The sequence below is a fragment of the Pseudoalteromonas sp. SG45-3 genome (assembly GCF_014164075.1).
Taxonomy (GTDB): Bacteria; Pseudomonadota; Gammaproteobacteria; order Enterobacterales; family Alteromonadaceae; genus Pseudoalteromonas; species Pseudoalteromonas distincta.
In genome coordinates, this window is record NZ_JACJEN010000017.1 from 1 (window position 1) to 57,671 (window position 57,671).

The window sequence follows — 57,671 nt, forward strand, 5'->3', positions numbered from 1 at the left end:
GCTTTAGCGTCTCAAGGGATGCGAATAATACACCCTTTATTTTTCGAGTCAACACTTTGTTTTAAACTTTCTTTTGGAAGATTTAAAACCGAAGTTTTATTTAACTCTGTGAGTAGTTCGTGCCTTGCTATGCTTCAGCGTTTCCCGTCTCAGTGGGGTCGCATTATAGGGAGAACAGATTTTTACGCAAGCGTTTTATTGACAAAACTTTAAATAAATCACTGTTCGCTGAGAATTTGAGCTAAACGCATTAAAAACACAACATAACTAGCACTTTATTAACATTTAACGCCTATTAAAGTGTTTGTTATGGCCTGCGCTATCAAAAAATACTGTCTACAGACCAGCTATTAAGTCATTTATCTAAAAGCTATAGTTAAAGCCCGCGTAAAAACGACGACCTGAGTAGCTAGTATTGAGTAATCGCGCATCGGTGTCATTTCCTAAACGCGTTACTGATTCAGATTTAGTTAAATTAATAACCGCTGCGGTAAAGCTAAGCCCGTCGTATAAATTTACGGATGCATTTACATCGAGTTGCTCGTAAGGGTCTTGGTATACATTTAATCCGCTATTTAAACCCAGTACTGTTTCGCCGCGCTTATTATAAGAAGCACGTACATTAAAATAATCTCCTTCATAATAAACAGAGGTGTTGTACTGATACTTTGCACTACCTATTAAGGCCGACTGACCAAATTCTTCACCATTAATTGTTACATCTGCTTTATTGGTTTTGTTATAGGTGTAATTTGCGTAAAAGCCAAAACCACTATCAAAGGCATGCTGAATAAATACTTCCGCGCCTTTTGATACTGCATCGGTGCCATTACCTACAGTGCTGTAAGGGGCTATATTAATAGTCCCTGCATCCACTATATTATTTTTACCAGCAAAGTTTTGCTCTACGTCGATCACCAGTGGCACAACAAAGTTATCTACTTTTTTATGAAAAAGTGCCAACCCAACAGCAGAACCTTCGCCATAATAATACTCAATAGATAAATCAGCTTGAACTGATTCAAATGGTTTCAAGTTTTTATTTCCGCCACTACCGCTAAAACCAGGAAGCTCGTTAAATGCGGCTCTATCTTCTGCCCATTCACCTGATACATAGGTAATGCGCTGCTGCGCACCTAAATCACTATAGTCAGAACGAGATATTACTTTAGCTATTGCCCCACGAATAACTAAATCGTCGGTTGCATCCCACGCTATATTAAAGCTTGGCAAAACCTGAGTGTCTTTGTTTTGCTGAGTGACTAATTGATAGTCTTCTACAAAACGAGCGTCACCTGTTACTGGCTCACCTGTTTCATCATTTGTGTGATCTAATTGGTAGGTATATAAGTCAGTAGATGAAGTAAGTGTTTTTGTTTGCACAACACGCACACCCAAATTACCTCTGACTTCACTAAATTCAAAATCACCTTGTATATAAAAAGCCGATATTTTTTCTTCTATATCGTAAACAAAATTATCTTCAATGCGCGTATAAGGTACATAACTAGCAGTGACCATATCGCGGTATTTATTCCAGTCGATACTTGGCATTTGGTTTATATCAAAACCACCTGCAATATTATTCTCACTAGTAAATACATTTTGAGCTAATGGCATTCCACCATTCCATTGGTAGCTATCAAAACGGGTAATACCTTGTTCACTTGCTTCCCCTGCAGCAATATCAAAATTTGGATCTAAAAAGAAGGTGTTGCCGGTTTCACGGTGAAGAATTGAGTTGCGGTACTTAACACCGGTTCTAATTGTTTTTAAAAAGCCCCAATCTACATAAAAATCCACATCAGCTTGGTAGTAATCTTCTTCTAGCTCACTGCGTACAAAGCTTGAGTTTGAAGAGCCCGCATCACGACCGCCTCCAACTCCATTTTGTAAATTAACTAATGTATTAGGGTCGATATTAAGTGACACATTATTTTGATTGAGCGACCAGCCAGCCGTTTGAGCTGCGTTTTGAATAGTGGCTGCGTTTTCGCCCGCGTTAGAACTTTTATACGCCGCTTCCCAGCTTTCTTCTGGGCCGCCCTCTGATTGTGTATTACCAATTACAAAGCGCGCTTTAAAATTATCACCTTCATAGGTTAAATTAAAATCAAAGGTATCGGAGGTAGATTCCTCACGTACGTAGCTGCCACGCATCCACGGAAATTGCATATCATTTTCGACACCACTTGCCATTGCATCGTATTGCATACCAGTAACAATAGTGCCCGACTCATCAAGATTTACATCCGTCAAAAAATCAGGATTTAAAGACCACTCTGGTATATCAATCACAGATTCTGTTCTGTCTTGCCCAAGTGTAAAACCAAAATAATTAAAGCCAAGCTCTAAACGATTTGTTGGTCGCCACTGGGAACTAAATTGAATCCCTTCGCGCTCACGTTTTTCGTTAAGAACAGAACCTCGAACAACTTGCGGAAACCAAACGCCATCGTAACTGTTGCCGTTTGCATCATTAATAGTATCCCAACCGTTATTGTTATCAACTGTATTACCATGTATATCTGTTGCTTGCCCAGTGCCAGTATAGCGCCATACATTAGCATCAGTACCGCCCGAAAGCGTTCTGTTTGTCCGTTCCTGATAGGTATAGCCAACTAATACACCAAAGTTTTCGTTGTCATTTTTCCATGAATATAAACCCGTAAACTGCGGTTCGTACTCTTTTGTAACATCAGCGTAAGTACTCTCTACATTAAATACACCTGAGTTTGCATCCATACTCAGAGGTTTTCGGCTATGCATTAATACAGTACCACCAACCCCACCTTCATCTAAGCGTGCTTCTGGCGATTTATAAACCTCTACGCTTTCAATCATTGAAGACGGTAACAAAGCATAATCAAACGAACGCGAAGGCTCCCCCGGGGAAGACGCAATAAAATTACCATTAAGTTGTGTAAAGGTAAGTTCTGACGATAAACCACGAATACTAACCGATGAACCTTCCCCGCCGTCACGCTCAATTACCACACCGGGTACACGCTGAAGTGAGTCTGCAACGTTTTTATCAGGGAACTTTCCAATGTCTTCCGCGGTAATGGCATCAACTACAGATCCCGACATACGTTTTACATCTAAGTTTTCGGCCATACTTGAACGGATACCACGTACTTCTATTACTTCCATACCTTTTGCGTGCTGCGGGTTTTCTTGCGCTGCAAAAGCACACGTAGAACCCAAAGCAGAAAAAATTGATATATAAAGTGACGACTTACAAAACGTTGAAAAAGGGAAAGGGTATATGCTTGCTACTATCATGTGAGAGGCTGTTCCATTTAAATCTGCTTATATAAAACCTAAAGCGAGAAGTTAGTCCTTTTACGTAAATTATTTACGAAATGGCAAAAATTGTTCCCAATTCTACACAGCCAAACTTAACCGTTTGTTAATCATCAATATTAAAACTAAATAAACGTCTCATATAACTGTATTAATACCTATTGAATGAAACTTAAAATCCAACCCACACTTCAAAACCACTCTCAATTAACAAACTAAGAGCGGCTTTGTGGTATTTAATAGCTTAATGAATAATTACAATGCATAAATCATCATAAAGTGTATACAAAAATACGAAGGGGATAATTTGATGTGGTAGTCAGCAGTTTATACTTTAAAAAGCAAAACTGCCGGATGATATTTGAAAGAAGTAATAATTGCTAAATAGCGCTTGGTTAATCAAGCGTAGCAATAACCTCTGAAAGCTCGAGTAATGTCGGCTTTCCACCATAATAATTTGTATCTATATGATAACTATCACCAACCCAAAAAGGCGCTTTAGTTGAGTTATGTCCATGTATTGAAAAGTCGACTCCATGACTTTTAACTACCTTATTTTGTTTAACTACTTCGCGATCCCACAACAAAGATTGCACGATTAGCGATTTATCATCAGGGTAATTTTCCCAATCCCACGATTGTGCAAATGTATGAGACAACCCTATTGTATAACCACGATACTCTAGTACTATTGAAAGCGGTTTAGTTAGTAACTCATCGCACATAACACTGAGCTTTTCACTCGATACCGACTTGTGCCAATTGCCACCATTGTCAGTCCATAATTTAAAAGCCGCTATATCATTACTTAATAATGATTCCAACATTAAATGCTCATGATTACCTAATATCATACATGCCCTAATGGCTTGTAAGTATGTAAATAAGTCATATGTTTTATCCCCGCGATCAACAAAATCGCCTAGGCAAAACAAAGTATCTCTTTCAGGATTAAAATTTACGTTATTAAGTGCGTTTTTTAAGGCCGGTAAATCACCATCAAGATCGCCAATTACAAATACTCGGCACTCATCATTAATAAATATGGCTTGTTTTGAAGATACAGCCTGAATAGCGTTAATACCTATACCCAAAATAGACTCCTATAGAATGCAATCTAAAACTTAGATTAATACTTGAGTTTATAAAGCCTTAAGGTAACACAATATAGTTGATAATTAATGAAGGTAATAAGATTTGATTGAAACTAAAAATGCATGACAGAGGACCTTAGCTACAACCTAAATAATTAATGTAAGTAGTGTTTTTAGCCTAAATTAAAAGCTGCTTAGCAAAATACCTAAACAAGTTACAAGTTAGTTAACAGCACAAATTTTTCTGCTAGTTCGTCCAAAGTTTCACGCTTATTCGGATCGGGCTTTATGCAGTCAATAGGGCAAACACTTACGCAAGTAGGTTTATCATAATGCCCTACACACTCTGTACATTTGTTTGCATCTATTTGGTATATTTTAGCGCCCATATAAATAGCCTCATTAGGGCATTCTGGGTCACACATGTCGCAGTTAATGCACTTGTTATTTATGAGTAGAGCCATTTTTAAGCCTTTTAAATTAATATCATTATAAAACAAAAAGATAAGTAAAAACAAAGGTGTGTAAAGGCTAACTTTTGTGCAGTTCTAGTTTAATAAAAAACCGCTATTTTTCATTAAATCGTAACACAAATTAGTAACACAAATTTTTATTTTTGGGTGTAAATTACAGCCGCGAATTATGCCAATCTTTCTCTGTTGCTTTGTTGATCTTAATCAATAAAAATCGCCGCAAGGCCTTTATTTATATAGGTTTAATCAAAGTGAAAAAATCACTGTCAACGCTTACCAAAGCTCAATACACGAAAGCGAAACTAGAATGGAAGCAACTTAAATCGCCATTTTCTATGCAGCACATAAATCGCTGTGTTATTTTGGCCTCTCAAATCATCTTTTTCGAGGAAAAAGAAAAATCAAAACAAGAGGTTAAGAAGCAAGATACGAAGCGATTATCGAAATATGAGGCACAACACAATCTTCGTCTTATATTTACCCAATCTGGAACAGTCTCTTTTTACTCAGCATTCCCTAAATCATCTGGTATAGCGAATACTAAATTAGGAGAAGCACCTGAATTAACAATAGCAAAAGCACGTAAGCTTACTGAGCAAATGAAATATGGTATTTTAAATAATCATAATATTAAAACTGTGTTTGATGCTTATGAACAAAGCTTAATAGAGCGCCATAACACTGCACCTACCAAATTTGCAGCTTCATCGCTCAGAACATATCAATGCAGAATAAAAAAGCTCAGGCATCATTTCCCACTTAAGCGTGCGTTCCAGTCTCTTTCAGCTGGAGAGTTAGAAAAGATTGTAGATTTAATTATCCAGACAGAGTCCAATAACCAGGCAATCGAGCTTTTTGCACAGATTAGAAGAGTATGGCGATTTGCTAAGAACAAATTTAACTCAGGTAAAAACCCAGCAGCTGATATCGATGACTTTTACGTATCTGACCGCGTAGAAAGCCCTAGACCTTGCCAAGTTTATACTGACTTAGATTCGATAGCTGAATTATGGATAAACCTCGCATCAACCCCTAATGTGCATCAGAAAAATGCTGCTCGATTTATGATATTAACAGGCATACGCCCTATCAACATTCCACAAATGAAGTGGGAGTGGCTCAATAGTATCGATTTCCCAACCTTAATTACCTTTCCGGCATCTGTTGTTGGGGTTCGTGGAGAAATGAAAAATCAAAAAGAATATAAGCTACCCTTAACCAAAGCCATGCGCGCCATTATTTTAGAGCAAAGAGCCTGGATGGAAAATGCGCTCCCTAACTGTAACCCTGATCACATATTTCTTCAGCCTCGCGATCTTAACAAACCATTTGCTAAAAGGTCGTTGGACAAAATCATCAAAGATTACTCCCCTGTTGATGCAGTAAAAGGAGATAAAAGAAATATTGTAATGAAAGGATCTGCAGGTGCATTTTGCACAATGTGCCGAAGCTTTTTTAAATCCAACGCAAAAGCGATTATGGTTGCCAATGGCTATCATTTTAAACACGCAGAGGAACTCACCAGACTCGCGCTTCATCACCTCAGAAAAGAGGACGATCCAAACGGCTTAAACTATGATAAATCTGAAGAGCTATTTGGCACTTCAACAAAGCTAAAATTTAATGTATTCAAAATTCATGAAGCAAGTATTTTAAAAAGAGCCAAGGAACTCGAAAACCAACAACTCAAACTTACGGGTATGCAAAGTAAACAAGCTAAGAACCTAGAAGAAAATAACCAAAAGAAAGCCCTGAGAGATAGAATTAAAGCTCACTTAGTTCACAAAGGCAGTTATGTAAACTTCATTAATCAGCCACTTGGTGATACGGGTAGAGTAGCAAAAGATTTGATCTTAACAGCAGAGGGAAGAGCTGTCGTTGAGAGATATTTAAATGACCAGAGGCCAAAGCAAAAAATAATTAAAAAAAGTTTAATTTCGACTTACCAAAGTTTTTGTAAAAAAAATTAATTTCATATCATTGCCTTATTAGAGCGATACCTCATCAGTTATTTGATGATTTTAACTTTTTAAGGCTTATGTATTAATGGCAACATCAGTATTAAATTCAATAAAACCATGTGAGGTCACGATTAAAAGTCGTGACCTTTGCATGGCTGAATTTAATGCGAATAAGCCACCGTATAATGACGAGTCAATTGAAGAGCTAGCCAGTCTTGCGACTATTATATTGGCGCAGGATAAAGGAAGGAGGCTTTCAAAGTATCAGCTTAAAGATCAAATAAGAATTGTATTCCAGCATGATGGCATTATTAAATTTTTTACTCATTTTAAAAAAGAACATGGCATAAAAAATATCAAGATTGGTGATTCTAATGTTATGAGTTTTTCGGCAGCGAAATTAAGAGCGACCGAAATATACAAAAAGAACACCTCTGATTACACATTCGAATTTGTAGTGAGTAAACAAATAGAAAACTTACAGTCAATTAATAAGCATAGCCCTAGCAAGTTAGCTGAAACCACAGTAACAACATACACCTCTTACCTTAATGCAATTCAAAATGCCTTTGGTAAAAATACGTTATTTCAAACTATTACGCCTGAGATAATAGAAGCAACGCTTGACCAACTACTAACAGAGAAAAGTGGTCCGCATGTGGCTAAGCTATTCGAGCAAATGAAAAAGCTGTGGGTGTTCGCAAAAAATAAATATAATAACGGCACTAATCCATTCCTAGAGGTAGACAATAATTATATATCTTCTCGAACGGCGAAGCCTATTCCTTGTAAGGCATATACTGATATATCTCTAATTTCTCAGCTATACATAAACCTAAAAACAGCTAAAAATAATACATTAATAAATGCGGTACTACTGATGATGTTTACTGGGCTAAGGCCTATAAATATTTGCAACTTGCGCCTATCGTATATAGATGATTTAGATAATCCTAAATTTTTAACGTTTCCTGAAACAACTCATACTGCTCGCGGAGCAATGAAAAACCAAAAAGAGTTTAAAATACAACTCACATCCGAGATGAAAAAAGCAATACAGCAAGAGTTAAAATTAAACCCAGACATAAACCGCACCTACTTATTTTGCAAGGTTAAAGACAACTCAAAACCCATTAGTAAAGAGAGTTTAAACCGAACTCTTAAATATCATGCACCAAAAAACATGGTGGCGGCCCCGCGAGATAACATAAATATAAAAGGCTCAGCCGGAGCATTTCCAACACTACTTCGCAGCTTCTTAAAATCACATATGAAAGAAGTGCTAACTAAAAAAATTGGGTCATCAACAATTGCTGAGATTGAGTCTAAAAAAATGCTTCATCACTCTGTTTCAGAGCACGATCCGATGAGTAAACATTATGACCACTCGAATAAAATATATAACACTGATATTAAAGCACTTTATAAAAACTTTTCCCTATTTGAGAAGGAGATCCTTAACGAAGTTAAAAAGCAAAATAAGTTAACAAAGAAAACGGCTAAAAAATCATTTTTAAAGTTTGATTATTCAAATAAATTTATCGTCAAAGTCAAAAGCACAGTAAGTGCTTATTCCACTTTCTGGAGTAATATAACCCAGCAAGCCCAAAAGCTTAAGAAGGGTCGCCCTTTAAAAATACTAGAGTAGCATTTACATATAGCTATACAGTTTTGTATTTACTTACAAAACCTATAAAGAGCTTTTACTCGGTGGTGCAGATTGGTTACGTATAAAAGCGGGGATATCAAAAATATCAGATGGTTTTGGCTTAGTAGCGACTACTTTAGAACTTGACTCACTTTTAGTGTCATCGAGTATCATTTTGGTACTAGCACCCGTAGCTATAATGAGTAGCTCATAATTGGTCGCTAAGCTTTCTATTTTTGACACACCACAAATAACCAAAGCATTTGGACTTACCTGCTGACGCACTGTATCGGTAATGAGGTTGTAACTGCCTAGTGAAATTTCTTCCTTACAATTTACTTGTATTATCACACCAGTACTTGATGACATATCAACCTGATTAACAAGCGGATTATTAAGTGCACTATCAAGCGCAGCAGTTAACTCGCTTTCTTCATCACATTTACCAACACCCAGTACAGCATCACCTTGGCAATCCATAATTTTAGCAAAATCGTTTAAATCCACGTTTATTAAGCCTTGAAAGCAAAGCATATCGATTAATGATTTTATGAGTGAGTGGAGTATTTGGTTTGAGTGTTTAAACGCATCAAATAAACCGATATCGTTACCAAGGACTTCTATTAGTTGGTCGTTAGGGAGCGTAATAACCGCATTAGCATGCTCTTTAAGCTCATTTAAACCGGCTTGAGCTATATTGCTTCTAAACTGCCCTTCACTACTAAATGGCAATGTAGCAACAAATATAATGGGCTTACCTTGCTCACTAGCAAGTTGTGCAATGTAAGGGCTAGCGCCAGTCCCAGTTCCACCACCCAAGCCTGTTGCACACAGAATTATATCGCAGCCATTAATAAGCGTTAAAAGCTGCTCTTTACTCTCTTCTGCCGCTTGCAGTCCAACTTTGGGATCGGCCCCTGCACCATACCCATGAGTGAGCTCTGCACCTATTAGTACTGCTTCATCACTTTGCGTATGCTCAAGTACCACTTTGTCGGTATTAACACTGTACAAGTGCGCCTGCTCAGACTCGCGTTGTTCAAAAATACTATTCAGCGTATTACAGCCACACCCACCAATACCAAATACACCGATTGATAAACCATCATTTTGTTGAATTAATTGAAACATAACCACTCCTTAACTTTTAAAGGAGCATAACAAATAGGTGCGTCAATTTTTGACGCACCTAAACTAGTTGGAGTTATTTATAAATGTTAGCAGCCGCTTTAAGCTTTGTGGTAATTCTTTTCCTAATGCGCTCAGGTTGTATGACTTCAAGCCAGTGAGCACATTTAAATAGCTCATCGGTTAGTTGTTCAGTATCAATAGCCTGGTAGGTAAGTAATACGTTTTTATCGTCAATCTGTTGCTTGTCAGTCAGCTCACCAAGTTCAATAAAGCCTTGATTAACCGCCGAGTGCTTGGGTACTTTTACAATTAACTCAATCGCTTCTTGCGACATGCCTTTGTTAATCGCACTACGTAACGACTCTAACTGCTCAGTGCTTGGTTCACGTCGTGTATTTTGCAGAATATGTACATTACGAATGCGGTAAACCGGCATTTGGTAACACTTTTCGTGAAGTTCTCCCACCATGAACTGCGCCATTAATATCCCACCTTGCTCAACTAAGTTATAAAAACTCAATTCAGCAAACTTAAGCCAATGTGCCTCATCGTAAAGCACCCTATAAAGCTCGGCACTCACTGCTCGTTTATGTTTAATCGCATGCTCAATTTGCGCAATTAGCTGAGTATCAATATTCACTTTTAAGGATGGTTTAGGCAGGGTTGAAAGCCAATTAGGTACACGGCCAGTAAAACGCTTAAGCGCCTGCTCTGCTTTAGTATGTACCGACTGTTTAACATCACTCGGTACAGATTGCGGTAGTAACTGCTCCAACAACAAATAATGCTCAGCGACTTCACTGCTCATTATTTTTAAGTTACCACCCCGCCACTGCGAATTAATAGACCATCCATACGGTTTACTCCGCATGTCTTTTTCAAGACCGAAGCAACCCTGCTCGTAAAGTAATTGAAGATCGCGCTGCAGCATACGGGTTGAAATTTCAAAGCCGCGATCTACAAGCTTGACTCTCAAGTCGCAAACTGAAGTACGCTGTGGCGCCAGCGGAATACAATCCAAAATTAAGTTATAGCGTTGAATTAACATTATCTCAAAAGCCTCACCCCACATTTGATTTAAAATATAACAGGGTTTAGTTGCCACTTGTGGGGATCATACGAAACATTTTCAACAGCACTTCAACTACATCATAATATTTATGACAGAATAGAATTTTGATTTACTATCATCTAACCTGTAATTAAAGGTGGCAGCAAAGATAAATGCATTATTCACAAAAACGGCCATAATTATTTCCAGCTAACTTAAACACATTATTTTTTCTTTGTTTGGAAGTTTTTCAAAGTCAAAATCATATCTATTGAATTATCATAATTTAATCTGCATTAGGTATCGACCATAATCTTCAAACTTATATGAGAAGTCAGGCTCTGATAATTTAGCTGGTTTTATCACTAATACACTAGTCCCATCTGGTTGACGGTTAACTTCCCACTTATGGTTACATCCAGACTTTCTAATAGCAAAGCAGTTGTCATCTCTAGGGAGCCATTGGTTTGCATCAGCTTTTACACCGCAACAAGGGCAATACAATAGCTCTTCGAATCTTTCGGTAGCCTCAACAATAGCACCAACTGCTTGATCTAATGAAACATCTCTACTGTGTTCCTTCTTAAATTCTAATAGTTTAGGTTTAATAGCTAGACATGGTTTTATTATGGTGACGCTATTATTTTCAACCTTCCAATAGCCATCTGCATTCGTTCTAATTAACATTTGCACGAGTGCTGACGGAGCTTTAGATATGGTGCTCCCAAGAGCTTGAAATGCTTGGCTGACTAACCACTTCGAAATCAATATAGCTAGCTGTTCTAATGAATAAAAATTAATTGGCGAAGTACAAAGATGATGTTCACTCATTTCTGCAACATCACCAAAAGAAAGCAATACCCTTTGGTTGCTTTCCATCGCCACGGTGTCTGATAGGTCAATATTGTTGGTGAAGCATGGAACAAAGCACAAACTTTGTTTAGATGCTTTTAACACAATTTCAGAGGCAGCTGTTACCTCAAGGTAGATGGTCTGATTTTCATTTCTTTTAAAGTAATTTGGTGTCAATTCATTAAAACCAAGTTCATGCAGCGTTCGATTCACTAAGTCACAACAATACTGCGAATATGCAGCGGAAAGCTTCTTATTTCGTTGAAAAATTTGCTTAGGGTCGAGGTTATTAGATTGCTGAGTATCCAACCAACTGTTCCATAACCTTGCTACATGACGATAATGCTGGTCATGTGACAAAACGTTTGTCATATTTAATTTAAGTGATACATGAACCTTGTTGGCCAAAGAAAGATACAAGCCTGAATGTTGTAATATTCTCACTCTTTTTAACATCATGGTTAGGAGTTCAAGTGTTGCTATACCGTATACCGCGGCATCATCCACTTGTTCATCATCGGAAAAACCTTCCCCCCACAAGGTAAATATACTGTCTCTCAACTCAAAATATATATCTTTAGCACTTTGGAAATTCACTGCTTGCTTAAATATTTCTTCCAATTTTTTAACTTCTAAAATGCGCTTAATTAAATATTGCTCAATTTTACCCAGCAGTTTCACATACACTCGATTTTCATAAATATTGAGCTGATCTTCACTTTCTAAAGCGAGAATTTGTTTGGGGATCACACCTGTTAGTGTTCTGGTTTGCCAACATTCTGAATGAGAAGCCAGGTGAGCATTGGCAGAACTAGCTACTTTTTTAGCTCTGGATACAGGAACAAGGTGCTCTTCATAAATTAACTCCATTCTAGGCCGTCTGGCAATTTCTTGGAGATGTCCTTTTTTTAGGACATCAACTAGTAATTCCTCAAATTTAGTTAATTCAAAGCGAGCAAGTAATTTATCTGGTATGAGAAAAGAGCTATCTCTCCCCAAGTCAACCGCTTCTTGGTATGCGAGTATTGCACTTTCGATAATTTCTAATTCAGTCTCAAGCTTTTCCGTCTTTTCATTATGAATAAATGAGCCTACCTGAGAGCCAATGTGAAACTTTTCAGTTCCATCACTAATAAGAAAATCATCTGGCTGGATATTTGAATATCCATTAAAAATGCACGAATCCTGAGCCGCATATCTTCCAGACGTAATATTTTCAGGAAGCTGTTTTACTAACTTCCCGTTAAATCTGTCATACCAAGTAATCATCAAAGACTACTCTTTTTCTTCAATTCATTATTTAAGAGTTTCAAGCACGCTTCAGGTTTGGAATTAAAACCTTGAGTACGCCAAAAGTCGTTTAATGCATCAATAAGGTTTGAAATGTCTTCATGCTCAGTGTCATAACGGCCAGTCGCCTTACCAGCTCTTAACACCTTAGTTGCTAACATATGATCTAAGGCGAACCCCAAATCACTGCCACACTCAAGCATGACAGGTATAAATCTAACAAAATGCCGCTCTAGTCGATTGCCCCAACTAACATTGAATTCTTCCTCTAATATCATTGACAGCTCAGAGCCATCTAGTTCTTTTATAAGCTTAGTGACTTTAGAGTTATGTTTGTTAGCTGCCGCTTCAAAGGCTGCCTCTAGTGAATCAAAACTGTAAGTAACTGGCTCAAGATCTTTGTTGATTTCAAATGTATTCTTATGCCTTGGTAGCTCCATTACATGGGCACGGTCATAAGTTTTATCGGCGAACTCAAAGGTTGTTTCATCATGGTTAGCTGTGCCAATAAACCAGAGGTTTTCAGGTATTTTAATTTTTCTCCCATCAATTAACTTTTCTGGCCCATTAGGCTGTCCTGTTGTCATTAACGTAAGAATTCGGTCTTTGGGGTCTAACTCTAAAGCTGATAAAAACTCAGCAAAATACTGTTCAGGTCTTGAAAGATTCATTTCATCCAGTAAAACGATGTATGGACGATCACTGTATGCCGGAGATTGTGCTTCATATAAAGCTTGCAAAGTTTCTTGCTCGTAAAACTTCTTCTCGAACGCATTAAAATGACCGATTAAATCTCCTTTATCACGCCAGCCAGCTTGAACAGATATGGTTTTCACACCTCCACCAACTGCTCTTGCAAATGCTTTTGCTAAGCTTGTTTTACCTGTGCCGCTAATCCCTTGTAGGATATGTAAACGGCTCATAGAAAGGCCAGCAATGAATAGCCAAATATCTTCAAGGCGATAGTACAATTCTTTCTGTTCATCAGCGTCCCAAGCAATACGATGTTGAAGGTCTTTAGCAAAGTCTGTTAATGAAGGAACAGTCTCTGTTATCCCTTTTGCTCTTAGTTTGCTATCAAGTTCTAATAGAGCTGGGAATGCGGTTTTAGCTTGTTGCTTATTAATTAAATCATCAACATCTTCACTTAACTGATCAACGTAAGTTTGCAATAGCTGGTTATGCTTCAATAAAGCTTGTTTTTGTTTCTCAACCTGTTCTAAGTCGATAACAGACATTCTACTTTTCGTAAGCTGCACTTTATTTTGCTGTAGCTCTGCATGAGCATTATTGCATTCTTGCTCTAATGCTTCGTAGGTCTTTTTTAGCACTTTATAATTTTGTTCAAGCTGTTCACTAGGCTTCTCATCTAACTCTAAGCGAAGCTTATTTACAGTTTGTTTGTAATGATTAAGTTGCTCTAAAACCTCTTGCGGAGTATCGTCACCAAATTCTCTCTCTATATCTTTAAATGAACTCAACTTTGCAAGTAACTGCTTTTCACCCAAGTCATATTGAGTAATTTGCTTTTCAAGATTTTCTTTCTGATTTTCCAGTGAAGATATTTGATAAGTAAATTCTTGTTCGATTTCACCTTTTAGTGAAGTTTTATAACTACTAGCTTCTTCATTAGTTAATTGTGCTTGCTTACGCTTTCTCTCAATTAGTGTTTTTTCTTGGTTTAATTGGAACTCTTTTTCGTCTAATGCCAATTCTTTAGAAGATAACTCTTGTAACTTTTCTTCGAGCAAGGCTTTTTCCGCTCCATTCAACGATTGTTTGGCTTTAGTTAGCTCATCAACTTCTTTTTCAAGGTTTAATTTTTTCTGTTCCAATGATTCGTAAAGCTTATTTTGCTTTTCTTCAAACGAATCTATCATTTCCATGTGTTTGGTTGCAAAACCACTCTCAGCATCTAGTTCTTGCTCTTTTAGCTTTTCCAGTTTGTTAGCTATTTCAGCCTTATCTTCGGCATACTTCTTTTTGTTCGCTAACAGCTCTTTGGACTGCTTATCTATTTCTTTCTTTTCTAACTCGATTTTCTTTTTAAGTTCTTCTACCGACTCTTCTAATTGTTTTGATCTTGATAAACTCAGTTTATTATCCGCTTCAGTTTTCTTGTTTTGCTCTACTAGCTTTTTAAGTTCACCGACCAAATTTTGAATATCGTTGCCGTAAGATTCTGATGCTTCTTTTTTTTGCTCTTTACTCGCTGCATCATGTGACGTTTTTGCTAGCTTGAGCTTTTCAGCCATAGTGCCAAAAATTGTACCGTTATCACTTTCTGTTAGGTTGTTTACAGCAGCTAATGCACTACCAATTTTATCTGTTGTAAGGTTTGGTGTATTTGTTACATTTGCAGCTAAAGGCTGCTTCCGTGCTTTGTTTCGTTTTGCCATTATTTACTTCCTAATATTCTTTCTAAAACTTTTAATAATTCATCTATTGAATCGAGGTGATTCATAACCTCTTCTTTTGTTAAAACTTCGCCACTGGCATGGCTAGCTTTATTGTTCCTATCATCAGCAAGCCTTATTGCCTCATCTAACCAGTTAGGCAGTAGCATTGATAATTGCTCCACAACTTTTGGTAACGTTAACAACATCGCGGCTAGCATAGGCTTTAATGATTGATTGCCTCTTGTCATTGCTGACTGAACATTGCCCCCTCTGACGGTTGCTAACCTTTTCGCGGTATAGACACTAACTCCACTAACACCTGAGTAAATTTGCTCAATAAGTCTTCTGTCATGCTGAAAAACAGGTCTATTACCGTTCCACCGCATAACTAAAACTTCCCAGTTATTATTAGCTTCATTAGGCTTCATTAAGGTTTTTAACCAAGCTTCGATGATTTTTTGCAACTCGCTCAACAATCCTTCCAAGATCTCTGGTCTAGGTGTTTGAAATTGTTCAGCCTGGTTTTTAAATCGCAGTGTTGCTAAGACATGCTTTTCTATCAGTGAATACTCTTGAACCCAGGGATAGTTAGATAACAATTCTACTTTTGCTTGTTCTTCAAATAGTTTTTCTTGTTGCTTGTAATTGAGCGTATGTTCATCTTCAGCGATACCCATTACCTCATTAACTCTAGAAGCAAAGTGCCTATTTGATTCCAACAACTGTTCTGCAACATCATTTAGCTCTGGAAGAGTTTCCGTTAACCCTGTTGGATCAGATAAATACCACGAACGCTCACCAGAAATTGTTGAAAATAACTTAGCGTGGGCAAACGCTGCGATGGGTTCAGGCTCAATAAACTCAATTGAGTAGGTGACTTCTAGCGCATCGTCAGATACATAAAAGTCAGCTTGCTTCAACTGGTTCAAAACTCTGCGATAGGCTCTTAAGCTGGTGTTCATTTGGTCTGGCGTTGGCGCTTCCGGCTTAACAGTATTATTTATTAACAAAGGCTTTACTAACTTCCCTGAGCCTTTACTTCGAACAAATTGAGGAAAACGCTCATTAAAATTCATACCTTCTATATGCGGTAATGTCGAAAGTACTCTCGGCATCAACTTTCCTGTTGTCGCATCTTGAAGTATGTAATAGCTTGTTTTCTCGTTTGTAGACTCTTCTAGACCTAAAAGTAGCTTATTGGCCTTGTCTGTATGACTCCAACCATCAAGGTAATCTTCATTAGTTAACTCAGCTAATATGTGTCTGATAAGCTCTTTATCTAAATTGCTATATCGACACAGTTTTTCGTTGTCATGACACCCAGCTAATATAAGCTTCAACACCAGCATCTGAAAAATATTCAAACTTGGCTTACTTTTAGGTGCAGCAACACGCCATAAATAAAACGGCCAAAAAATATCTTTTTGACTTTCGTAATACGTTTTTTTAGTTTGCCTACTTTTTAAGTAGCAAACATCTTGAATATCTCTATGTATAATCATGACTTGACCTCACAGAGTTCGTGAATAAATGCCCACACTTGTGGAATAGCTTTTTCGGCTGACTCACCAGAAAACATCGCTTTATCACCAACAACTTTAATCAAGCTCTTCGCTCGACTAAACGCCACGTTTAAACGGTTTGGTGTACGAATGAAGCCATATTTTTTTCGGTATGCATTCTCATCTGATGCCGAAAAATCATTTGAGCGAACCGTTGATAGAATCACCACATCAAACTCTTTTCCTTGGAAAGCATCAACAGAGCCAACTCGAATTTTTTCTTCTCCTTCTTTAGTAGTTTTAAAGCCAGGTAGATACTCCCAACCATCTTTTGATTTTTGGCAAATACCTACTTGGGCAAGCTTATTTAAAATTAACTCTCGCTGTGCGGCAAAGAAGGTAATGACACCCACACTTAAATTATGATTCTCTGCAAACAGCTCTTGCACTTCACTAACAACTTTTTGTGCTTCACAATCGCGTTGCCAACTAGTCCCTGAACGCTGTTCTTTGCCAGACAGTAATGGCAGGTCAATCCACTCGGCTACTTTACCTTTATACTTAGCAATACCGAGATCGAAATGCTCTTCGCTTAAGCCTGCTCCAAGTTTTGGCTCTCCTTCAGCTTCATAAAACGAACGACTAACAAACCCGCCGATATCTGGATGCATCCTAAACTGGGTATCCAGCATAACAGTTCGCTGAATCCCGTCTTTGGCTTGGCGAGCTTTTAATTGCTTGTATAATCGCTCAAAAAGACTCATTTTGATTGCTTTAGCTGTTTCTTGTTGCAAGTCACCAGCTTCAATCATTTCCTTTTCAATATCGGGTTCTAACATTTGAGGTAGCTGGAAGTGATCTCCAACCAGAACGATTCGCTTCGTTGCCAGCGCCATAGGAATAAATAAATCAAGCGGGTTTGCTCTGGCAGCTTCATCCACGATGACCGTATCGAAGGTAACGTCTCCACCAACTTCATCCAAAGAAGCGTTTATTTGCTCTTTATACTTTACAACCTGCTGACCCGCAGAGCGTTGACAAGATGCACCAATTGACGTTGTGTAGTCTCTTACACTTTTTGCAAGGTAATTAGGTTGATACTTAATTATGTCTAAATACTCTTCAATAACATCAGGTATTCCTGCTGCACAATTCATTGCATGCTTAGAGATAACCTCATTCAATTGATGGAGCGTTGATATTTCATCTTTTGAAAGCTCAACTTGTAACGATTTAGGTCGGTAATCGGGTATTAAATTATCGAGTAACTTATTTTTTATTTCTCTGAGTTTTTCAAAGTCCTCAGCACTGAGAGTCAGCTTTTCGATAATTTCCTCGAGAACTTCTACTTTTTCTTCATAACGCCCCGTTCTACGTAAAGCCGTTAGACATTTGAATGACTGTTCATAGCCATCATCGTCATACGATCTTTCAGTCGTTCGTAACCCTCTCACTTGGCTTAGTAACAAGGGGCTAGAAGTTGCCTTTTTTTCATCGACTTGAGTGTCAAACTGTTGCTCAAGTTTTGCTTTTAAGGACTGAGGAATATCAAAACCGTGGTTTATTCTAAGGTTATCAATATCCTCAAGAAGACTTTTTATCCGCTCGTGTTTTTGTTTTTTATCTACACGAGAAGCTAAAATCGTGGCTATATCCTTTCGAATGTTTTTGATAATTTTATAACTGCCGTCATTTTGAGCTAACTCATTCGCAACTTCAGTTAAATTACTTGTTTGTTTCTGGCTCCACTGCTCCAATAAATACGGAGCACGAGTATTGTCATCGGCTCTAATAGCCGGAATACCAAACGCCTCGGATCTAGCGATGACATTATCCACCGCATCATTTTGATAGCTGGTTAGTAATATTTGCCCCGTTAAATTACTCTTATGTTCTTCTGCCAATCTATTTTGAAGAGCACTAATAACTTGGGTTTTACCTGTACCTGGTGGGCCAAGAATTAGTGCTATATCGGGTGTATTTAAAGCGACATCTAAAGCTTCTATTTGTTTTTCAGTTGGCTTACCTTTAAATGATCTTCTCGCAGCAGCGGTTAACGGCTTCAATTTGTTTTTGGCTTGTTTTTGCCTAGAAATACTAAAGTCTTGATCTTCAATTAACAGACGTAGGTCTTTCATTGGATTCAAAAAGCCTGTAATAGAATCTCTTGCTTGCTCCCGTCGTTGCATCTGCACAATTGAGCCACTAATCGACAAATAAATAACTCCTTTTTCTTCAGGCTTTCCGTAAGAGTTTAAGTTGAGTGTTATGTACTGATTAGTGTGCCCCGAAAATTGAGCAGCAATACTCTCTACATTTTCATCCTTTTCCAGCCCTATATCACCAATATTATTCTCTAACCAGCTAGGCAATCGCTTGTTTATCTCTAACGTATGGTTAGGCTCTTCTCTTAAAATAGAGGCAAGCTGTTTAACTTTTTCAATATCTTTTTCTTGAAAGTAAAAATTCCATTTCACACCATCAACTGAGTCTTCTTTATCGATTTTGATATATCGAACAAAGCCTGCGTTATTGGCTAGCTCTACCGCTTTTTCTTTAACTTTTTGGTTATATTGATTCCATAAGTTTATGTATGTTGAGTTGTCTCGATTTAACTCCTCCAGTTTTTGCTTAATCAATGGATCATTGATTCGAGCAACTGCGGTATAGTCAACAAACGATAATTCACTATCTATCGAACTTAGATCGAACTTAACCTTTCGGCGCAATTTCTTAATCGATTTCGCCCACATCCTTTGCTCTGGAGTATATTGCACTTCAAGCAAGCTAGTTTTACCTAAAATCGTTAACCCTCTCTTCTCAGCAATGCTTGCACTACTGATCGCAGTTAACACTTTCGATTGGTTATTAACTTGGAGTACAAACTCGCTTCTTAGCCACTCTGTAACGCTATCAATGTCTTTGTATTTTAGCTTTGCGAGTTTAGCAACTTGCTCAATAGTGTTTTCATCTACAGAAACTTGTAGATCGTGAAAATCTAAATTATTTGGTAAACAGGGGATTGCTTGAATAAGCACCTTATTTTCTTGTTTAGAAATCGGTATCCAAATAAAGTGCTCAATGTCACCATAGCTATCAAATACTTCAGCGTTAGTAACCGGTGCCAAAAGATCATTTTGTTTAATAAACAGTTCGTTGTGAATAATGTGAAAAGAGATATCTTGTTCACAGTCGAGGGCAGAAATAGCCCCCTCCTCTATAGCAACTTCAATGATCTTTTCTTGAGTCAAATGCTTTAGATCTTGTGCATTCATCAGCTTACCACCTCAACCTGAACAGGTTAACTATTTGCGGCTCAGGGGCCTCGACGATTGGCTTAATAAGTAGCCATTGATTAGCTCTTGTCGAAGCCGATATTGGTGTTTTCAAGTTGAAGGTTTGAAGTTTGTTTTTACCCATCCCCATCTCAAAAGATTTAGCACCTATTGGCGTAATCTCTAAACCCTCTTTGGTAAAGCGTATCGACAGTAGCTCTTGTGATTCAGACCAGTACATAGAACCAGGGCAAGAGTTTTTGAGTACAATGGTTTCGCCAATATTAAGCGTTTGGTGATACCCCGTATCAACGTATGTGTCGTAAATCGTTGTGTTCGGTAGCTCTAGAATTGATAAATCTTGGAGGTTATTACGAATATACAAGACCTGGCTGTTGTTCATTGAGGAGCCACAGAAAGGACACTCTAAATGGCCGTCACTCACCAAGAAATTAAAAGAAGCATTACATTCGTTGTTTTGGCACTTTACTAGCATATGCGCCAGCTGTTCAAAGACTTCCGCCCATTCACTTAAATTCGGTCTGGCTAGCGGATCGTTTTTACCCGCGTTAAAGCATTGCTCAAATAAATTAGAAAGAGGCTTTAGCGCAACCAGCTCTAATGGAATGCCTTTGGGGTAATCTTCATCTAGCGCATTTGCATGATCAGTTGGGTGGTATATCCAAGGTAACTCACCCGCAAATGCTCGCTCTTCGTCTTCAGGTGTACCATTTTCAACAGCTTCACCAATAAATGGGTGGTTAGTTGTTAATAGCTTCATTGCGACGATTGCAAAGCTCCATGCATCCGTTAGCGAGGAAACAAAGCTGTCGCCATTAACAACTTCTGGTGCACCAAAACCTGGGCTAAAAATGCGGCTAGGCTTGCCTTCATCAACCAAAGAGTCAAAACTTTCTCGTTGATTGACACAAATGTTGTCACAGTCTATCAACCACACTTCAGAGTAATCAGGGTTTTCTGAAACAAAAATATTAGCCGGAGATAGGTCTCCGTATGCTAAACCTCTTGCATGAAGATCTGACAGTGTTCTGGCAAGCTTTGCCAAAATAGTCATTCGACGTTTTAAGCCACCTGTTGATAAGTAATGCTCTGGTGAACCCTCCGCTGCAATTAACTCTTCAGTTTCATTCATTAGCGATTCTAGAGGAATTAATCCATCCATCAGCTCCATTGCATAACCAAAGTTATTCCCTTTCATGGCAATGCGCGAGAATGGCTTAGCAATGTTTAATTGCTCTAAAGGTTGCCTCATTAACCAATGAACATGCTCAAGCCAATTTCTTTTTTTATCTTTATCTCGCTGCGTGCTCATTTTAACCAGCACGTTATCAACCTGAGTTGTACAAACAGCTCCCTGACCACCTTGTCCAATCTTTTTTACTAACTCGAACTCTTGACCAAAGGTATCGGTAACCATGCGCTTTCTTGTTTGTTCAGTTGTCATTTTTTATAACCCTTGAATTCAAAACCAATAGGGCGAGGGTTTTATCATCCGTGTGATTCGGTGTACCCCAATTCCTAAATTCGTTTTTTAACCAAGCCTTAGCTTGTCTAATACTCTTGCCCTTAGTGCTTTCAACAATCGAATTTGCAAAGTCCAGCTCCATGCCTTGGTGCAGATCTTCACTAATGCCGTCGGTCATAAGCGCAATCACATCACCAACACTCAATTGCTGCTGCGTTACCTGCCAGTCTGAAAACTGTTTCGATTTACCTAAGCCAGTAGTGATGTTGCCAAAATCATTTGTATTCGAATGCTCTATTGTCTGTTGCGATGTTAAAATTAAACCGTCACCTAACTGAAACGTTCTTAGTTCTCCGCTATCAGAAACCCAAACAATCAAACACGTTGTCACTGCATCGCTGGCTTTAATATCGCCAAGCGAGTTCAACCACTTTTGATAAACTCGCTTGATAAACGCTTTACTTTCAATGCTGAAATCAACCTTCTTAATCACGTCAAAGGCAGCTCGACATGCTTGTTTTGATCCCAAACCTGAATGAGGCTTAGACCCCATGCCATCACAAACAACAGCGAGCCAACCACTTGGCACCCTTTTTACTAGCACTGAATCTTGATTGGGCTGACTGTTTAATAAATGACCAGGTCCTATGACAGAAACACTTAGGTGACGAATATTTACCATTTGCCTTCTAAATCTAAGCCTAAATCGTCGTCATCATTCTCTAACTCATCAAAGTTAATCGGTGCAAGTTCGTTAGGGGTTCTACTCTGAGAGCGTGCTGTTACGCTCATGGTGACAGCCCTAAAGAAACGATGAATATCTCTGGCTTCATTGGCTTTAAATACTGGCGCTTCTAAGTCATTGTTAAATGCCTCAAGAACATCGATATTAGCTTCAGCTCCTATTGCCATTGCAAAACGACTGGCTTTTTGACCGCGTTCACTTGTTGTTAAACGTTCTAAACCTGCCTGCCAAGCGTCAGTTGGAATACCGTCAGAAAGCAGAATTAATACGGGGCGATAGTCGCGAGATGTGATCAGTTCTTTCTTTTCAAGCACCTCGGTTGCTAATTCAAACGCATGACCCATTGGTGTGCGGCCAATAGCTTCTAATGGCTGCATAGCTTCTATTTCTGATGCTTTAGCAAGAGGTAGATGCATTTCAGCCTTATCACCACCAAAGGTAATTAAGCCCACTTGAATTTCGGCTTGTCGTGCTGATTCTTGTCTAAATGTAGAAACCATGTTCTGAACGGCTTCATTCAGCGCAGCGATCTTTCCGTCTACCGACATACTGCCACTGGTGTCAGCTAAAATGATTACTGGTAGTGCCCTTGCTTTTGCTACCGCGAATTTTTTTAAACTCATCTTCTATCCTTATTTTTGATTAAATCTGTGTCAATCAAACTTTAATTAATGTAAATGTTTATGATTATGCTTATATGGACGAACTTTTCTTAAGTCCTTGTTACGGAAGGTAGTTAAAACAGTTCCTTTTGATGACATAACAAGTTGAACACCATTCATCTTTTTTAGCTCTGGTTCAATGTCACCGTATTTTTTAATTTCCTTATTACCAATCACATGATAAACCGCACGTCTTGAATGAATTACTCGGCCATATTTATAAGCTAGCATTACCTGCTTTTTAGATATCCCTCTTTGTCCCTCTCTAACCAGAGCGTGTTTACTATTGGTTACTTCAGGTAATACAAAAAATCGGTCATCCTCTGTGACAATAAAAGCCATTACGTTTTCCTCATATGATTAGATAACCATATAAAGCGAAAACCATTCCAAATATAAAAAGCTATAAAAACAATAGGTTAATTATTTTTTAAATCGTAGCGTATAAAACAAATTACATTTTGGTAATTTTTATTACCTTAATGTAATTTGAGTAAAAGAGTTTGATAGCTATGATTTATTTATATATAAAACAGTTTTCCAATCAAAGCCGTTTTTAAGACTCCCATTTTCCCACGCCTCAAACATTTGAAATAGTTGGTTACTAACATCTTTAAAATTAAAATAATGTTTATTCCGCGATAAATCATGGTTCCAATAGCCAACACCTTGGTCAAAACCAATACAATATTCGTTACCATTTTTGAACTTGAGAGTAAGCTCTCTTCGGTGTGAAATATCAGCTTTGTTCTCATGCAAATCAATAAAACAAGGTAACTTAATACCTTCCTTAAACCACAAGTTAATTACCTCAACCATATCTGATGAAATATTCCAGTCATGATTTATAAAGCGTCCAGTTCCCGGCTTAGATGAGAATAATGTCTGTAGTTCAAATGAAGTTTTAGAATTAAAAGGCAACCCTCTAATAATTTCTCCTAACATAATCATGTACCAAGGTGATTGAAGGTATCTATCTGTATAAGCAACCTCTATTAACTCACCATCTTTAAATTCATTTGCTAACGGCTCATATTCTTTACAAATGAATGCCCAAAACCTGTCACCAAACGATTTTATTTCACCATTAAGCTCAGTGCTAAACTCAACTCTTGCACCGTCAGATAGGTTAACAATCCACTGGGATGTATCTATTTCACTAAATTTAAAATCTTGCGATAAGCTAGATTTAACTAACATGTCCTCACTATTACTTTCTAACCAATGTCCATTGGGTGACAACATTTCTGCGCTTTGACTAGCAATTGAAACTGATTTATTAGCAGACTCAACCAGAGCGACCATATTGCCATTTGTTAACTCTTTATTTGGTTTTAGTAATTTTATACCCAGTTCTTTATATCTAAGTAGGCTACGTTTTTCTATTTCTCCCAATTGTAGATTTGGCAGAACAAAGGACAACTCAACTCCATTAATTTGGATCATTTGGTAAATGAACATGTGGACTTGCCTAGCGTCAAGATCCCACTCATTAGTTTCTTCTGACAACCAAACCTTAATCGAATTCGCACCTTTATTTATTTGGTGTGAAATAAATTCTTTTATCGATTCATGACAATATTTGGATTCCGTTAAATACTCAAACTCAGTGGGCAGTGATATAAACTTTATAAAGTCATTACCTAACCATTCAGTTGCAGCTTTTCTGTCTAAATGATTGGCATCATGTCTTGTATTTGAATCTAATAAGCATGAAGAACAAGCTTCATCACAACTTGATAAACAAGCTAAATTTGAGTGCATATCAACCAATAGTTTACCGATGAAACGGGCTGCACTAGTAGCAAACCCAGCACCACCACTTATTGCATCATAAAGTTGTATGACCATCGCAGGTAAATTTGAATTCAGATCTCTAGAAGGTCTAACTGCATAACCAATTTCAGATGTAGAGATACCTAATTTATGAGCTAATGCGTTTCTTAATGAAACAGCTAAAGTTAACGCAACTGTTTCTCCTTCATCAGATACATCGATATACTGACCTGTAATCGGATGCTTTAATGTCAATTCAAATGCATCGGTCAAGCTTGTGCACCCAATGTGAATATCAGAATGTACAGTGGCGCTACCATCACATGCTGGCTGATAGCCATCAGAATCTTTAGATTTAGGGGTCGATGTTATTGGTCTATGTTCCGAAGTAGGTGATAACCCTGTTGGGAACTTACTATCTATTGTCATCGACTCTGCTTTACCGCATGATAAACAAACTGCGAAGCCCGTTCCATTCTCTCCTGATGAGTGTTGAAATAAAGTTGCATTACTACCATAACTCATGAATCCAGTAGCAGGGTTTGGAAGCGGAAATTCTTCACCGTTTAGTGATAGCCAGCCTGGTTGAACTGGAATATAGTTCTGTCTAGTAATATCATTACCAGGAGAGTCAAAAAAGTCAGTAACAAAGCCTGTTGGTTCAATTGTTTTTTTAATTAAAGATGAATGTATATTGCGACTGCAACTAGAACACTTAAGTTCGTCCGTGGTAGAACTAGACCTATCAATACCCGTTTGACCACAGTATCTACACAGCCATGCCACATCAAACTTTTGTGCCTCTCTAGCACCACTACCTAGTTTTTGCCAATTAAGTGAAATTCCAGCAGAGCGAAATACTCGTCCATCAATAACTAGTTGTGCCCCAGGAGCATACTCTCTAATTGCCACAGCCAAATTCCGGCTAGGCATATCCCTTAATTGAGAAATATTATCTTCACGAAACTTCGTTTTAGATTTTATCCCTTCTTTTTCACGTCTAAAATCAACTATATTAGAGTTGTTCAAAGTAACCACATCTGTTGGGAACCCATAGCCAGGTAAGAAGGCTTTTCCTGCTAATTCTTTTAAAAGATACTCTTTTCTATGTCTGGCCAACTCAAGAGAAATCCTATACTCAAATGGAGAGTCTTTTGTCGCACTTGTTAGTGCTGAACTTAGATTGTTCAGTTGAGATAACCATAAAGCCTGTAGCTTTTCTATTGCCTTTTTAGATGAGTTGATGATACTTCGAACTTCATTCCCAGCTAAAGCCGTGCCTCTCACTAAGCTTTTTACAGCTTCTTCAATTGGATCTGAGGCCGAGTCCATCCAAGCTTTGAATTTGTCACAGGTAGATACAACACCATCTTCAGATTCGAAGAACCACTGCAAATTTAAAGATGTTTTTTCTTTATCCGTATTACCAATAACATCCCTTAAATATACTGATAACAACAGAGAATTTACGTGACGTGAAACCAATCTAGATGAATCTAATGAGATTTGAGGTGCGGGTATTTTCGTGACAAATGCCCAGGCTGTATCATTGAATACCTCGCTATCATGAGGGTTACTTTTACATAATGTGTATGCTATTGCTCTTGACTCATTACTTCGCCCTGCACGCCCAGCTCTTTGCAAATAATTAGCCGGATGAGGAGGCACATTATTCATTACGACAGCAGAAATACCGCCAATATCAACACCCATCTCCATTGTTGTTGAACAGTTGAGAACGTTTACTTTTCCTAGTTTGAAATCGTCCTCGTAAATTTTTAGCCGATCAGCTGACTGTTGAGCTGAATGTTCAGCAGTACGATAATAAAAGCCGCCCTCTAACACCCTGTCATTTATATCAGTCCAGAGATTAAGTTCTCTCATTTCTTTTATTTCAGAATTATTTTTAATGAATTCACGAACTCTTGATAAATCAGTTTGAAAATCTCCTGTTTCTTCAAATGCATCCCACAACTGAGGTAACTTAATAGGTTTACAGGAATATGATTTTGGATCAAAACTCTTAAGATGAGTGGGTAAATAAGGGGTTAACCCGGTAAATGTTGTATCTAAAACTTTATTTGTTGATGGACATAAAAATCCATCACACATAAGGCTAAAAGATATGTTTCTTCTATCTAAATAAAATTTACCGTTATCATTACTCAATAAATTATATTTTGGGTTAGTTAAATGACTCCATGCCTTGGCTAACCAGTCATTAATTAATTGTATATCCGTTTCGTTATCTAATTTTAGACTTCCTCCTAAAGCTAGTAACTTCCCTAAACGATTAGCAACGTTTTTCTTTATAGAAGGCCATTTTTTTACTCTGTTTTCATTACTATCATCACTTGTTGGACTAATAAGAGTTTTGGCTGCAAACTTAAAGCCAATCCATTGTCTCCAATCATCATCAAGCTTAAAGTAGCTGTTATCTCTTACATAAAAATCTAAACAAATTTTTAAAAAATCTTTCCAGTCTTGTAAGGTTAATTGCTTACTGGACCAATTATCCGGTAAGTCCGTTATTTTTCCTAAATTATCATATGTGAGTTTAACCAATCCTTGAGTCTCTAGGTTATGGTAAACCTTAGGCCTTCTAATAAACTCCCGAGTAAGCAGCATATCCGCTACTTTACGTTTTCCCGTATCAGTACCAAATATTTCTTGGTTTGCATATTTGTTATAATGGAGAATGTTGGTATTAATATCTTCTTTAAGCATTAATTCTGTAAGCATTTCTTCCCAAGAAATATTTACAAACTTAAGAGTAGAGCTTCCACTTAATTTAGCATTAATCTCTTCATCAATTTCAGCAGCTTTTGCTGGCATTATAGCCCTTAACTGATCTGCTAGCTTCTTCAGCTCTTCAATATTTGTGTCATCATCAAGTCGTTCCTGTTGAGGGGATAGTAATTGTTTCTTTTTAATGATTTCAAAAACTAACCCTCTTAGTTTACTTTTTTCAGCTTCCTGCTGCATTTTTACCGCCATCCGTGCCGTACCTTGACGGCTATCAGTAAAGGTGATTAACTTTCTACCTCTTCCTGGCAGGCTATTGGGTCCTAATCCATCAACAACTTCTGCATCTGGGCAGAACTCTAATAATGTTGGTACAACGTTAGCTACATAGAATGGAGAGCCAAGCATTGCTCTTCTTATTGGTTTATTTCCTGAATAGCCTTTATATGAACAATTTCCACATTCATTTTCATAGTCTTGATATAGATATAACGTAATATCTTCCTCTAAGCCTCCAATAAGCCCAGATGTTTTATTAATACCAACACTTATAAAATTCCCTTCCCTATCTGGAGAAGCTAATAATGTAATTGGTGAAATATAATGCTTTTTATTTGAAGCTCTAGAAGTCAATTCTTCAGGATCTTCATCTACGTCTACTAACAATGAAAATTCATCAGATACATTTGTTTCTCGTTGAGCAATTGCATGGTTTTTCTCAACGGCAAGCAAGTGAGGTTCATTGCAGTCATTACAAAAACCGACTTCACAAACTAGAGCAGTACAGTCACACCGACTTCTCTGTGCAACATACACATTACCAAAAGGCCAGTGATCTTTTAATACGGTACTGTCTTTTGTTGGACAGTTTGGATCTATACAACTCCATAGGCCATTTAGCATTCGTTGAAAGAAATGCGCTCTTACTTTCAGAAATGCTTGAGAGCTTTTATCTGGCTTAGTCCCTGTTAATAAGTCTACCCACTTAAGAACTAGCTCTTGATTAAAATCATCATGTGGAAATCGCCCTTGAAGAAACTCAACTAAATCCGTTAACTTAATAGGTTTATCACTTTGAACAAATTTATCTCGAATTGCCTTTGCAACTTCTGATTGGCATAAAGCTTCAAACCTTTTAGTTGAAACATCAGGATCAAAGTCCTTTGCTTTATCTGGTTTATTCGCTTCAATAGCTGATATTTGCGTTAAGGAAAGAGTATTCTTAATATTAAAGCTCACCTTTGGTATTGCTCTCTTACCACCAATGACCACGACTTGGTTTGGTGATACTCCTGCAAGCTCAGCTAAAAAATTTTGTAGCTGTGCTTCAGCATCTTCATCAGCAATTGTTGCCGACGTTGCGACAAACCTTACATTCTTAGCCTCTACACCAAAAGCTTGTAGCACTCGCCTTAATTGCATTGAGAGTTCCGCTGCTTGTGAGCCAACATAAGTATGTGCTTCATCAAGAATAATCCAGCGCAATGACTGCTCTGCTTTAGATTTATTGATAATTGGTGCATCAACATTACGCACCAACATATATTCCAACATAGTTCCATTTGTAACGAGTATTGGCGCAGGCTCTCTACGCATCAACTCTCGTGAAAGTATTTCATTGGGTACTTGTGATTGCTTTGCTCGTACCTTAATCTCACTATTTTCAGTATTTCCGTTATACAAACAAAAACGTATATCACCACCAAAGTCTTCTGTCCACGCATGTAAACGTTCGCGTTGTGAATTTATTAATGCATTTAGCGGGTATAAAAAAATGGCTCTGATCCCCGACAGTTTCTCTTGTTTTCTTTGTTGCTCACGGTAAAGATCTTCAAGAACTGGCACCATAAAACACTCTGTTTTACCTGACCCCGTACCACTCGTAACAACGACTGATTTAACATCGTCACCTAATAACGTTTCCCAACTAGCTAATTGGTGCGTATAAGGATGATACTCTGACTTAAACTGGTACTTATTCTCGACTACTTTGCCCTTATTATTTGTAACTTTTGCTTTATCGAGAGATGATATTACTTTAGAAGATAAGAGTTTATCATCGACTAAATCTTTCATTTTTGGCTCAGCTTGTGTCCAACCAAAAGTATGCTCAAATAATGGGGAGGCTAAAAACGATCCCTCATCTCCGCATTTACCCTGCATTTGTACTTGCAGGTGCTCTCTTAATTTAGGGTTCGTGATCCCCAGAACACTTAAAGTTGATTCTTTCGCTCTGCTTAATGACTGCTCTACTAATGCTGAAAAATAATTCATTGATAATTCCTTTTATACTTTTTGAGTAAAGTAACTCACAAAATAACTATACATAGATGAAAACCAGACGGGTTCAAAGTCTCTTAATTGCTTAAAAGCAAAGGTGATTGCTGAGTCGGTTGAAAATACCTGTTCAAAATTAACTTTTTTAGTTGCTATTGCAGCGGCTATCACCGGATAGTAAACAACCGATGTTTGTCTAAAATGTAAAGGGCCTACAATAGCTCTTGCCTCAGTTAATAAACGCATAGCTTCTTCAATTAATTTTTGCTGTGAATTTGGCCAATCTGATTCAGCATGATCCCTAGCTAACTCTTGTAACCAGGTTTCATTCAAGACTTGCTTTTCAAGCGGTAATGGTAACCTTGGTGCCAATTTTTTCCCTTTTAAGTGTTCAATAATTTCTACAGGATAAGTTGGCAACGAATTACTCAAACGATCAAACATTGAATTGACTTGTTCGAGAATAAAGTCAGCAGGAATATTTATTTTTTCCAAAGAGCTAATAAAATCATTTTTGGCACTATGCCAATAGTCCAAAGGTATAAACTCCCAAAGAACCGGAAATTCAGTGTCTAAGCGACGAATAAATTCCTCATCCATTTCAAATTTGAATAAAATAATGGTTAAGGCTTTTAGGTCTTTTGTTAACGCTTTGAAAACTTCAAAGGTTGATAAGGGTAAGTAACCAAAGTTCTCCCACAGGCTTCTTATATAAAGCCAACTGGAGTGGTGATAATCATTAGCCATTACCTCCATCATGTCGGCAATAGCCAACGGGTTAAATTTAGGATGAAAGGCTCTAACAGCTGATTGCATGCTAGATGAAGGTTTAATATTTGCTATTTCGAGTGCATCTTCAAAATAAAATACAGGTCTAAAGTCAATATCAGGCCTATTTCCAGGAATAATTAGCCAAGGCCCCCCTTTAGTCATTTCTTTAGCAACTTCAAACCTATCCAATTCAATACTACCGAGCATTCTTCGAGGTAAACTTACAGTTTTACATTCAGGTTCTGCTATTTTCATTGCTAGCAGGTTATGGCTCACTTCCCCTGAAGAATCACCTGATTCAAATGAGTACAGTTTATCAACAGGATCAAACTTCACTTCTGATGCAAAGCGTCTTACAGTAAATTGTTTTCTATATCCGCGACATTTGATACTTATAGCAACTTCAGCATCCAACTTGTCACATAAAGACAGCAATGAAACAATTTTTTCTTTAAAACTGTATAAACTGAGAACCTTAGGTTTATTACTTACAGAAATAGATGAAAATATAGTGGGAGAGTTCCTAATAATAGGCTTTAAGGCAAACTCCAACTCAAATTTTTCGTCATAATCTTGATTAGAAAATAAATAGATTTCAGAACCAAGTAATTGGTGAACGGTAAGCTGTTCTGATAATTCATTCCCATCTTTGTCAAAACCATAAATACCTTCGGCAGGATAAGGCAAAGTAATTTCAATTGGATCACAAAGTAAATTTGCACTTATTTGCATGGTTACTTTTGCAGGAGGCAAAGAATTCGGCGTTATAGTAAAGTGCCTAGTGTTACTATTTTTTGATTGAACTATTTTAGCTTCAGAGGCAATTAGTGAAACAACTATTGGTTGAGCTGTAGTCACATTGATTACTGCATTTTCATTTTCACTGTTGAAAGAAATAGACAAATCTTGGGGAAGAACCGCTATTTTTCGCTTAATTAAAGTATCGCCGTCATTATTTTTTACACTAAATACATGTTGTCCATATTTCTCATATTCTTTAATAGTATTAACTGGTTTATTATCTAATAATCTCGTCAACCCAAAGTTAACAACTGCATGATCATTTACCGACTTGATTTCAGGGACACCCTTATATACTTGAGCGGGTCTGGTTTCCCATTGAACTTCATCACCAACTATAGCCAGCATTCCACTAGTATTCGATGTAGAGTTTGTACGTAAACGGTATCGGCTTTCTGAACAATAAAATCGAATATCACCTGAAACTTTATACCAACTTAATTTATAGCCATAGGCTTCAATATCTTTATCTTTTAACGCAAAGCCACTAAGGTTTTCGACTTCATAAGATGACGGTACTAAAACATAAATTTCTTTGTGTTTTGTAGTAAAACTTGCCTGACCAATACAAGTATATTTATTTTCATCTTCATCAAAAACAAAACCAATAGGAGCCTCCCCTAATCCAATTGATGAGTTTTCAATATTAAGCTGATCAACATTAACCCCTAGTTCAGATAATTCAATAAACAAAGAGCTATCAATATTGGTTCTAGAAAAACAAACACCTTTCTTTCTTGGCTTTATGACTGTGCGATTAGTTTCGAACTGTGCGAACACGCTTCCAAAGTCAGCTCTCCTTTTAGCACCTTCATTTAATCCCAGGTCAAACTTGCTTGAATTAACGTCTGATTTTTTAAAGTTAAAGTTTAGTGATTTAGGTAAGGATACTTCAGAGCTAAACAGTAAATTATTTAAATCAAAAAAGTGCTTACAAGATAGTTTCGAATGCTGCTTTTTAATTGAAGAACTTGCTGAGGACGCACCTATCAACCAATTGTCTAATAGGCCTTTTCCTGTATTTACATCTAATGGGATGGGAAATTGACTACGCCAGTTAGGTAAAATTTGGTCAAGCTGTGTTGATGGTAAATCATTTTGATTATTTGCATCGACTTTATCAGCCAGCGTCATTAAATTTCGAACGATTTTAGCGATTAGCTCTACTGATTCATCTTCAGTAAAAACGCTAGGAAAATGTTCTAAATAACCACTTATCAATTGCTTTAATGGAATGCCAATTAAATCAACTTTATAATAGTTACGTAAAATCTTTCTAATCAAATCAGAAAATTTATTCTCTTTTGCACTTATTAGTTGAAACGGTAACCCACCCTCTATAAATACAGAGCCTAAAAAGTTACGCCTTTCAGATTCATAGCTTCGAATAGGTCGTTTCCAAAACCCCTTTAACCCCAAAGGTATAACATCAGCCCTTTGAGAAGCTGTTAACTCAAAACCTAAAGACTCCCAGGCTGAATACCATTCCCATTTAAGTGAATCACAATCTCGCCTGTACCATTCAGAGCAACATAATACAAAGCAAGCGGTCCAATCTTTGTGTTTGCGAGAGCTTATGCTTGTCTTTGGATAAAACCTTGACACAACCGTTTTTAGCTCTTGATACTCTTCATACCTCATCTGATAAGTAAACAAAGGCCCGCCAGTTACTGAGTCTAAATTACGAGAAGAAAGAAACTGAGAAAGCCATTGAGATGGAGTTAAAAAATTATTTTGCACAGGGGATTCCCTCATCAATTGATGCATTAGCTGTATATAGAGCTAGGGGTAATAGAATGATTGGCTCGTTTGAAATTTTTATTATCCGAGCAGAGCTATAAATAGAGGGGTAACGCTGGGGTATTATCACTGCAATTCCTTTTTACTGCTTCCCGACCTTGGGATAGTTATATACTACTAGCGTTAATCTACCATTCATTTTACTCAAATCAAGTGGTTAAGTGATTATTTAGATAAATCACTTATTTTAGAGACCAGTTAAGAGCAAAATATGCTCTCGACTGGTCTTGGTCCATTACTCTAGAGCAGCTATCTCATCCAACATTGGCATTCCGCCATGCGAGAGGCCTTGCAGCTCACCACAAATTGACATCATTTGCGCTGTGATACCTGTAATTTGCCCTTCACGCTTTTTCCAGATCCTTTGCATTGCGTTTCTTTCTTTATCAAGTTCAACTTTCATTTGTTCTTGATGATCTACAACAGCTTTTAAACGATGAACAAATTGAGGGCTGCATATGTAATCATAAATAGCTTCCATTTGTTCATTTTTACCCGCACTAACCGTTTTTTGGCGCTGTGACTCTAAAAGTACGATTCTAAGCGCCTCACTAAGCCCTTTTGCTAAAGCAGGTTTAACTAACCAAACTCCATCAACCATTAACATAGGTGCATTTGTATTTGCAGGAAATACGGTTGTTACTAGCACTCCAATATCACCAGCAGCATTTTGTACATCTGTTTTAAGTTTGCTGACCCAGGCGTTTGACCAATTTTCAGCTCGCTTTGTTTCCCACACTATTTTTCCGCATACAGTACCCGAGCGCATGCAAACCGTTTGTATAACATCTGCGCCTTTAGCTCCTTTTTTTACAGGTTCAATAAAATCTACTGGGTATAAATGAGCCAATGTAGTCTCTAGCTCAAGCTCTAAAACTTCACCTTGTAATTGTTGTGACCCTTGCTCTAGCTTGCGCTTAAGGTCGTTATTAGCTTTGGAAGCATCATCAATTTTTTTACGGTACTCAGCTTCTATCAATTTGAACTCATTTGCAGCATCGTCGCGAAGTAACTGCTTTTGCTCTTCAACTTTACGTGCTAATTCAAGCTCAAAGTTTTTTTGTTTATCTTCAAGCTCTGTTTTAGCTTTTCTGAGTTTAAGCTCTTCGTTTCTAAATTGATCTAATTGCTCATCTTTAGATTTAATTGACTCTTCTAGGCTTTGTTGTTCTAAACTGACAGCCTCTCTCACGCGCTGCTCTACTTTTGCTTTTTCAGATTCAATCTTAGCATTTAGTATTTCTGCACTTTGCTTACTATCTTCTAACTGCTCTTTTAATTGGGTTAATTGCTGCTGAAATATTTTTGACGCTGATTTTTCTGCCTCTTTTGTGGCTTGGGCTTTAAAGGAAGTTAATTGCTGGTTGAGTAGTTGCTCATACTCGTTTTCATGTTGCTCAATTAAATGCTTTGCTATCGCATCTTTTACATGAAAATCAGTATCACAATGAGGACAGGTTATTGAATCGTTTGCATTAAGGATAATTTTAGAAGTCATGGTTAAGCCTTGTAATAGTTAAATACAAATAAACTATTACAAGCTTAATGCCAAAGTATAAAAGATTGTTTTGTAAAGATTTAATCAAATAACTACATTGTGAAATGGTAATTAAATTACTTTTATGTGAATAAAATTACCATCAAATGAGCTATAGATATAAATTTATTTATTCGTTATGTCCTTTCATAAATTTGTGTTCTGCTTAAAGTTTGAACGGCTTGATAAAGAGCCATATTAAACACACTTAACTCGCCAATTACCCCAGGACCGATATCTGCACTATAAATTGAGAGTGAATTTCTAAAATCAATTAAATTCACTTCAATCTTATTATCAACTACAACCTGAATATATTGGCTTTTATTCACTTCGTTTACACAACTAAGAAACTCACTAGAATCCACCTCAAATAGCACACCTAAATACCTACATAGTTCAAATGTGTGTCTGCCTTCAATAACTATATCGTTATTTAATACTGCATCTATAAAGTCTGGTGCTAACTTATTAAGTGGTTCAAGTGCATGCTGATGATTTTTAACTAAGCTAAAAAATACATCATGGAGACAGAGCAAATGCTGGTACACATAAGTCGACATTTTCACCTGACTTTGAAAAGGTCGCTTAAACATTGCTTGAATGTTTATTTCTTCTGTTAACTCAACGCCTGAATTTAGCTCTAATACTAATTCATGCTTAGCATTTTGCTGTCTAACTTTAACTGCTCTGACGTAAGGCCTAACAAAAGTAAAATTAAGTTCAATAAACTCCTCTGTAATGTCTATTTCTATAAACTTTTTATCATTACTAATAATTGACGCTATATCTAAGCTCTTAAAAAAATCAGCTTCAGATTTAACGTCTATAAGTTTACTTTCTAATTGATGTATTTTGCTTTGTTGATCTTCAAATCTAACTGTTAGTTGACTGATAACATCTTTTAAACTTAGCTCATTAATTAATGTTTTAGCATAAACTTTATCTTTATTATCAAGTAAATCTATTAACCAAGGCTCATTGCTTTGAAGTAATGTATTGTTAGCAACGTTACCAAATTTATTTAATATGCTTAGGTTTCTGACTGTTGGGTTATTTTTGTAATTCCAATATAAAGTTCCCACATTGCTGCAACCAACGTTATCTAAGTCATGTACTCTCAACTCTTTGATCATTTCTTCTATTGGTTGCATCGATTGCTCCACTCGCAACGTTAATATTAAATAAAACCGATATTTAAACAGCTCAAATCTATTCTTTTTTCACACTTAGCTTGTATATCAAAAGGCACAACCCACAGCTTCAATTTTCCGTCTTTGTAATTAAAACTATGCTCAAACGGGTTTTCAAGCGCTTTTGTTTTAGGGTAAATAAGAACTAAATCTCCTTTACCATTTAAGTAAGTATGACCATAGCCAAGCATCTGATAAAAATCATCTTGAGAAAGCCCAAACTTGTCTTTTCGTTTAGAGTTTTTCTCGTTTATTAATTTCCATTTTGTATCAAGCACAATGTCATTATTTTTATCAATATCACTTTTGCGTGAGATATATAAATCCGGTTTTAATAAAAAATATGGCTTATTACCATAATCAACTAAAGACTTACTGCTCACCTGGGCAGATACCTCACCCAAACCTATAATATGCTTTTTTAAATACTGAGCTACATAACTTTCAAACACCGCTTCCATAGGAAACAACAACGAAAATGCATTGCTCTTGCCCTGCAAAGTTAACGGAGAAAACCCATCAATAATTAGCTTTGTCCACGCCAGTGGGGCTTCGTAATACTTCATTCCTCTATCTAGCTTAACGCTGGCAAAGTCATTTTTTACATTATTACTTAGTGGTATGTCTGCAAAAGCAAATAACAGCTCTTGCAGTAGTTTTTGGTTATTAGCACTGCGGCTATAGCCTTTCACCTTTACAAGTGCGGTGTGTATTAATCGATTAACCGGCCTGTCTTGTAAATACTCTTCGTACTCAACATAAAACTTATGTTTATTAATAAAGTTATGCTTAACTTGCTTACCTACCAAAAGCTTACCTTTTAAAAAGGCAACGTTATCTTCTTTTAGTACATAGTCACTTTTAAGCCCGCGCTTTATTAAGGTATTTACAGAGGCTAAAAACTGGCTAATAAAAACCTCTAGTAAAGGTATTTTATTTTCAGCTAAATTAGCATTATTAGTTTGTAAGTGCCTAAACTGCTTAAGTGATTTTAGCATCATTAGTAATGACACGCGCGAGGCACTGTCATCACTATTTTTAGCTACTTTAGGCAATACTTCTATTTGGCTTCCATCGGGTGTAAAAATCACACCGGCATAGTTTTTAACTTGCAATACTTCACAATTATCAACTTGCTTTAAGCGCATAAATCGGCTTTCTGATTCATCACATAAACATAATTTTTTTAAATAATTATATGCTTCTCCAGAAATAGGTTTTATCTGGGGCGATGCTTGTACTTTGTCACTTTTATCATCACCATTACCCAAATACCCAAACTCAAAAACAGTAGTTTGCTTTTTTACTGCTAGCATTATGAATTGCTCGTTTCAGACTCTATACCTGTAACGGTCTGCTCAGCCAAATTAGGTTCTTTATCTGAATTAGCCGATTTGTCTTGTTTTTTTAATACCGACGCATCATAAATGGCTTGATAAGCCAATGCCTGGTGCCATGCTCCACTTTCGTCATTAAAGTCAGTTAGTTTGTAGGTAGTCTTTTTATCGTCGTAGGTTTCTAAACCATGTTCTTCACCGAAAATATCATTGTATGAAGCAGTATGCTGTTGAATAAATACAAACTGGCTCTGCGCATCGGTCTTTTTGCGGTTATCCCCCAGAACTAAACGTATTTTGTTCCAATCTTCAAAAAAGTATTCTTCTAATAATGGGATAATTTTATTTTTAAATATACGCTGAAGCTCACAAAAAGCTTTAACGTCACTATTTTCCTCACCGCTATTCAATGCATCTAGTACTGGCATAAAGAACGCATGTCCTAAGGTATGCTCACGATCATAAAGTACTTCAATTCGTTCATTCATTGTTAAAAGCAGCTTAGATAGATTCAACTTAACACCGTCAATACCTATGCAATATGGCATATCGCTTTTATCATTTAAGACACGGCAGTCAGGCATCATTTCTATAAAATCAAAACGACGTCGCAATGCAGTATCCATCATCGCTAACGACCTATCAGCCGTATTCATAGTACCAATAATATAAAGGTTATCAGGAACACTAAACCGTGATCCTGAATATGGTAATGTAGCAAACAACGCTTCTTTATTATTTCCTGAGCGTTTAGATGGTTCGATTAATGTAATTAACTCACCAAATATTTTTGAAATATTACCTCTGTTAATCTCATCAATAATAAGAACGTAATTGGAAGGGTTAGTTTGTATTTTAGTTGTAGAAACCTCAACATCATTTTCTAGTAAATGACTAATAGTATTAGAAACATTTAATCTACTTAATGGGTAAAATGTAGGTAAATTAAATTGTTTGTTATCGTTTAGCACTTTAAAATCAACAGAAAAGTCTTTAGCTAACCATTTAATAGGAAGCTGATGGCAAAAATCATCTCTTGTTGGTAATCCCTTAGGGTTATATAAATACTCTCCTGTAATTACACCAATTGCTTCAACAGACGAGTTGCTGTTGATGCATAAAACAAGGTCACCAGGTTTTGCCTCTTGTGAAAAATAACGTAATGAATTTTGATTGTTTTTACCTTGTGATTTATAGTAATCATTTCTATTACCGCCAGCTAAGTCTCCAGTGTGCTTCCAGCCAATCGCCCCTATATTATTTTTTAAGCAGTGTGATTTGGCTGGATTTTCGTGAGTCCCTTCAATTGACAACTTCCAAACTCGCCCATCACGGTTAATTTCACTGTCTTCACTTACAAAAGGCTCCGAAGCTTTATCACTTAGTGACTTGAATATGCCACTTTCTGTAACATAAGTTAAATCACCAGACTCAGTTTCCCTTGCTTTAACTCCCTCAACAAACTCTTCATACCCGTAGCTTTGGTGAAATGTTACAAATCGAACTCTACCTTCATCACATAGTTGTTTATATAGCTCAGTTAATTGTGATCTTTGAAGCTCTGTAGCACCTAAATTCTCATCAATTTTAATTTCTGCATATTTAGAAGGTTCTGCAGCTTTAACAGCAGCTTGAACGGTGTGATAGGTTTTACCTGTTCCTGGTGGACCATATAATATTTGATTTAGAGGGGATGCAGATATCTCAAATTCACTGCTATCATTTATAATGAACTGTTCAGTAGTATCTTGTTCTGTAGTTTCTTCATCTTGAGAGTAATCTATGGGATTTCTTTGACCCCCATTCATTTCACTATTTAATTGCTCTTTTATATTGTCTAAAAATGGGGAAAGTTTTTCTATTGAAGTTAGCTCTATCCTTTTTTTTTCTTTAAAAAACTTACTATTAAGAGATACTCTTACAGCATCGGAAAAAAAACTTACCGTAATACGAGGTATACCTTGTTTTAAACTTAAATCTTTTACACCAAACCTAAAATAACGTTTTTTTTCTTTGGTATTATGCGTTGTATAGCAATCACACTGTGGGAAATACTGACGAATTAAACTATAAACCTCAGTAAACAGTCTTTGTTGCTTACTGCTTCGAGATTCTAAAAACACCGTATTTCTTTCATCCATATAAGTAATTAAAAACTCTTCAAATTCCATTTTTTATCCTTTTATTTTGCGTGAGTTGTACAAAAAAACACCTTTGCAAATAAATAGCGATGCATGTAATACATCGCTATTTTTATAATTTACATTCTACAAGGTGCTCTCAGACGATTAATTATAACGTTTCAAATTCTTGCTTAATTTTTTCACCAGTCATGCGCCATTTATGGAAGTTATCACGCTGCTCGGTACGCCCAGCTAAGTTATTTTCAAGCTCAGCTACGCCTTTTTCAAGTTCAATAAATGACTGGAAAAACTTTGAAACAAACTCATCACCATTTACTAGCTCTAAAAGCTCTTTTCGTTGATTATTAAAGTTCATAACCATCTCTTCAACTCCGGCTTGGAATTTTTTTTCTCTTTCTCGCTGTTTGTAACTATCCCATGCTTCAAATGCAATGCCCGCGGCAGCTAGCACACCATTCATAGCATTAGCCGCTTTTACAGCTCCCCAAGGTTTAAACTTAAGTAAATTAGATAAATCCATACCGACGAAGCCAGCAAGGCTCTTAATTCCGTCTCTTGCTGCAATAACAGACGTGTTGTTAATTACATTACTTTTTACAAGTAAACCCACGCCTTGCTTACCGTACCCTAGCACCGCATCATTAAAATGATTTACCTCCTGCGTAAAGCTTGACGCCATACTTTTCACTTCTAAATTTGCAGAGCGTAAATAGCGATCAAATTCACTTTGTAACCTTGACGAAATAACAACGCCGTCATCTCCGACCTCTCGTTGAAAGAAGTCATTAAATGTTTCTAAGTCAGTGCCTTGAACTTGTAAAATCAAATCTGCAAAATAACTTGTTACAAAATCACGCAACCCTACACGTGAATCCGAAATCAAACCTTGTGTTTTAGTTAACTTTGCTTTCATCGTATCTACAACATCAAGCATTTTTTCAACCTCTTGCCCGAGCTTTTTGTCGTTTTCAATGGCCAGCGGTAACTCTTCGTTTAGCACATCTCTCACAATGCTATTTTTAGCTTCAACAACAATGCTTTCGACACCACCATTACTGGCTACTTTTTCATTTGTCGCGGCTTGCAGCGACTCAATGTGAGATAGCTGTTTAAACTTTTCAAGATTATCAAGCCAATACTCGGTCCCCATATCAAAAGGATTAGCAGCAACAGCAACAATAGATAAACCATCAGCTTCATCTTGCTCAAGGTTTATTAAATCCTTTAAGCGGTTAACTACATTTCCTTTTTTTACATGTAAATTTTCATTGTATTCATTTATATCTTCAACATCGGCCACTTCATCAAAGCGGCTTAATACAAATACTGTTCTTGGTAGTATATTTAGCGTTCTAAATAACCACTTTAAGTCTTCTTGATGGCTATCTTTAATAGGGTTAGTCGAATTCATCACATATAAAACTAAATGCGCTTCGCTCACGTATTTTTTAGTAATGTCTTTGTATTTTTCTATTGCAGAGCTGTCTGCATTTATTTTTTCTTTAAAACCAAAAAGCCCTGGAGTATCAATTAACTGAAGACCATTACTAACACTATAAACCGACACTGCATCAGACGACTCTTGCTGGCTAATATTCATTGTGGATTGGTCTAAGCGTTCCATCCATGCTGCAGCAATTGATGTTTTACCTTCTGAAAAGCCACCTATTAAAGCAATTTTCAAATTATCATCAGAGAGCGACTTAATAGCAGTATCTAATTTATTAACTAAAGATGAGTCAATATTGATACCCAATCCTTCACCCTGAAGCAAAAAATTATGTAACTGGTTTAATATATTAAGTGTGCTCTCTTTTTGAGTATTAAACGTTTTTAATGTTGCTTCCATTATAGTTCCTTGTCTAACTGTCTTGATGTTTTGTGAAGCTTTTCAATGGAAATTGAAAGTATCTTATTAATTAATGCGGTGTGTTCAATTGGGGTCTTTAAAGAGAGCTTTATAGTATCAATCTTCTCTTCAAGCTCTTTGAGAGCATTAGCTATATTTGTGTTTGCAGTGCTATGAAGTTCCTTAGCAATATCGTCGATATTTTTATTCGCAGATTTTTTTTGCTGTGACATTCTATAGCTTGAACCAATTAAACTACGAGCTGATTTAAAAACAGAAAAAACCAGCCCCACAGCCCCAAGTGCAATTGCAGCTATACCCGCACCTGATATAGCAAGTAAAACCCCGCCAACTATTGAGCTTATTATTCCAACTACATTTACGCCATTGTCTATCTCTGCAGATAAATTAAAATTAATATCAAAGCCCTTCGTTTCTAAAGATGAAAAAGTACTAAACAATTCATTGGTATGTTTTTGAAAGCGTATCACAATGCCATTAACCTCTTCAGCAAACTCACTAAGGTGGCTATTTATATCTTCAGGTAGGTTTTCATCAAACTGGCTTTGTGCTCGACTAATCGCACTTTTTAGCTCGTATTTAAAGTCATTATTACTTATATCATTATCAATCTCCTTATAAACCGAATCACGCACTGATGATTTAAAGATATTAACACTCGTACCAACTGAAGTTAGTAACCTACTTTTTAAGCTACTTAAAGCAATATCTAATTGTTCTGAAGCAGAACCTATTTCTTCCTTTAATTTAGTGTGTAATGGTTCAAATTTTTCATCACGTAAAGCCGTAATACTGCCACTTGCTCCCCTTAAAACCTGATTTGCTTTGTTGAAGTTGGCTTTAATAATTTTAACTTTATAGTCTTTTATTAAATCGCTAACTAAAAACTGTTTTAAGCCAGTAAAACCGCAGTAATCCAATAAATACTGTTCGTTATTATCCTTCAAAAACTTTTCTTTACGTTTATCATCTGCTGATCCAGCGACTAAGCAGTTTGCAGCAGCAAGGTAACCCACTAAACCACATACACTTTTAGTACCTTGATAGTTTTCGCCCAATTGCTCCGTCATTTTAGTGTCAAGCTCAGCTAAACTAGCTAACTCGCTTTCGCTAACAAGTTGACTTTTTTGCAGCTGCAAAGGGTTAGTAATACGCTTATTGTAAATACTATAAACTTCGGTCTGGTCGCCTAAGTGCTCTTTTATTTTCTCTAAGGTGCCTTTGTTTTTATCATCACCCGTTTGAGGTGCAGCCGCTTTAGACGTTACATAAAAAACAGCATGCGCTTTGTGTACTGCGCTCCAAATACTTTTCCCTACTTTTTCTTCTTTACCTTCAATACCAGGGACATCTAAAACCGTAAACGTACTTTCATCACCTTGCATTGAGTAAGATTGGCTATCTAAAGTATAATCTGAGCGGCCATCACCAATAATGGCACCGTCAGCATAAGGCGCTAACTTCTCAAGGTCGCCTTCCATAAGCTCTAGTTTCAAACATGCAGCATTGTAACGTTCGTCATTTTCAGACACTTCGTTCTCTGCTTGGGCAACGTTCTCATCAAGTATTAATTTTGTACTTTCAAGCTGCTCCTGTTTCGTAACTAGTTGTGCTTCTTCAGGAAGTTTACTAAAAAAGTGCCAGATTTTTTGAAAAATATTAAATGATGCAAGCTTAGACTCTATCGCTTTATTAAGCGTAGCTAGCTCGTTTTTAAGGCTGCTGAGCTGTTCATTACTTTTGTCTTTAACGCTGTTCAAGCTTTGCTCAAGTACAACTTTATTATCTTTAAGCTCGGCTATTTCTTGGTTAGTTTTTTCAAATGACGCGCTATCGATATTTAATAAGGTAACAAGTTCTTTAAACTTATTTTGTGAGGAAACTTTTTGAGGTTCTGCTAATAAAATACGTAGCGTTTCAATAATAGTCGATTTACCTGCATTTGTTTCTCCATAAAATGCAACTGTAAACGTATCCCACTCGGAGTTAGCTTTTAGCTTATCTAACTCGCCCGCTATATTAGCATCCAACTCATTAAGTAAATTACGGCTAAATGTGGCTATTTCCTTATCTGTAGTTTCGACTTCTGTTGCTTCAATGGTGTTAATCAAATCCTTAATTACACTTTGCAGCTCTACATATATTAATTCCGGTTTTTCTTTAGAAATCACAATAACTCCCTATTTTATTTTTATAACTACGCCTTATATATTAAAGCGTATCAATCCATTAAAAACTTCAGATATTAATCTTATTATCGTTAGTTTAAATTATACAATCACCCTTAAGGGTAACTACTCTGAGTATGGTGTTAGTTCACCTTTTATTAACTGACCCATCCTCTTATTTTTAAAATCTTGATGCCCTTTTGCGTGCTTTGATGCATCGATATTTATCACATTTAAGTCCGTACTGTTGCCTAATGGGCTTAAACCAATGGGCTGGTGATCAAACAAGCAACCTGCGCTATAACCATATTTTAGCGTGCTATCAGTTTGACTCATGCAGTTTATAAACTTGGTTCGAGTATGTTTTTCAAAGATGAGATCCCATACTTCTAGCTCCGATGAAACCGCACCGGCAAGAAAGTAGGCCGTTGACACTAAAGGGGGGGGAAGCTCGGCCATTGTATGATGAATAACTCTGGCGCCTAGAGAGTGGCCCATCAGAATACAACCGTGCAATTGAGTGGTATTTTCAATTGCGGCAGATAGCTCAACACCTACAGCACGTGTTTCATGAAAAGCATTTTTCCAGTGCCCAGCTGCTTTATTTACACCAATGGCAACTGCACTCGCCATAAGAGCAGCGACCCCGTTTTGTGAGAGTAAATTTGGCGATGTTGTTTCTAGTAAACCTTTATCGGAAATAACATCTAATAAATTTCCTGCATCCCACTTTGCATGAACAACTCTATTATCTGGGTAAAGTTCATCAACAACTTCTAACCAGTCATCAACTTCATTGGTATTTTTAGATAAAAAGCCATTAATAATTATTACTGTAGGCTGCATCCCTTTTCTTATTTCAATTAGCTCAAGTGAACACTTTGTATCTATTGCTCTATTAACTTTGCTATCTTTAGCTAAAAATAATTTCACTTTATTTAACACTGCAACTTCCTTGTTTTCATAATTTTTTGCGGTCAAATTTCAACCACACTGGCAACAATGCCGACCTGCAAATAGCGTGTTACTTCTTACTGGTTTTTGCTGCTTTTTTAGCGGCTTTTTCTAGCTTTTCGGCTTCAAGTCGGGCTGCTTTTATGCGCGCTAATAACTTGTCGGCGGGTTCGTCGCTTGGGTCTTGTGGTACAAGTTCACCGCGAAAGGCTTTGGCTAATATCGATTGCGTTAGGTTATCAACTCGCTGTTTGGCATTCGCGAGATTCTTTTCTAAGGTATCGGCTAAGGCGAAGTATTGTTCTACAAGACGGACGATTTCGGTTTGTTCTTCCAATATAGGTAGTGGAATAGTTGATTCTCTACATTGAGTGAGAGAAATGTTTACCTGCCCAACCGAACCTTTCGTACTTGGCATAACTTTACGAACAAGGTCACCCTCACACAGAACAAAATATAAATACTGTTTATTCAATTTTGTATTGTCTGCTCTAAATAAAGTAATAGCTTGGTTTAAGTTCCACTCTGGGTATTGATCATCCAATATCGCAACTTTACCTAAAGGAGGACCGACTATATTCATCAAGACATCACCAGGTAAAGCAACTGAGCGCTTAAGCTTTTCTGCGTGAACTTTTTCAGTAACAAATTGCGGTCTATAATCAAAGTCTATTTTTTGATTAACGATATTGTAGACTTTTAGAAATGGAACTTTTCCACCTTGATCGAATGGGTTATCTCTAGGAGTAGATCCACTTTGAACTTTTTCACAGACTTCAGTAGCAGTCTTTACATCCCATTTAATCGGAACGGTAGTGCCTAATTCGGTTTTATAATCTTTGCATCCACGCCATTGTTCTGTAAGTTTTCCGGAGACGGCGGCGGCGAGGACGGATTGGCGAAAGCGTTTGATGATATCCGGTAAGTTGTTTAGGCGTTGTTGTATGGTATCGACCTGCGCCAATACGCTATCAAGCTTTTCAACAATGCGCTTTTGTTCTTCAATAGGGGCTAATTTAACTTGAAGCTCTTTCAATTGATTTATGTAAAAACCTTTTTGAGCATTACCTCTTGCATTCATGCTTATGAATGACTGAACTTCAGGGTTATCTAATGAATACTTGAGAAAAACTGAATCGACCTGTTCAGAGCCTAATACAGAAACACTTCGCTGTAAGGCAAACTTTCCACTAGCTTTATCAACTACAGCCGTCCTTCCTAATGTAGCTACTGTTGTTAAAAGTACATCCCCTATCGATACTCGCGTACGTTTATGCTCTATATCGAAGTCCTCTTTAGCTATAAGACGTCCCCCATCAAAGCTTATCTTTCCTTTAGATATATTTTTGGCACTTAGCATTGGTACACCAGACTCTTTAGCCTTTGGGGGGTTATGTGAGCCATCTGTAATTTTTTCACAAAATTCTTGAACAGCGGTTAATACCCACCCCTTAGGCAATTTTATTTCTCCTAGCTGAGTCATTATTCACACCCCTCAATGACTTTTTTCTCTAACCCAAATTCTTCTGCTAATAGCGCGACCTGCCCTTCTGCTTGATCAATTGCGCCAAGATCTATCATCAGTTGATTCATTTCACGCAAGGCTTCGGTAAGCTCTGTCATCGCTTCTGTCGCTAGTACATCGGGCTCAGGCAAGTTTGCAGCATCGGTTACTGAGTTATCTTTAAGCCAGGTTATATCTAAGCTATCGTTTTTAGCTTTAATAAACTCGCGTGAGAATTTGCGCCAACGAGCGTTTTCTATTAGCTCAGGGCTGTCAGTGTTTTTAATATCTTCATCATTGATAGGTGTAGTACAACCTAAAATGTTGTAAACGCCTTCTTCACGCTCTGCTTGACCGTTAACATCATCGCCGTAAACCGCTTCAAAGCTTTCGAGGTATTTGTGAGTAAATGGGCTGCGCTTACCAAAGGTTTGCATGTTGGTACGTAAGTCGTAAACCCAGGTGTTGGTTGTGCAGTCTTTATCTTGATGTGGGTTATCAACCGTACCTTTTTGGAAAAACAACACGTTAGTTTTAACACCTGCGGCGTAAAATATACCGGTAGGCAGGCGTAAAATTGTGTGTAGGTTACATTTGTGCATTAAATCAGTGCGTATTTCAGCCCCTCTGCCGCCTTCAAATAATACGTTATCGGGTATTACCACGGCAGCACGACCACCTGGCTCAAGGCTATTGTATATGTGCTGCATAAAACACAGCTGTTTGTTTGATGTTGGGTATACAAAAGTACGGGTAATATTAGTGCTGCTTGCCGAACCAAACGGTGGGTTTGTGAGTATTACATTGGCTTTAGGTAGGTTTTCGCCATCGTTACCTAAGCTGTTACCAAGGCGAATTGCACCGCCTAACTCGTCATTGCCTTCAATGTCGTGTAACAAGCAGTTCATTAATGCAAGGCGGCGGGTTTCGGGTACTAGCTCAAGCCCAACAAAGGCACGTTTCATTTGGAATTCTTGAGTGTCGTCGTCTAGGTCGTCTAAATCGTTGGTTTGGCTTTTAATGTATTTGTCGGCTTCGATTAAAAAGCCAGCGGTACCTGCTGCGGGATCTTGAATAATTTCGCGTGGTTGCGGCTTTAGTAAACGCACCATTGTTTCTATTAGTGGCCTTGGCGTAAAGTACTGGCCGGCGCCTGATTTAGTTTCGTTAGCATTTTTTTGTAATAAGCCTTCGTACATGTCGCCAAAGTCGTCACGGGTTTTAACTATGTTTTCACCGTCGCCGCTTTCGTACCAATCTAGGCTGTCCATTGTGGTTACAAGCTCTGTAAGCTGCCCTGCATTGGTAATAGTGGTGTTTACGTTTTGGAATATGGCACGCACAATAGCGTGGTCGTCGTTACCTAGCTGTACCAGCATGTTGCGGTAAAATTGCAGTTGGTCGAGCCCTATTTTGCCTTTTAGGTCGTTCCAACGCATACCTTGTGGTAGTAGGTCGGTTTCGGTGCCTGTTTGCTCGGTCATTTTTAAAAACAGCAATGTGGCCAGCTCGTTTACATAGTTTTGATAAGACACACCGCCATCGCGCAGGGTGTCACACATTTTCCAAAGTTTGGCTACTAAATCATTGTTGTTCATAGTGTCTCTTAATTTTTGGGTTAGCCTTAAGGCCAACGCTTCACAGTGTTTGGTATTGTAATATAAGGGTTAAGGTAAACCTGCATTAATTAAGCAGGTTGCTCCCACATATAGTTATTAAATTGTTCTAGCACTTGGTTAAGCTCGTTATTAAAAATAGCATCGAGCTTGCGCTTACCACCTCGGCGGCGGTAATTACCGGTTTTAAAGGTGTCGTCGTCAATGGCTACTTGCTCTTTTAAGCTATTGGCTAAGCGCTCTAACCATTGTAATTGCTCGTTGCTCCACGGTTTTTGCTGCTTTATTTTAGTGAGTGCGTTATTTACACGCTCATCAAACGGTAGTAAAGCATCACCCAATGCTGCGCGGCGAATATGCCCTATTAACCGTGCAGCAATATCTTGGTTGGTGGTTTTTTTCCATGCAACCCTAAGTGTTGACTCGTCAAACGATTGCGCATCAAACCACTCTTGCAGCTCTATTAATGCTTTACGGGTTAAGTCTTTAGGTTTGGTGATAACGGTTTGTAGCGCAGCTTGACTGTTTTCGCTTTGCTCTACGAGTTTGTCGAACGCGTCTAAAAAGTCTTCGGCGTTGTCGTAATCGCCATAGCCTTCTTTAAATTCTATTAGCTCGTCTTCTATGTCGGTAAAAATAGGCTCGTGGCGTAGCTCGTTTATTTGCTTTTTAAGGTGCTCTAGGTTTTCGACCAGCTTTGGAAGTTGTGTAAAAATTTCGGCGCTTTGCTCTGGCCCTTTGGTTTTGAGGGTTTGAGCAAGGCTTGCAAAGTCGCAACCAGCAGCACCGGCCAATACGGTATCTAGGCGTTTTATTGATTGGTCTATTTGGGCTGACTTGTCTTGATTAAATACACCATGACCGACAATACGCTGTACTTTAGCCACCAGTTGCTCGTGGCTATGATGTGCAAACGAGCGGCCATCGGCTTCTAATGTTTTATAAGTTTGTGAGTCGGTTATTTCATTTACTAAGGTGTTTAACTCAACGTTTGGACGCACAACGACTGGGCGCATTGTATCTACCGATTCGAGCGAGTCGTATAAGTCGACGGCATCGTAAATAGTAAAGTTAACTTTGCCAACCTCTGGGCATAAACGTGTGGCGCGCCCTTTCATTTGCTCGTACAAAATACGGCTTTTTACTTTACGTAAAAACACGAGGTTACAAATGCTCGGTACGTCTATCCCTGTAGTGAGTAGGTCTACCGTTACCACAATATTGGGTAATCGCTCTTTGTTGTAGCGGGTGATCATACTTTGTATTTTTTTAGGATCTTTATCGCTTTCGCCGGTTATTTTAATAATGGCGTCGTGCTCAAGGTTTGGGTAATGCTTTTTAAAAGCCTCACGCAGCTCAATCACCATGTTATCGGCATGGGTGTTGTTTACACAAAATATGAGTGTTTTTTGCTTACCTGTTGGGTCGAGCTTAGTTGATAGTGATTCGGCAACTATTTTATTAAAGTTTGATGCAATAATATCGCGGTTAAAGCTGGCTACTTCAAAGTCGCGCTCGTCTTCAAGGGTATCTTGAATTAGCTCCCCCTGCGTAGTTAAGCGTGTTACTTCTGCACCTTTATCGATATAAATACCATTTTGGTTTAATTTGGTAATTATTTTTATAGGGGGTGCTTGGTCTATTAAGTACCCGTCTATCACCGCTTTGCGGTAGCTGTAACGGTAAACAGGTAAACCAAAAATATCGGTTGTGTGTAATGCGGGTGTTGCAGTAAGCCCTATTTTTACTGCATCAAAATGGTCAAGTATTCTACGGTACGTTGATACGTAGTCGAGCTGGTTTCTAAATTCCATTTCGCCATCGGTTTGTTCTTTATCAAGAATATAACCACGGTGTGCTTCATCTACTATTATGCAGTCGTAGCGTTCTACTGGCATAAATTCATCGCTTTGTAGCGTACGCTTAACTAGCGATTGAATAGTTGATACATGTATTTTAGTTGCGTCTGACGGGAACTTATCGGTCAGGCCTTTTATATTAAATATGGTGTTAAAAGGCACATCGTTTATGCGTGTGTCATCAAACGAGTTTAATGCTTGCTCTCCCAGTGAGCGCCTATCGACCAAAAACAAAATACGATTAAATCGGCGTGATTGTATTAGCCTATACATAAGCGCGATAGCGGTACGGGTTTTACCTGTACCTGTTGCCATAGCAAGTAATATATTTTGCTGACCTTTTTTAATGGCTTGCTCGGTGGCTGTTATGGCTTCTTTTTGAAAATAACGAAGGCCTAAGCCTGTTGGTTCGTTAGTTTCGAGCCATTGTTGCGCGGCATCTATGTTGCCATCGAGCTTAGCTTTTAGTTCGCCTGGTGTATGCCACGCCGGTAATGCTTTAGCTTGGTTACTCACTTTACGAACATCACGATACCAAATACCGCTTTTACTTAATAACTGGCGGCGGTACTCTCGCCCGTTTGTAGAAAATACAAATGGTATTTTATAGCTGCGTGCGTTTGGCTCTTTGGATTCTTTCCACGTAATTTGGTAGCTGTTTTGAGTTTGTAGCTGCTCTGCTACTTTTTGATGCTCTGCATCGTTTGCAGCTCGCGCTTGGATTTCTGCGTTTAAATGATCAAGATTAAAGTAAATGCTATAACGCTCTGCCTCGGCTAATTTGCCGCATACGTCGGTATTTATTTTTTTAGCTTCAACAACCCCTACTGGTTGTAAACCTACAAACAATACATAGTCGGCAAAGCCTGTTTTACCTGTTTCGTCGGTATCAGTTGGCCATTCTGCTATAGCTAGGTTTTTGCCTATTTGGGGGCGCGTACCATTTGCATAATTTAACACAGGCGTGTCGGCAGCCCAGCCTGCATCACGCAATTGCTGATCGATAAGAAAGCGCGTTTCTTTTTCTGATAAATCTAAGCGGCGCGCGGCTGCACGTTGAGTGATCTCTTGTTTGTATGCTTTGCGCTCTGCTTGTGTTTTTTGTGCAAGCTCTGCTTCTTTGGCTTGTAACTGTGCTTCAAGCGCGTTTACTCGGTCTTGTGTTTGTTGCTCGGTTTCTTGCTGCTTGCCTTCTAAAATAGCAATATAACCACTTAGCGCGGTAAGTTGATTTTTGTTTTGAGCAAGTTCACTATCGGTTTGTGCGTTACTATTTAATGCTTGTTGTAGCGCTGCTTTTAGCTCTGTTACTTGGTGTTGGTATTCGTTTTCTTGTTGGCCGTCTGGTAGTACAAAAATAGGCGCTGCAAAATCAACGTCTTTTTTAATTAGTCGGTAATACCAAATACTTAAACGAAATGTTAAACGCAGTGCCATTTCGGCATCGTCTAAATCGTTGTGGTAGTCGTGAACCGCTTGGTTACCAACTTTACGCAGCATGTGGAATATGTTGATTATAGAGTCATCAACCCACGATATTTTTGCAAGCTCTCTGATAAGGTCAACTTGCGTAGGGGGGAGTTCTAAATCAAGAAGTTTAGCAATGTGCTTGGCTGAGGCTTCTCCAAACATACGCAGTTTTACTAATGTGGTATTAGGATCGTCAGGAAAATTCTTTTCCGCAGCAAACGCTATGCGATAAAGAATATCGTTCACACCTTTTAAGAATTCAAAGTTTGATTTTTTCACTGGCTACTTCTCCTTTTACTCAATAGGTATTGGCAACTTATATACCAACACTATTGTCCTTTTTATTTTTCGTGTTTGATGTTTAAGCGCTTCATCCAATTGCTAAGCGTTTGGTGATCTTTTAAATTAAGCATTTGGGCAGCGTGGCTTTTAACATTTCCACTTGCTTTTAAAGCAGCTAAAACATAAGCTTTTTTATAATTATCAACTAATTGCGTAACATCTATTTTATCGTCGTATGACAGTGTAATATCTGTAAAGCTTTTATTTTTAGCGCGGTTTATCATGGCACTTGATAAGTCATTTTCAGTTATTGTTTGTGAGTCAGACCATAAAAATGCACGGTTTAATGTACTCCACAGCTCTCTAATATTACCTTGCCACGGCTGAGATAAAATAAACTTTATTCCCTTTTCGGAAATATTTTTACTTATGTAGTCGGGATGTTTACTACCTGCTTTATTTATTTGCTCTACAAGTTGATTAACAATAACAGTGATATCTTCAATGCGCTCTCGTAGTGCTGGCATTTGTATAATGCCCACTGCTAAGCGGTAAAATAAGTCTTCGCGAAACTTACCTTCTTCTACTAGCTTTGATAAATCTTTATGTGTGGCTGCAATAACTCGAACATCGACATTAGTGGTTTGGGTGTCACCTAAACGGTTGATCTCGCCTTGTTGTAATGCTCTTAAAAGCTTTACCTGAATCTCGGGGGTTAATTCACCCACTTCATCTAAAAATAAAGTACCGCCGTCGGCCTGTTCAAAAAGCCCTGGGTGGTCTTTTTCAGCTCCAGTGAAGGCCCCTTTTTTATGACCAAACAAGGTTGAGTCAACAAGGTTTTCTGCAAATGCTCCGCAGTTAATGACTTTTAATGGCTTATTTGCTCGTAAGCTTCCTTTATGAATGGCGGTAGCCATTAGCTCTTTACCGGTTCCGGTTTCACCAAGGATAAGTGCAGGTACTTCTGAGGCTGCAATTTTTTTAGCTTTGTTGACTACATTTTGCATTTGCACTGATTTTGCAGTCAGTTTTGAAAAAGCTTGTTCAATTTTAGGCTCAGAGGTTGCCGTATTCGCTATGTTTTTAGATGCGGACTTTACATATTCTTGGCCAAAATCAATCGGGATATCAACGTGTAGCAACTCATTTTGTGGGGTTGCTTGAAGGAATTGAACGTTCGATTTACCTTTACCGATAAGCACAGATAAAGTGGTCATTGCAGGCGTGCCAGAGGTCAGGTTTATTGATAATGAATCAGCCTCTTCACTTAATTTATTGATCCAAAGAGCTGTTACCTGATGAATAGACTCATAATCAATTGGGCTGGCTATATTGGCTTTATGTACCTGAATATCATGATATGGTTTTCCAATTGTAGCCATTCGCTTTTTTACAAAATCTTCAAACTTTTCCCAATACTTATGCTGATGATTAGAGAGTATTACAATTTTATCAAAAGGAGTTTGAGAGTTAGTAGCGAGAGTTGATATTGAAGCATTTTTTTCACCATCGAGCATATTGTCAATGTCTTTAGTGCCCAGCCAAGAAAGAAGTATATTCACAGTCCGCTTGCTCATATTGTTACTTTGTAAAGTATATTACATTAAATAATATAATTTACCCATAAAAAATAGCTACTTAACTTTATTTTTTGTATAAAGATTAATACAAATGGATTGGTATTTTATTGCAAGGTTTAACTGGCTTGATTTTATGCTAATACAGGCTTTTTATGCGTTTTAATAAAAGAGGTTGCGATCCTATTTAATTTATTTAATAATCTTTTCAGAGCTTTACTGATGAGCTCGTTTCGCCCACTTTAAGCGCAGTCCTGTCGGATAATCATACTCTCAAATAAAAATAGTTAAACATTTAACATGCGTAATGTTAGTGGGCGGACGTAAGCATATTTAAGGTTTACACTATGAATCAGTTAGAACAATACTTTCCTTCTGGCCTGTCTATTTCTCGCGCCAAAAAAGATGCAAAAAAACTAAAAAAAGCAAAGGCAATCCCTTTAAACCAAGCACTAGATGAAATTGCTCAAAGTGAAATGAATTTAACTTGGGAGCAAGCATTAAAGGCTTTGTCGTCCAACGATTATGGACAAAATGAGCCCCTGAACGAGGAAATGTTAACGTTGCCAGAAGCAGTATTAAGTGCAGAACAAACATCGTCTGAAGCAATGTCCGAAGAAAGTTGTGAACAGTCAGATGAACAAGATGAGTTATTAGATGAAGATGAAGATGAATATGATGATGAAGAGAAGGGGGAAGTAAATTTCACCCATACAATATATAACTCACAGCTAATAGCATTTGAAGAGATGGTAGACAAGAATAGTGGACAGGCAGATACATTTATATATCCTGCAAACGAAGTTTTCATTCAGGGTAATGGAAATGGTACTAAGCAGTGGCCGTCACCATTGGCTGCAACCGAAAGCAATGCAGACCTCTTCTGCGATATGCTTAATAAGTTCAGCCTACGTATTTTTGAGTATGACCTAATAGATACAATCTATGAAGACGAAATTGGTGAAACTTCTTATGAAATGTGGTACGAATCAAACTGTCCAATCTATGAATCTAGTGACTGTGAGCGCGAAATTACCGCAGACCCAGACTACATACATGTTAAATCACAGCGTTCACTATATTTCGTAATAAATATGGTTCGCTCCACCCTGATAAGCTGGGAATTAGAAATGTAGCTAGCGTAAATTTGCTGGCTTTACTTACTCTATATTTTAATAAAGTAAAGCCATATTAATCGTATTGCTGATATCTGGGAGCGAAATGCTCCCTTTATATAAAAACACTTAAAAAAACAAAAACACAGTGTAATTTTGCTTTTAATGTCAACAAAACGATTGGGCTAAATTTAAACCTTGCCATTAAAAACACCTATCTACTTCGAAATTGCCATTAAAAACCTGCAAATATTGCCGTTCATGTTATTTTTTAAATTAAAAACAACTAAACGCTTGCATTATAAAACAGGAGCATTTAAAGTTCGAAACATAGGAGGGTAGCAATGCTATTCCTCTGCAGTCTCCTCAGTAAATGGAGATAAATAAAAATATACAATTAGTTTATAAAAAATTAGTTAGCCTGTTGTGCTACTAAGTTGTGTTCCCCGCTTTGGCGGGGGTGAACGGCAAGACGCTGTAGCAAAAAAAATTTAGTTAGACAGTCGTGCTGCTAAATTGGTTTCCCCGCTTTAGCGGGGGTGAGCGACAAAACACTGTAGTAAAGAAAATTTAGTTAGACAGTCGTGCTGCTAAATTGGTTTCCCCGCTTTAGCGGGGGTGAGCGACAAAACACTGTAGTAAAGAAAATTTAGTCAGACAGTCGTGCTGCTAAATTGGTTTCCCCGCTTTTGCGGGGGTGAGCGACAAAACACTGTAGTAAAGAAAATTTAGTCAGACAGTCGTGCTGCTAAATTGGTTTCCCCGCTTTTGCGGGGGTGAGCGACAAAACACTGTAGTAAAAAAAATTTAGTCAGACAGTCGTGCTGCTAAATTGGTTTCCCCGCTTTTGCGGGGGTGAGCGACAAAACACTGTAGTAAAAAAAATTTAGTTAGCAATTGTAACTACTAATTTTTACCCTCCGCGTAAGCAGAGGTATATGAAAACTAATCTGTATATTCCTTGTGGTTGGTAGGTATGTATTTTTACATATCTATCGACTCATTGAACCATCTACCTCTAAGTTACTTCCTCCTATTCAGTCGTATTTAATAGTTTTAAAAACTCATTTTTATATACACCTTAATCTTTTTTATCTGGTGATAGTCTAATTAATGCTTTCAACAAAAAAGCGCCCTGATTACTCAGAGCGCTTTGCGTTTAGGACAAATAAACAAGAGGGTTATACAAATTTAAATAACAAATATCTGAGCGCTACCTTCATACTACGTTTATCACTCTGGCAATCTTTTTCATAATTAATAATGCCGATAATCATTTTAGTGCAAAACAAACTCAAAGCTATAAACCAGGCAAAATTTTGAGTTAGTTGGTACTGTAAAAACAGTATAGCTGAGCCACTAAATGCGATAATCGAATAGACAGCTTCTATTCGATACCGACTAATTGCTTTCAATATTTTGGGCATTAAAAACCATCATCAAACGAGTCAAAAGCATCAAAACAATCGTGCTCTATAGAGTCTCCTATCGACTCTTCAATTTCATAAACGGTCATTACTCGATTAGATTGGCCCACTACATTGCCGCCAACATCTACAATATTAGCGCTCGCATTTGTGATAGGTAATCCTGTTGTTGGATTAATAGCAATATCATTAGCGTCATTATTTTTCATTTTTTAAACCTTCTTAATTATTAATTTATGCTTTCAAATTTAATGATTTCGTGATAAAAAACAAACTTGTTTGACTGCGCAGCTCAGCAACAAACAGTTTGAATTAAGCAATTAGCCCTTCCCTTACTCCACCTAATTTTATTAAGTAAAAACCTTTTATTCTTTTCTAAAAAATTCATTAATAAGTTTAATTTGGAGGCGGCTTTTGTCTGCAAGACAGGTTTTTTAAAACGCATTTTTCGGCACGACAAACTGCAAAAATAGCGCCTCAGAATGAGGCCAACAAGCGCGTAATGTGGCGTAGGCGAAGCCGTAGACACATGGAGACAGCGCGAATGTACAGGCTGGTCTGTACTAACCGCGATAATGTTTCGCATCAGCGAAATTCGATATTAATTTGGCACAAATTGATATCGAACCATCTATTTTCGTCAGAAAATAAAAGCGAAGAAAAATGCGGATAATGGGGCACCCATCGCATTGTCTGAAGCGGCAGTATGGCGGTTAGTACGGAGCGTAGCTCGTACATTCGCGCTGGGTCTACAACGCTAGCGCGATAGCGCGTCGAGTCAGCTCGTTGCGGAGCAACACCAGAGCTGGCGGGCGTTTTAGTACCTATGGTTAAACAACGAAGTTGAGAGACCATCCGCTGAAAGCGGCTTTTGTTGCGATAATTATCGCGACAATGATTCCGTGCATGCTGTCAGAGCATCTCGGAATGAAAAACGGCAATGTAATTATAAAATGATGATAATTTTTGTGTTGCGGTGCTAGTTAATTTTACTAATTAACTCATCAAAAGGACTTTTGAATTGACTCAGAAACCATCAAAAGATTTAGAAACGAACAACCTACTTCTCACTCACTACCCTCGCTATTTTGATATTGATATGCGGTATTATCCAGGCGCAAACAATCATCAAAAAGGGGTTAACCGAACTAGGTTGACCGTATTAATCGCGATTCGATTTTCCATTATTACCCCAGGCATTGTTCGTTGGTTATATTGCATCAACCATCGGTTAGCACTAGAGCATTTAAACCGGCTAGAAAACGATGGGCTATTGCGAGTGGTAAAAACACACCGAAGCCCAGACGGTCGAGTCTATGTACCTACCTACACTGCAGCCAAATTTGCAGAGGAGTTAATGGGCATCGATATACATTTTAGAGCGAATAGAAACCCTGCTCTGCAGTTCAATCAAAACAATGTAATGCATAACCTGATTAATGCATTTGTCATGCTGCGCGGTATACATAATTATCACAGTGATGAAACGTACGCCCCAATGTGGAATGGGTTTATTACCGAGCCTGAATTTAAACGTATCAATAACCTATCTGATACACGAACTGTGGATGGCGCTGTGCTACTTCCTAATGGCTCAATAGCCGCTATTGAGGTGGAACACTCTTTTAAAAATAAAACGGCACGACAGGTCATTTTACTAAAATATTTGGCCTCGTTAAGAAATAGCGATTACAGTAAGATTTTTTTATTCTCTCAATCGGTCAAAATTTTTGATGACATTAAACGACTCCACGAACAACTATTTGAGGAAATGCCGCAACGTTTTGACAAGAAGACACGAGCACCACTTCTCAGTGAGAGCGATGCTGAGCTGCTTCATTCGTCTATTATTTTCCGTACTAAATTATGTGAAGAAATTAATGAAATGTTTTATCAATAAGCGATAGATAAGCAAAGGGGGAATGGATAGTAATCCATTCCCCCTTTGCTTTTGGCCTATTTAAAGCCTTGCCAACATTATTATTAAAAACACGCTTTTGTGAAGTAATAACAAGGCGCTATATTTGCATCACGCCTTCCCCTAGAGGTGTAATCTCTATTAATGAGATTGAGCTGCTTAAACTAGGTTTCAGCTTAAGCAGTGAGCCTGCAAATAATGACTCATGGCATATTTTAGGGGTAATGATTAGGCAGTTATTTTATTATCAAAATAACTTATATTTGTCCTTTATTATTTATTTAGAAGACTGTTTATTGAATCTTGGATATTACGATCAATACGATCTTGTTCAAACTCTCCAACAAATTCATTTTCAATATCATTTTTATAGTCGTCTTCAAATTCATCCTCGAACTTGCTATCAAAAACTGAATCAAAGCGCTCTTCTGGCGCATCACTAAAGGCTTGCTCTGGCTCTTCATAAAACTCGTCATCATAATCAGGATATTCTGGTACGGGTTGGTGTACATCGTTTATTAAACAAATCATTAGTTTATATATCAGAACTTTTACGCCACGATAATTAAGGTGTTTTTTATTAAAGACTTGAGGCTCTACAATTGCCCAAAAGCCTTTAAAGTTTGGATTATCTGCGCTTAGCATGAGTTTG

Annotated in this window: 32 protein-coding genes (1 of these 32 running past the window's edge); 4 read left to right on the plus strand and 28 right to left on the minus strand. The window is 37.6% G+C overall.

Annotation, left to right across the window (positions count from 1 at the left end; translation table 11 throughout):
• Positions 1–363: 363 nt before the first annotated feature.
• The 3 genes from H5126_RS16470 to H5126_RS16480 all read right to left on the minus strand — a co-directional run bounded on the left by H5126_RS16470 (position 364) and on the right by H5126_RS16480 (position 4,864).
• Positions 364–3,285, minus strand: coding sequence for a TonB-dependent receptor (locus H5126_RS16470; protein ID WP_182720603.1), 2,922 nt, complete (start codon positions 3,283–3,285; stop codon positions 364–366).
• 416 nt (positions 3,286–3,701) lie between these two features.
• Entirely contained in the window at positions 3,702–4,400 is a 699-nt protein-coding gene (locus H5126_RS16475; RefSeq protein WP_182720604.1) for a metallophosphoesterase, read from the minus strand.
• 215 nt (positions 4,401–4,615) lie between these two features.
• Entirely contained in the window at positions 4,616–4,864 is a 249-nt protein-coding gene (locus H5126_RS16480; protein WP_182720605.1) for a YfhL family 4Fe-4S dicluster ferredoxin, read from the minus strand.
• Positions 4,865–5,124: 260 nt separating this feature from the next.
• On the opposite strand from H5126_RS16480, the gene H5126_RS16485 reads away from it, so the two are divergent.
• On the plus strand, positions 5,125–6,843 hold the full coding sequence (locus H5126_RS16485; RefSeq protein ID WP_310736038.1) for a hypothetical protein: 1,719 nt from the start codon (positions 5,125–5,127) through the stop codon (positions 6,841–6,843).
• A 76-nt stretch (positions 6,844–6,919) separates the two neighbouring features.
• Complete coding sequence (locus H5126_RS16490; protein ID WP_182720606.1) at positions 6,920–8,482, plus strand: tyrosine-type recombinase/integrase; 1,563 nt, start codon at positions 6,920–6,922, stop codon at positions 8,480–8,482.
• Between the two features lie 42 nt (positions 8,483–8,524).
• Here the strand turns inward: H5126_RS16490 and H5126_RS16495 are convergent, their stop codons facing one another.
• The 23 genes from H5126_RS16495 to H5126_RS16605 form a co-directional block, all read right to left on the minus strand.
• Positions 8,525–9,613 carry a cell division protein FtsZ gene (locus tag H5126_RS16495; protein WP_182720607.1) on the minus strand — a complete coding sequence of 363 codons (1,089 nt, stop codon included), beginning with the start codon at positions 9,611–9,613 and terminating at the stop codon, positions 8,525–8,527.
• Positions 9,614–9,686: 73 nt separating this feature from the next.
• Positions 9,687–10,661, minus strand: a complete 975-nt coding sequence (locus H5126_RS16500) for a YafY family protein (RefSeq protein WP_259399120.1) — start codon at positions 10,659–10,661, stop codon at positions 9,687–9,689.
• Positions 10,662–10,943: 282 nt separating this feature from the next.
• Positions 10,944–12,785, minus strand: a complete 1,842-nt coding sequence (locus tag H5126_RS16505) for a DUF2357 domain-containing protein (RefSeq protein WP_182720608.1) — start codon at positions 12,783–12,785, stop codon at positions 10,944–10,946.
• Positions 12,785–15,205, minus strand: a complete 2,421-nt coding sequence (locus tag H5126_RS16510) for an AAA family ATPase (protein ID WP_182720609.1) — start codon at positions 15,203–15,205, stop codon at positions 12,785–12,787. The genes H5126_RS16505 and H5126_RS16510 overlap by 1 nt, the downstream gene beginning before the upstream one ends.
• Positions 15,205–16,707 carry a hypothetical protein gene (locus H5126_RS16515; RefSeq protein ID WP_182720610.1) on the minus strand — a complete coding sequence of 501 codons (1,503 nt, stop codon included), beginning with the start codon at positions 16,705–16,707 and terminating at the stop codon, positions 15,205–15,207. Before H5126_RS16515 ends, H5126_RS16510 begins: the two co-directional genes overlap by 1 nt.
• Positions 16,704–19,982 carry a DEAD/DEAH box helicase gene (locus H5126_RS16520; protein ID WP_182720611.1) on the minus strand — a complete coding sequence of 1,093 codons (3,279 nt, stop codon included), beginning with the start codon at positions 19,980–19,982 and terminating at the stop codon, positions 16,704–16,706. The genes H5126_RS16515 and H5126_RS16520 overlap by 4 nt, the downstream gene beginning before the upstream one ends.
• Positions 19,983–19,986: 4 nt before the next feature.
• Positions 19,987–21,447, minus strand: coding sequence for a serine/threonine-protein kinase (locus H5126_RS16525; RefSeq protein WP_182720612.1), 1,461 nt, complete (start codon positions 21,445–21,447; stop codon positions 19,987–19,989).
• On the minus strand, positions 21,437–22,150 hold the full coding sequence (locus H5126_RS16530) for a PP2C family serine/threonine-protein phosphatase (protein WP_197189102.1): 714 nt from the start codon (positions 22,148–22,150) through the stop codon (positions 21,437–21,439). The genes H5126_RS16525 and H5126_RS16530 overlap by 11 nt, the downstream gene beginning before the upstream one ends.
• On the minus strand, positions 22,144–22,836 hold the full coding sequence (locus tag H5126_RS16535) for a VWA domain-containing protein (protein ID WP_182720614.1): 693 nt from the start codon (positions 22,834–22,836) through the stop codon (positions 22,144–22,146). Before H5126_RS16535 ends, H5126_RS16530 begins: the two co-directional genes overlap by 7 nt.
• A gap of 45 nt (positions 22,837–22,881) precedes the next feature.
• On the minus strand, positions 22,882–23,217 hold the full coding sequence (locus H5126_RS16540; protein ID WP_024596477.1) for a hypothetical protein: 336 nt from the start codon (positions 23,215–23,217) through the stop codon (positions 22,882–22,884).
• Positions 23,218–23,385: 168 nt separating this feature from the next.
• The gene (locus H5126_RS16545) at positions 23,386–29,670 is read right to left on the minus strand and encodes a DEAD/DEAH box helicase (RefSeq protein ID WP_182720615.1); all 6,285 of its coding nucleotides are present in this window, start codon (positions 29,668–29,670) and stop codon (positions 23,386–23,388) included.
• A 12-nt stretch (positions 29,671–29,682) separates the two neighbouring features.
• On the minus strand, positions 29,683–32,985 hold the full coding sequence (locus H5126_RS16550) for an STY4851/ECs_5259 family protein (RefSeq protein ID WP_182720616.1): 3,303 nt from the start codon (positions 32,983–32,985) through the stop codon (positions 29,683–29,685).
• A 295-nt stretch (positions 32,986–33,280) separates the two neighbouring features.
• Positions 33,281–34,543, minus strand: coding sequence for a DUF2130 domain-containing protein (locus H5126_RS16555; RefSeq protein WP_182720617.1), 1,263 nt, complete (start codon positions 34,541–34,543; stop codon positions 33,281–33,283).
• Positions 34,544–34,719: 176 nt separating this feature from the next.
• Positions 34,720–35,736, minus strand: coding sequence for a hypothetical protein (locus H5126_RS16560; protein WP_182720618.1), 1,017 nt, complete (start codon positions 35,734–35,736; stop codon positions 34,720–34,722).
• Positions 35,737–35,762: 26 nt separating this feature from the next.
• On the minus strand, positions 35,763–37,091 hold the full coding sequence (locus H5126_RS16565; protein WP_182720619.1) for an McrC family protein: 1,329 nt from the start codon (positions 37,089–37,091) through the stop codon (positions 35,763–35,765).
• Positions 37,091–39,283 (minus strand): AAA family ATPase, encoded by a 2,193-nt coding sequence (locus H5126_RS16570; RefSeq protein WP_182720620.1) that lies wholly within the window; start codon positions 39,281–39,283, stop codon positions 37,091–37,093. Before H5126_RS16570 ends, H5126_RS16565 begins: the two co-directional genes overlap by 1 nt.
• Before the next feature lie 121 nt (positions 39,284–39,404).
• Positions 39,405–41,105 carry a LeoA/HP0731 family dynamin-like GTPase gene (locus tag H5126_RS16575; RefSeq protein ID WP_182720621.1) on the minus strand — a complete coding sequence of 567 codons (1,701 nt, stop codon included), beginning with the start codon at positions 41,103–41,105 and terminating at the stop codon, positions 39,405–39,407.
• Complete coding sequence (locus tag H5126_RS16580; RefSeq protein WP_182720622.1) at positions 41,105–43,297, minus strand: hypothetical protein; 2,193 nt, start codon at positions 43,295–43,297, stop codon at positions 41,105–41,107. The genes H5126_RS16575 and H5126_RS16580 overlap by 1 nt, the downstream gene beginning before the upstream one ends.
• A gap of 123 nt (positions 43,298–43,420) precedes the next feature.
• Entirely contained in the window at positions 43,421–44,239 is an 819-nt protein-coding gene (locus H5126_RS16585; protein ID WP_182720623.1) for a DUF726 domain-containing protein, read from the minus strand.
• A 79-nt stretch (positions 44,240–44,318) separates the two neighbouring features.
• Positions 44,319–45,731, minus strand: a complete 1,413-nt coding sequence (locus H5126_RS16590) for a restriction endonuclease subunit S (protein ID WP_182720624.1) — start codon at positions 45,729–45,731, stop codon at positions 44,319–44,321.
• On the minus strand, positions 45,731–47,350 hold the full coding sequence (locus H5126_RS16595) for an N-6 DNA methylase (protein WP_182720625.1): 1,620 nt from the start codon (positions 47,348–47,350) through the stop codon (positions 45,731–45,733). Before H5126_RS16595 ends, H5126_RS16590 begins: the two co-directional genes overlap by 1 nt.
• An 89-nt stretch (positions 47,351–47,439) precedes the next feature.
• Entirely contained in the window at positions 47,440–50,976 is a 3,537-nt protein-coding gene (gene hsdR / locus H5126_RS16600; RefSeq protein WP_182720626.1) for a type I restriction-modification system endonuclease, read from the minus strand.
• A gap of 62 nt (positions 50,977–51,038) precedes the next feature.
• A complete protein-coding gene (locus H5126_RS16605) occupies positions 51,039–52,559 on the minus strand; it encodes a sigma-54-dependent Fis family transcriptional regulator (protein ID WP_259413413.1) in 1,521 nt (506 codons plus the stop codon).
• A 347-nt stretch (positions 52,560–52,906) separates the two neighbouring features.
• Between H5126_RS16605 and H5126_RS16610 the strand changes: the two genes are divergently transcribed.
• A complete protein-coding gene (locus H5126_RS16610; RefSeq protein ID WP_182720627.1) occupies positions 52,907–53,695 on the plus strand; it encodes a hypothetical protein in 789 nt (262 codons plus the stop codon).
• Between the two features lie 1,405 nt (positions 53,696–55,100).
• Here the strand turns inward: H5126_RS16610 and H5126_RS16615 are convergent.
• Positions 55,101–55,310: a hypothetical protein gene (locus H5126_RS16615; protein WP_182720628.1), complete on the minus strand. Its 210-nt coding sequence runs from the start codon at positions 55,308–55,310 to the stop codon at positions 55,101–55,103.
• 812 nt (positions 55,311–56,122) lie between these two features.
• Between H5126_RS16615 and H5126_RS16620 the strand changes: the two genes are divergently transcribed.
• Positions 56,123–57,001 carry a hypothetical protein gene (locus tag H5126_RS16620; protein WP_182720629.1) on the plus strand — a complete coding sequence of 293 codons (879 nt, stop codon included), beginning with the start codon at positions 56,123–56,125 and terminating at the stop codon, positions 56,999–57,001.
• A 291-nt stretch (positions 57,002–57,292) separates the two neighbouring features.
• Here H5126_RS16620 and H5126_RS16625 read toward each other — a convergent pair whose 3' ends face one another.
• Positions 57,293–57,671: the 3' portion of a hypothetical protein gene (locus H5126_RS16625; protein ID WP_259413466.1), read on the minus strand. It continues 89 nt past the right edge of the window; only the last 379 of its 468 coding nucleotides appear in the window; its start codon lies off the right edge, out of view; the stop codon is at positions 57,293–57,295.

Excerpts from the sequence above, each read along its gene's own strand:
- H5126_RS16470 (WP_182720603.1), bottom strand. The coding sequence starts at position 3,285 with ATGATAGTAGCAAGCATATACCCTTTCCCTTTTTCAACGTTTTGTAAG.
- H5126_RS16480 (WP_182720605.1), bottom strand. The coding sequence starts at position 4,864 with ATGGCTCTACTCATAAATAACAAGTGCATTAACTGCGACATGTGTGAC.
- H5126_RS16490 (WP_182720606.1), top strand. The coding sequence starts at position 6,920 with ATGGCAACATCAGTATTAAATTCAATAAAACCATGTGAGGTCACGATT.
- H5126_RS16495 (WP_182720607.1), bottom strand. The coding sequence starts at position 9,613 with ATGTTTCAATTAATTCAACAAAATGATGGTTTATCAATCGGTGTATTT.
- H5126_RS16500 (WP_259399120.1), bottom strand. The coding sequence starts at position 10,661 with ATGTTAATTCAACGCTATAACTTAATTTTGGATTGTATTCCGCTGGCG.
- H5126_RS16505 (WP_182720608.1), bottom strand. The coding sequence starts at position 12,785 with ATGATTACTTGGTATGACAGATTTAACGGGAAGTTAGTAAAACAGCTT.
- H5126_RS16510 (WP_182720609.1), bottom strand. The coding sequence starts at position 15,205 with ATGGCAAAACGAAACAAAGCACGGAAGCAGCCTTTAGCTGCAAATGTA.
- H5126_RS16515 (WP_182720610.1), bottom strand. The coding sequence starts at position 16,707 with ATGATTATACATAGAGATATTCAAGATGTTTGCTACTTAAAAAGTAGG.
- H5126_RS16520 (WP_182720611.1), bottom strand. The coding sequence starts at position 19,982 with ATGAATGCACAAGATCTAAAGCATTTGACTCAAGAAAAGATCATTGAA.
- H5126_RS16525 (WP_182720612.1), bottom strand. The coding sequence starts at position 21,447 with ATGACAACTGAACAAACAAGAAAGCGCATGGTTACCGATACCTTTGGT.
- H5126_RS16530 (WP_197189102.1), bottom strand. The coding sequence starts at position 22,150 with ATGGTAAATATTCGTCACCTAAGTGTTTCTGTCATAGGACCTGGTCAT.
- H5126_RS16535 (WP_182720614.1), bottom strand. The coding sequence starts at position 22,836 with ATGAGTTTAAAAAAATTCGCGGTAGCAAAAGCAAGGGCACTACCAGTA.
- H5126_RS16540 (WP_024596477.1), bottom strand. The coding sequence starts at position 23,217 with ATGGCTTTTATTGTCACAGAGGATGACCGATTTTTTGTATTACCTGAA.
- H5126_RS16545 (WP_182720615.1), bottom strand. The coding sequence starts at position 29,670 with ATGAATTATTTTTCAGCATTAGTAGAGCAGTCATTAAGCAGAGCGAAA.
- H5126_RS16555 (WP_182720617.1), bottom strand. The coding sequence starts at position 34,543 with ATGACTTCTAAAATTATCCTTAATGCAAACGATTCAATAACCTGTCCT.
- H5126_RS16560 (WP_182720618.1), bottom strand. The coding sequence starts at position 35,736 with ATGCAACCAATAGAAGAAATGATCAAAGAGTTGAGAGTACATGACTTA.
- H5126_RS16565 (WP_182720619.1), bottom strand. The coding sequence starts at position 37,091 with ATGCTAGCAGTAAAAAAGCAAACTACTGTTTTTGAGTTTGGGTATTTG.
- H5126_RS16570 (WP_182720620.1), bottom strand. The coding sequence starts at position 39,283 with ATGGAATTTGAAGAGTTTTTAATTACTTATATGGATGAAAGAAATACG.
- H5126_RS16575 (WP_182720621.1), bottom strand. The coding sequence starts at position 41,105 with ATGGAAGCAACATTAAAAACGTTTAATACTCAAAAAGAGAGCACACTT.
- H5126_RS16590 (WP_182720624.1), bottom strand. The coding sequence starts at position 45,731 with ATGACTCAGCTAGGAGAAATAAAATTGCCTAAGGGGTGGGTATTAACC.
- H5126_RS16595 (WP_182720625.1), bottom strand. The coding sequence starts at position 47,350 with ATGAACAACAATGATTTAGTAGCCAAACTTTGGAAAATGTGTGACACC.
- H5126_RS16605 (WP_259413413.1), bottom strand. The coding sequence starts at position 52,559 with ATGAGCAAGCGGACTGTGAATATACTTCTTTCTTGGCTGGGCACTAAA.
- H5126_RS16610 (WP_182720627.1), top strand. The coding sequence starts at position 52,907 with ATGAATCAGTTAGAACAATACTTTCCTTCTGGCCTGTCTATTTCTCGC.
- H5126_RS16615 (WP_182720628.1), bottom strand. The coding sequence starts at position 55,310 with ATGAAAAATAATGACGCTAATGATATTGCTATTAATCCAACAACAGGA.